Raw genomic sequence first — 50,545 nt, 5'->3', positions numbered from 1 at the left:
GCGGACATGATAAGAGATAGGGGCTGCAAACGATCCCCTATCTCTTATCATGTCCGCCGCCCGCCCAGGTTCCCCCTTCTTTCCGGCGTTTCTTCCGAAACTAAATAAAGATTTGTAATTCCGCCATTTTATTTCATTTTGGGTTTGAATAGGATTGATCCCAGATAACCAAAAATTAAAGCCCCTGCAATTCCAGCTGAGCTGGAAGTAAATCCGCCTTTAAATACCCCTAAAAATCCGTCCTCTGCTATCGCTTCTTTAACGCCTTTCCACAAGGTATTGCCAAATCCCAAAAGCGGCACTGTCGCTCCTGCTCCGCCCCATTCGGCAAATGGCTCATATAAGCCAACTGCTCCCAAAATGGTTCCCGTCACTACAAGCATTACCATGATGCGGCCGGGCATCAATTTTGTTTTATCCATGAGAATCTGGACCAGCGCGCAGATTACGCCGCCTACCAGAAATGCTTTTACAAACTCCATTTTCCACGTTCCTTTCTCTCTTATAATCTGTCAGACAAGTAATACTACAGCTGTTCAATCACCACGCCCTGTGCAATGCCGGGAATGCTCTGGCCTTCGTTAAAGCTGACTGTGGACAGCAGCGCTCCCGTCGGCACAAATAAAACCCGTTTCCATGTGCCGGACTTGATTTTAGGCAGTATATAGGCGCATAAAGTTACGGCAGAACAGCCGCAGCCGCTTCCGCCGGCATGGGTATCCTGTGTTTCTGCATCATAGATTTCGATTCCGCAGTCCATATGGCGTTCCGTAAGATCGATTCCATCCTGTTTCATGAAGTCCAGAAGGATTTTCCGTCCTACTTCACCCAGGTCTCCGGTTATAATCTTGTCGTAATATCCTGCGTCCCTGTCAAAATCCTCCAGATTCTGCTTGATGGTATGGTAAGCTGCCATGGCCATGGCGGCCCCCATGTTCATGGAATCCTTGCTTCCCATATCCACCATACGGCCAGTGGTAATTCCTGTAATTTTAGCCATTCCATCCTTTTTCTGTTTGGTTAAAACAGCGGCTCCGCAGCCGGTCACTGTCCAGGTTGCGGAATACGGTCGCTGATTTCCATATCCAAGAGGAAAGCGGAACTGTTTTTCGGCTGTTGCGAAATGGCTGGAAGCCATGGAAAGCACCTGGTCCGCATATCCTGCATTTACCGCCATCGCTCCCAGCTGAAGCGCTTCACCCATGGTAGAACAGGCGCCGTACAGTCCGAAAAGCGGTATTTCCATATCCACGGTTCCAAATGATGTGGCTATTAACTGGCCTAACAGATCCCCTGCGAACAGATAGCGGATATCACGTTTTCTGTAACCGCCCTTTTCAAGGGTCAGTTCTGCAGTCTGTTTTTGAAGAGCGCTCTCCGCCTCTTCCCATGTGTTAGCGCCAAACATGGCATCCTGCTCCACCACATCGAATAATTTGCCCAGAGGTCCTTCTCCCTCTTTTTTGCCTGCAATCGATGCCACACTGCCTATTACGGGTTCATTTTCAAAATATAAGCTGGCTTTTCCCTTTTGCATTTCTTTCCCTCCTGTCCTGTTTTTTCCTATGCTCCGACCACGCCCATAGCCTGTAAGATCCAATAGATAACGCCCAATATCCAGGAACTCAAGATTCCGTACAGAATGACAGGGCCGGCAATTGTGAAAATCTTGCATCCGATTCCGAACACCTGGCCTTCCGCTTTGAATTCGATGGCGGGCGCAACCACTGAATTGGCAAACCCGGTGATGGGAACAAGAGCCCCGGCACCTGCGAATTTAACGATTTTGGGGTACAGATTTAATCCGGTCAAAATGACGCTGGAACCGATCAGAATCAGCAGCGTCCAGGCCGCAGAAGTTTCTTTATCCATTCCCCTTCCCATTAAAAATGTGGTTATGGCCTGTCCGATCACACAGATAATGCCGCCAACTAAGAACGCCTTGCACATGTCCAGCCATACATTATGCGTCGGAGTGATTTCCTTCACGTATTTATCAAATGCCTGTTTATTCACTTCCATAAAAATACCTCCTGTGTATTTGTTATCATCCCATTCCGCGGGAGAAATAGATCAGAGATCCGGTCAGTTTTCCAACTCCCAATGCCAGTATGATATATTGGATTCCCACGGCCAGGTGGATTCTACGGTTCATAACCGGAACCGCCTTCAGGGTTTCGGCCAGAGACATGACCAGACATCCTACAAACACTCCCACACAAAAGCCGAAGATTCCGAGAAAAAGCTTTCCTCCCATCAGCACCGGATATTCATAAAGGTCTGCCAGATTCCCTAAAATACCGCCCAAGATAATGGTCGTTTCATATAGAAATATGTGCTGGTTCGTCTGCGTTTTTCCGATCAAACGGGGAAATACCCCGATAATTGCTAAAAAGGCGAAAACGCCTGCTGCCACAACTCCCCCGGCGCACAGGCCGATAAATCCCATGATACAGTTTTTAAGAAACATCGATACCGGACTCCTTTCTTCCGTCATTTTGGATCAGAGTCTTGCTGATATTATCCTCGTACAAGCGCATTTCCACTTCCAGCGGCGTGGGGTCTGTGTTGATCTTAAATTTGGCAAAATGATTGAAGAATACGATGATACCGAATGCCAATCCAACCGAATAGGTCAGTTCAAGAACCGTAAAACCGCTTGATTCCATTCCGGTTATGATCTTATAGACCTCTTTAAACACGTCTCCCACGCTGACGTCATTATTAAATGTCATGATGGCAAAGGCCGCGCCGGAAAAGCTGACCGCACAGACGAACAGGGTTTTAATCCACTGCCACAGACGGCGGTCCGGCCTTGGATGCTGGTAATCGATGATGAATTCTGTTTCACCGATATTGTTGACCTGGATTGTGGAATCTAAATCGGTGATCTTTTGGATCACGTCAATGGTCTGCATCACATACCGCTTATCCCGATCTTCTTTGATTGACTTGATCTTCAGCGCATTGCATTTGCTGGTCACGGAATCGTCCGGGCTGTAAAGCGTTGCAACATCTTTTAATTTCACATCCTTATCGTGAACTTCTGTGATCTGGCTGATATTCAGATATAAAACTTTGGACATATTTCCATCCCCCTTACCAGTGTTCCTTCCATTACAGGATCACCGCCTGTTCCAAACATAAGAAACCAAATTACGGATAAAATAATAAGCAGGCAAACGACCAACGCCAGAATGCCTGCTTTATGCTTCAAAAATTCCATAAATACTCACATCCTTTTTTTGTTCTATGAGTATTATGTCTTTCCGCCTTAATTTTATGCTTATAACCGTTCACGCATTTTTTTCAGAATCCTTTTTTCCAGCCTGGAAACCTGAACCTGGGAAATGTTCAAATCCTGGGCAATCCGGCTCTGGGTCTGGTTATAATAGTATCTCCGGATAATAATTTCCTGCTCCTGTTCTCCAAGAATTGACAGAAGATCCTTTAATACCATATTGTTTAAAATCTGCTCCTGCGCTATATTTTCCTCCATCAGTTTATCAATCAGATAAATATTGCTTTCATCATTTTTATTGACTGTTTTATAAAGGGATTCCACTTCCGCCCCCGCCTCAATAGATGCGGCCACTTCTTCACGGCTGGCCCCGATCTGCTGAGCAATTTCGTCAATCGTAGGATCTCTGCCCAGAGAAAATGCCAGGCTTTCCCTTGTGCATTTCACCTTTGCCCCCATTTCCTTTAAAGAGCGGCTCACCTTAATCATGCCGTCGTCTCTGAGGAACCGTTTAATCTCCCCAGTAATCATCGGAACCGCATAGGTGGAAAATTTCACCTCAAAGGAGGTGTCAAATTTATCGATGGCTTTCATTAAACCAATGCATCCTATCTGGAACAGATCTTCCAGCTCGTAACCTCTTCCCGCAAAACGCCTCACAATGCTCCAGATCAAACCTACGTTTCCGAGCACCAGATTGTCTCTTGCGTTCTTATCTCCTTCGTGAGCCATATGAATCAGATTCATGGTCTCATCCATAGATATCACCCGCCGATTTTCTTTTTCATAGTGACAGATGTACCCTGCCCTAATACTGATTCCACCAAAACTTCATCCATAAATGCTTCCATGAATGAAAAACCCATTCCAGACCGCTCTCCGGTCTTATCTGAGGTGTACATTGGTTCCATTGCCTGTTTCACATTGCAGATTCCGATTCCGTCGTCCTTTATAACCAGGGTCAGGGTATCATGATCTATCTCTGCCCTGATATGTATGATCCCCTCCTTCCCCCGGTATCCATGGATCACCGCATTGGTGACCGCCTCGGATACCGCTGTTTTCACATCGTCGATTTCCTCCAACGTGGGATTCAAACGGCTCATAAACACCGCAATCACGACTCTGGCAAACTCTTCATTTTTAGACAGGCTTTCTATCTCCATCTGAAATCTTTCCACTTGCTCCATTTTCGCCAACTCTCCTTCCTTAACCTGCGATCGCAGCTTCTTTCGTCTCGTAATTTTTCACCAGTTTGATAATGCCTCCTACGGTCAGAATCCTGATCACCTGAAGTCTTGCCCCGTAGATGGTGATGTGGCCCCCGCTCCGTTCCATCTGCTTATACCGGTTTAACAGCACCCCGATTCCTGAAGAATCCATAAATTCCGTTTTTGTAAAATCAAACACCACCTTTGTGATATAATTTTCCGACAGAAGCAAATCCGTCTCATACTTCAGATTTCTGCAGTTGTGATGATCCAGTTCTTTCGGAAGGTGCACAATCAGCACCTGCCCTTTCGCTTCATAGGTAAAACTCTGTTCCGTCATATTCATGCCCCGCTTTCCTTTCTTCCCATATTTCTACAAAAATTGCAGTAAAAAAAGAACACTGCAAAAGATTTTATCTTCTGTAGTGTTCTTTCTTTTTAATAACCTCTTTCTGTTTTGGCCTGTTCCGCCAAATCCGAATTGGAGTAATTCATAATCACTTGTCCAAACAGCTGGTTGGCATTCTCCATATCACCCATGGCCTTATAAATCACCGCCATATTAAAGATAACCTGCGGATTATCCGGGTGAATAACCAGACTCTTATGATAATAATCCAGCGCCTCCGTCTGTCTTCCTGCCGCCGCCGACTGTTCTCCCAGTTTTTGAAGCTCCTGGTAGCCGTTGGCATCCATATCCGCCTTGATCTCCCCAATCACCGCCTGTACGGACGCATCCGTAATGACGGAAGGGTCCAGGTCCGCATACAGCTTTACAGCCGTTGTAAAATCATCGGTTTTATAAGCCTGCAGGATTCCGATCAGGGTCTGGTACTGGTTCAAAATCCCTCCGTTATCATTCATAACTGTTTGAAGGGCAGCTTCCGCGTCGTCTTTTAGCTTCTTATATTCTTCCACTGTGCTTTCCATCTTGGTGATTTCCAGATTCTTACTGTTAATCTGTTCCAGATAGACCTGCATCTCCTTGTTATGCTCAATGTTGATGGCCTTGGTGCTGGCCGGCATAATCAGGAAGAATATGACCGCAGTTCCCAGACAAAGCCCCACCAAAATGTTGATAATGGTCTGCCATCCCGTATTTTCCTTATATGTTGGAGGAATGATGATATCGTCGTCCTGCATCTGCCTGTGGGAAAATGCATTCTTTAATTTCTTTTTCTCAATCTCCGCCCGTCCCGTATTCGCCTTAACAATGGACATATACCACAGGGCCTTCGGATTGTTTTTATCAATCTGCAAAACCCGGAACAGCGACTTTCCGGCCTTCGTATAATCGGAATGCGCCATATACAATAAGGCTAACAAAAGGTGCGCCTTTAAGAAGTTAGGATTGATCTCCACAACCCTTGTGAGCTGCAGCACTGCCAGATCGTCGCTTCCCGTTTGGGCGTGCCATAACGCCTGATTGTACTTTTTCACATTCTGGCTTGCCGTCTCCAGCCGCCCCGGCTTTCTCTGCAGTTCGTCCAGATACCGGTCCGCCCGGTTTTTTTCCGGCTGGATATTCATGCTGATCACCCATTGAACCAATGCGTCAGCCGTTTCCCCAATCTCATAATAGATGAGCCCGAGAAGATTTCTGGCATCCGTATGGGCTTTATTAAAATGCAGGCTTCTCTTCAGGCAGTCGGCAGCGCCTGTCAAATCTCGTATCTTCGCCTTTTCCAGCCCCAGGTTATAATAGCTATTGGCAACCTGGCGGCATTTTTTTCTATAGTCCATCCTGTTTCCGCCTATTCCTTTAATTCTTTCAGCATCTCCATCATGATATCGCTCATATCAGTTAAATCGCTTTTTACAATTGCATCTTCCACTTCTTCCACGTCCAAACTCGGTTTGAAACGGGCGATTTCCTCTTCAAAGTTAATCATATTACCTCTCATTCCGCCGCTGAGGGCGGCCGTTTAATCCCTTTGATTATTTAAATGTTACACTCCGGTCTGCCTGAAAGCACTGCCTTGATCTCTCCGATCAAATAGAGCGATCCCACGCAAAACAACAGCTCCCCGTCCTTTTTATGGGAAATTGCCTGCGCAAATGCATCTCTCACATTGCCTGCATCCGTGACCCGGCTGATTCCATTGCTGCAAAACAGCTCTGACAGCAGTTCCGTATTCAAAGCCCTTTTACTGTCCATATGAGCCAGAAAAACTCGTTTTATAGGCAAAGACTTACAAAGAGCTTCCACCATACCGCAGTAATCCTTGTCCGCCACAACTCCGAATAAAAGACTGCATTCCATGCCCTTGTCCTGAATAATCTGAGATGCCGCTTCGATAAACGCCGCAATTCCTCCCGGATTATGGGCTCCGTCCAGATAGATATCAGGCATCACCTGTTCCATCCTTCCCGGCCATCTCATGTTGCCAATTCCTTCCTTTAATATGGAACGGTTTAAAGGCTCCGGCAAAAGAACCTGCAGCGCCTTACAGGCCAAAGCCGCATTCATCCGCTGATAAGGCGCCGGATAAACGGCTTCCACATCCAGGTCATCCGCACAAACAGGATAACTGGGCGAATTCATCAGAGCCGCCCTTTTCTCAATCACAGCCGATGCCTCCGGCACGCTGCTGTCATAGATCACCGGCACATTCGCCTTAATAATTCCCGCCTTCTCCCCTGCGATCAGTTCAATGGTTCCGCCTAAATATTCCGTGTGTTCCAGGCTGATGGAGGTAATAATACAGGCCTCAGGCCGTCTCACAATATTAGTAGTGTCCAGCCTGCCTCCCAGCCCGGTTTCCAGAATCAGATAATCAACCCGGTTCTCCCTGAATATGCAAAGCCCCATGAGAAAAAGGAATTCAAAAAACGTGGGGTGGCAGTACCCGTCTTCCATCATCTGCCGGGTAACCTGATAAACCCGCTCAAACGCTTTCTGAAATCCGGCCTTGTCCACCATGATTCCATCTAACAGAAACCGTTCCCGGATATCAATCAAATGAGGGGATATGAAAGTTCCCGTATGATATCCGGCCTGTCCGAGAATTGAAGTCAGATAAGCGCAGACAGAACCTTTTCCATTAGTTCCCGCCACATGGATGATCTTCATACCCTCATCCGGATTTCCCAGCTTTTCGGCGAATCTCCTCACATCATCCAGAGAATTCTTCTTTTTTGTCCATAAAGGTATATTAAGCAGATACTCTTCCGCCTTAATCTCTTTCATCGTTTTCCTCATTCTCACATCATTTTACTTATGGTATGTCTGTCTTTCCTATCTATTATAATATAAAACACCTAAGTTGCAACAAAATTCTTTCGTGGGGAATCGACAAAACAGGCAGTCTGTTTATGATCTTTCCTCCTTTACCGCTTCAAGCGCCGCCCCGGTGGCATGAATGGCCGCAGTGTCAAACAGAGGAACATTCGTATCCTGCTGCCTGACTAAAAGCCCGATCTCCGTACAGCCCAGAATCATGCCTTGGGCTCCTTCAGCCGACAGGCGGTCTATGATCTCCACAAACCTCTTTCTGGATTCCTCTGAAATGATTCCCAGGCACAGTTCCTGATAAATCACCGTATTGACAATTTCCATATCCTCATCACAAGGTATGATCACGCGAATCCCGTTCTGAATCAGTTTATCTTTATAAAAGTCCTGCTGCATCGTATATTTTGTGCCGAGCAGTCCTACCGTATGTATTTCCTGTTCTATAAGCTTCTTAGCCGCAGCTTCCGCAATATGGAGAATTGGTATCTGAATCTTTTTCTGAATCTGTGGAACCACCTTATGCATGGTATTGGTGCAGATCACGATGAAATCAGCCCCTGCCTTTTCAAGGTTTTCAGCCGCATCACCCAGAATTTCACCGCTCCTTTCCCAGTCTCCGCCCGCCTGGCATTCCTCAATTTCCTGAAAGTCGACGCTGTACAGCAGGCATTTGGCGGAGTGGAGCCCGCCCAGTTTTTCCTTTACCACCTCATTTATGATCTGATAATACGTCACTGTGCTTTCCCAGCTCATGCCCCCGATCAATCCGATTGTCTTCATCCTTTATTCCTCCCTGCAAATTCCATTTCCGTACACGGCCAGTACTCATTACCGATCCGGAAAGCCTTATCATTGGTATAAAGAGGTACGAATCCCACAGACCTGTAACACTCAAAGGCGATGGGATTGTTGGTAAATACTCCAAGAGTTACCTTATCCGCTCTCAGGATATCCAGTGAATACCGGACCGCCAGACGGATCATCTCTTTTCCATATCCCCGTCCCCGTTTCGAATCATCCACAACCACAAATCCGAGACGGATTACCTTTTTTCTGTTATCCGTAAATCTCATGATAAAATGCCCCACAGGCACTCCGGCATCATCCATAGCCGTCATTTCCCAGAAGGAATCATTATAAGCTTCCTTCCCGTAAAATTCATTCAGCTTATCTTCTGTCAGCGGATAACAGCCGTCAAAACGGTTGGCCGACCACTGATGAAAGGATCTCTCATCCTTGATCCAGGTCACGATATCCCGCGCATCACACGCCTTATATGGTCTTAATCTGAGCATTCTGTCTCCCCTTTAAGTAAATGAAATCGGCAATACCTTTATAATATGATATTGCCGATTTCCGCTTATATTACCGAAGCTGCGCCAGACGTTCCTTAACCTGTTCCATCATCTGCGTATACTTCTCCAACTTTTCCTTTTCCTCTGCGATCTTAGCTTCCGGCGCCTTGCTCACAAAGCGTTCATTGTTCAGCATGCCGTTTACACGGGACAGCTCCTTATTCAAACGCTCCTCTTCTTTTTCCAGACGCTCGATCTCTTTTCCGATATCAACCAGCTCTGCAAACGGCATATAGATCGCCGCCTGAGGAACCACTGCGGACACCGCGTCGTCTGCAATGCCATCTTTATCCTTCTGCAGGTAAACATCGCTTGCATAGCCCAGCGTTGCAAAGAATACCTTGCTGTGCTCAAAGATGTCTAAAATCTCCTGTTTCTCAGAAACCACATAAACCTTTGCCTTCTTGCTCGGAGGCACATTCATGGATGTACGGACATTTCTGATGGCACGCACTGCTTCTTTAATCGTTTCCACAGCCGTTTCTTCCTGCACGAAATTCCACTCTTCCTTGAATACCGGCCACTCTGAGATCATGATGGATTCCTCTCCATCCTGCAGATTACAGAAGATCTCTTCCGTAATAAACGGCATATATGGATGAAGCAGCTTCAGGGAATTGATCAAAACTGTTTTCAGGGTCCAGATGGCTGCCGCCTTGGTGATATCTTCATCATTCCACAGTCTCGGTTTTACCATCTCGATATACCAGTCGCAGAATTCCTCCCAGATAAAGTCGTAAACCTTCTGAAGAGCGATTCCCAATTCGTATTTATCCAGGTTTTCCGTTACATCTTTAGTCAGCGTATTAACTTTGGAGAGAATCCATCTGTCCGCCATGGTAAGGTCATCCAGGGAAACCTGATTAACAGGAGCCTTTTCGATGTTCATCATGATGAAACGTGAAGCATTCCAAACCTTATTGGCAAAGTTTCTGCTGGCCTCCACTCTCTCCCAATAGAACCGCATATCATTGCCGGGCGCATTGCCTGTAATCAAGGTCATTCGAAGCGCGTCGGCACCGTATTTATCGATTACTTCCAGCGGATCGATGCCGTTTCCAAGGGATTTGCTCATCTTGCGTCCCTGGGAATCGCGAACCAGACCATGAATGAGAACCGTATGGAACGGGCATTTACCGGTCTGTTCAATTCCTGAGAATACCATTCTGATAACCCAGAAGAAGATGATATCATATCCGGTTACCAGCACGTCGGTCGGATAGAAATATTCCAGTTCCGGTGTCTTTTCCGGCCAGCCCAATGTGGAAAACGGCCATAAAGCGGAAGAAAACCAGGTATCCAATGTATCTTCATCCTGCTTTAAATTGGTGCAGCCGCATTTCGGGCAGGCATGGGGAGCCTCTTTTGAAACCACGATTTCCCCGCATTCCTGACAGTAATAAGCAGGAATTCTGTGTCCCCACCAGAGCTGACGGGAGATACACCAGTCACGGATTCCTTCCAGCCAATGAAGATAAGTCTTTCCAAAGCTTTCAGGCACAAATTTCAATTCGCCGGTTTTCAACGCTTCGATCGCCGGTTTTGCCATCTCTTCCATCTTAACAAACCACTGCTGTTTTACCATCGGTTCAACCGTTGTTTTACAGCGGTCATGAGTTCCTACGTTATGGGAGTGGGGAACAACCTTTACAAGCAGCCCCTGAGCCTCCAGATCGGCCACCATGGCCTTTCTGGCCTCATAACGGTCCATCCCATCGTATTTGCTTCCCGGAAGGTTAATGGTGGCATCGTCATGGAGGATACAGATCTCTTCCAGATTGTGACGTTTTCCCACTTCAAAGTCATTCGGGTCATGCGCAGGAGTGATCTTTACGCATCCCGTTCCAAATTCCTTATCCACATATGCATCCGCCACTACAGGAATCTCCCTGTCCGTAAGAGGCAGCTTTAACATCTTTCCAATCAAGTCTTTATAGCGGTCATCATCCGGATTAACAGCCACCGCAGTATCGCCAAGCAGTGTTTCCGGCCTGGTTGTTGCGATCTCTACAAAACGCCCCTCTTCTCCCACGATCGGATAATTGATGTGCCAGAAGAAACCGTTCTGCTCCTCATGCTCAACTTCCGCATCGGAAATGGAAGTCTGGCACACCGGACACCAGTTAATAATCCTGGAACCTTTGTAAATATATCCTTTTTCATATAATTTAATAAATACTTCCTGTACCGCCTCAGAACATCCCTCATCCATAGTGAACCGTTCTCTGTCCCAATCAGCGGATGATCCCAGCTTATGCAGCTGCTTTACAATACGGCTGCCATATTCTTCCTTCCACTCCCAAGCCTTCTCCAAAAATCCCTCGCGGCCCAAATCATGTTTATCAATGCCCTGGCTCTTTAACTTATCAATTACCTTTACTTCCGTAGCGATGGCCGCATGATCAGTTCCCGGCTGCCAAAGAGCTTCAAATCCCTGCATTCTCTTATAACGGATCAGAATATCCTGCATGGTATTATCCAAAGCATGACCCATATGCAGCTGGCCTGTAATATTAGGCGGCGGCATAACGATTGTAAATGGTTTCTTATCCTTATTTACCTGTGCGTGGAAATACTTATGATCCAGCCATTTCTGATATAGTTTTTCTTCGATTTCCGAAGGGTTATATGTTTTCTCCAGTTCTTTCATCGTATACTCCTTTTCATTTTTTTATGTTAAGGGTGAAGGCATTTTCGAAAATGCCTTCACCCTTGATGTAAGAAAGAATCCCGCAAGCGGGATTCTCCGCCTGCGGCGGGTCGCTTCAGCGACATTATACCTCACCGCTGCAGTGCGATCCTGCCCGGAGGGCTTTTTTATGTCATAGGACGAACTTTCCTATGATATAAAAAAGCCCCTTGTACAGTTTCCTGTACAAAGGGCGAAAATCCGCGGTACCACCTTTATTCTGCCAAATATCCGGCAATCTCATAAGTCCTTTAACGATGACCAGTCGAAAATGCCTACCTCCTGCACTCCAGCACAGCCTCTCAGCACTCCAGCTCCAAAGCTACTTCCACCCGCACTATCCCCAAACCGCCTTCCAGCCAATGAACGGTTCTCTCTGTCAGGGTCACGCATGTACTCCTCTTCTTCCAAGCTTTTCCATCTATTATGTTCTAATGCTATTATCATAGTGGGTTTAAATTATTTTGTCAAGGCTTAATTTCTGCCCTAAGCCATGCTGCGGTATTCCTGTTTCCATGCCTGAACCATCTGAGCGGCCCCCGCCATCCTCTTGATGGGGTCCTTCTTAAACAGTTCATTCAAATCCTCAATCTTATCCGACTCCGAAGCAATTTCACGTGCCTGGCTAATTCTGGCATCCCACTGGCGCGCCATCTCATCCGTCACCAAGGACTGAAACCTCTCTCCCAGCACAAGGGCCGAATCCATCTTTGTCAGAAAATAAAGCTTTTGTATAATGCTTATGTCCTTTAAAAACCCGTAAGACATTTTATAAGCTTCAAATGCTTTTGAAAATTGGAATACCCTTGCATAAGCAGTTCCCAGGTTGTTATAAATCTTACCTGAAAATCCATCCCCCATTTCCTTCAGCTCCGGGTCCTCCAGCATCTTTTTATAAACTGCAATGGCCTTTCCGTACTGGCCGCAGGCAAACAGATAATCGGCTTTGTTCTTCTGGTAGTCCATCGGCTTCATCTTCCTGATGGTCTGAATCTGCTGGCGCAGCTTTCCGATCTCAACCGTGGTATAATAGTCACATTCCTGAAGAATGATTAACAGCATATCATCCGGATTCTCACCGCTCTTCTTCCAGCGGTCCAGCTTTAAAGCCGTAAATCCCATATCCAGCTCATCCCTGATAAATGCGATCAAAGGCTCATCCACAAAGTCATCCAGAACCAGCATCAAATGATTATAGATCACATAACACAGTTCCTGGGACGAATAGATATGAATCCCAAGATTTTCTATGTAATACGGATGTTTTACCGGTTCCTGCCGGCATAAGATTAAACTCATATCATAACCTCTTGTCTGATGGTGGCATCGGTGGCCGGATACAGCTCACCAAACCCTTTATCCTTAATCACAACCGCCATGGTATTCCTGTCCAGAAATCCAATGCTGACCGAAACCCTGGTAGTTCTGGCCGGCCGTTCAGGGAATCCTTCAAGCGGAATGCGTATCAGCTTCTTCTTTTTCGGGTCCTGGGGCGTAATCATAAATTCAATGGCATTTTGACTGTCCGTAATAAAATCCATGGTGCTCTTGCATTCGTACCAGTTATCCCCGGCAGATGCAACCACCAACTGCCCCTCTTTATCCCGGTGAAAAATGTTGACCGACACCGTGGCTTCCAGCCTTCCTTCACAGATAAAAATGTAAGGATAAGAAGTCTTTTCCTGTCCGTAATCCGCCGCCTTATAAGCCGCTCCTTTGGCAAATACACTGCTCTCCCCATAGACACGGCGTTTGGTGCAGATCATCTTCATAAATTCCACAGCCCAGTCCTGGGTCTCAAATCCTTTGCCGGTCAGAAAAATGGAGGAGAACAGCTTTTTCTGAAGAAGCCTGTCCCCGCAGGCGCATAAAATCTTATCCGCCAGTTTCCCTCCTGCACTGCTGGAAAGGATGTCCAGGCTGAACCCCTCGTCCAGATCCTCATATTCAGCGATAACCGTAGTCTGACGAAGCCCACGCTGAACCTTCAATTCGTAATATCTTAAATACTCTTCCGACAGGTCAAACATGCCCACCTGGTTGCTCCACACTTCCCGCTTCTGGCTCAGGATATAATAGATAAATCCCTCCGTATGGCTGATCACATGCAGTTTCTTTCTCGGAATACCTAAAAAATCAGCACATTGAAGCAATGCGTCAATTAATTTGGCATCCACTTTTCTCAGTGCGATAACAAGCTGTTCAACCGGAGCCTTTTCATGCTTTTCCAGCGGAAGTTCCAGCACTTTTTTTAAATATTGTTTTAAGAGGTCAAGTCCCTCGTATCGGATTCCTCCAATGGTTGCCGTACCGTCCTTTTTTACAAGGCTTAAAAGTTTATCGACAATGGTTCCTTCCCCGATCAGCGTAAAACCATATGCGTCTTCACCGACACACCACTCTTCTTCATTTTTTTTCCTGCAGATCACAGTCGGTATTGTAAAAGCCTGCTCGTCTCCATAACAACAGATCTGCGTGTAAGTGTCACATAAATCCAGTCCTATTATCAGTCCGTCCATAGACAGCCCCCTTATTTAAATATCCTGTAATTGTCCAGCAGCCTCTACATCAGGGAAAATAATTCTTCCGCAGTAGCGATTTTCACCAGATATTCCTGCATTTTCTTTTTCAGGCTCTCTTCTTCCTTCAGACTTAAACATAATCCCATATCATTCAGACAGGCAAACCGGCTGTCCGATTTAGGGAATGCAGACATATCGCATGAGATGCTGCCTTCTTTTGCCAGAACACGGGTTCCGTCTTTCATATCATAAATCTGGTATTCCATAATTTCGCCTTCGAAAAGGATTTTTTGCTTAATAAAAATCCCCTGATACACTCGTTTCATCTCTTCAGCATGGAATTCTTCTTCGTCCGGCAGAATCCTGATATTCAGTTCCACCTTAGAATCCTTCTTTCCGCAATACTGAATGATTCCCTTATCCATAATATCCTCCGGAACGGCAATATGTTTTGCCAAATCCTTGAAATAGGCAAAAACCATCCCTTCAGACAGAATAATATTAATAACCGTTTCACATAACTTTTTCTGCTCATCCGTCAGATTCGGAAGCGTAGAATAGTATTTTGTCAGCGCCAGCAGATAAATGGTCGGAACCTTATCCTTTTCAATCGTTCCATGGATCGCCCCTTCCAGATAGCTGAACACCTTGTCGTCAGACGGAAGCTCCTGTATAAAATACTCCGCGCTCTTGACCGTAAAATATGCTTTTAAAATGCTTTCGGACGTCTTTTTTCTGGATGCGTACAGATCGAATACCTTGTCGATGTTCAGCATCGTATCGCTGAACAGCATCTGGCCCAGAAGCCGTTCCTCCAGGTCATACGTCTCCACACGCTCCACAATCCCCTGCTTTAACACCCGGTACATCTGGGCCGCAGTTCCATTGTAATGTTCACAGAGATAATCCATCACCACACTGTCGCTGAATCCGGCATCAAATACGCGGTAAGACAGGTGAAGCAGCAGGTCATCCTGATCAAATAAACTCTGAAGAATCATCTTCGAGCACATTTTAAGAAGATACTTGTCCGAAATATTCTCGGCCCCATACTCCTTAATCAGCTCATACGCTTCCCGGATATATCCCTGCCTGATGTAGGTTTCACACACGCTGATTCTCTCAGCCCTTGTGACGGCCTTCATATCCATCATGAGCAGATAGCTGCTGCTCTTCTCCGCCTTATCCTCTTCTTCCTCTGCAGCCATGCGGGCATAATAGGATACAATCTTACTGAGAATCTTCTTTTCATACAGCGGATGAAGCCTTAACTGGCCTGCCAGCTGTTCTAAAAGGCGGATCTGTTCCTCGTCCGGCTCATCCATCTCCAGAATCTTTCCGCATTCCTTTAAAAGCAGCATATTGTGTTCCGGATACACTTCAAAACACCGCTGCTCCAAATCCGGCTTATCCATCACCGGCGTCTTCACATAGGCGATTTCCGCATACCGGTTGCCGTAAGCGTCCTGGAACAGGATATGGCTCTTTTCGGAGAACAGCGGCACATAAGCCACTCCCTCCGTAATCGCATATGCCTCTTCCTCTAAAAGTTCTTCGTGGCAGACAATTACATATTTCATAGCCTGATTCCTGCAGCTGATCCGGTAAGACCTCAAAATTGCAGGCAGAACTTTAGCCACCGGTTTATCGATCATATCCTTATATATCATATGATCATAGATAACCGCCAGCCGGCGGTTAATCTGAGCGGAAAACAGCTGGTTCATGGCAAACTGTTCGATCTCCCGCTCATAATCTTTATAAATGGCAGTATCAGAATTCACATACATCAAAATATTCTGATAAAGCACTGATTTATTATAAGAATCCAACTCATTATCATAAGAAAAATAAAGCAGTATTTCCCTTGGAAGCGCATGATTGTATTCTTTCGGAAGGGAATACAGATAGTACTCATAAAGCCTCGTTAAACTGATCTTCTCTGATAATGCCAGTTCATACCAGGCAAATGCTTCCGGCGTTCTGAGGCCGCCCTTTACCAGTATGCCGCACAAGGCTCCGAGAATTTCTTTCTCCGGATAATATTCGTACAGCGCCACCAGGATATGATACAAAATTTTATTATAGTATTTTGTAATATTAGCGGTCTGGGCCACCTTGAGCGCCAAGTCGGAAGAAATCACATCTTTTTTAACGCCGTAATTCAAGGCCTGCAGCTCCATGCCCTCTAAGCTCTTTAAAAACTCAGGATTCTCATTCAGCAGCTTACATACCTTTGCATATAATAACGGGCTGCGGCAGCCGCGGGCATAGATTTTCTTAATTCTGGCCATGAGATTGGCAGAATTTTCCGCAAGGCTCTCATCCAGCTTTAAAAGCAGGAAAAACAGGTAATGGTTCTGTTTCCGCTCTTCCAGATATTTATTGAGAAGACGGATCAGGGACTCCTTCTGCCCTTCATTGGGATGAATCAGCAAGTTGAGGTACTGATAATAGCAGTAATTCTCCACATCTTCCAATCTGGACATCAGAATGCTCTCTCTGCACTCGTCCAGGATCATGCACGCCTGTTCTTTATTATCCGTCAGGAACAGCAGTTCCGCATACATCAGGTTCAGACGGTTATCCGGTTCGTAAATAGCCCTCACCTGCTCCAGCTCATGAATCATCTGGTTGAGCACAAGCGCGTCTTCATAAACGCCGCTTTCATAGTCCAATCGAAGGGAGATATACCTCTCCAGATCCTTCCTGGCAACCCCTGTGGATTTGTCCGATACAACCACCGTTTCATCGCCCAAAGCCTCCACTGGTATGGTCACCGTCTTATTAAACATGGTCAGAAACACAGCCCCGAAATTTCTGCCTTTATGCAGTCTGGATGGCTGAATCCTGAACTTAAACTCGCATTTATTATCCGTAAAATCTGCATTTGTAATAATCTTCTGGGGAAGGAGGATGAAATCTCCATCCGCTTTTGCCTCCATATAGGCATAACCCCAGGTATTTTTCTTAATCACAATCTTATCATCCGCCGGTTCCGGAAGATCATCGTAAAATCTTGTTTCCTCCGGGATCTCCAGTTTAACCGGCTCTTTTACCTTCAGAAAGACAAGAAATTCTTCCATCTGGTTATGTCTGTTCACACGCCCTTTTAATCCGTCATATACAGCCCGGATTCCGATATCCTGCATAAAAGGCGCCTCTATAAAATCCTGGTATTCAAACAGTCTGAGCGCAGTATCCCAGTCGTTCTTCGCCAGCCTTCCAAAATCCTCCGCTGTCTCCAAACCGCCCAAAACTTTGCCTGAATTGCCAAGTTCCACACGAAAAGAATAAGGAATCTCCTTTTCACCGCCATTGGTCACCAGATAAAAAGATCCCTTAATTATGTCACCGTGTTCCAGGTGACTGCTATTTATTTCATAAGTTATATGATTTCTGAGTCCTCCGAATGCGTAATTCTGTATGCACACCCTCTCACTGGAAGAATACATGAGACCTTTAATATGCAGGTTATTCTCACTTGTAATATAGACTTCCTTTTTTGTGACTTCCCCAGCTCTCACCACTTCATCAATGGTGTCCGGGCTGCATATCATCTGAGGTACTTCTGCGTCAATAATCCCTTTTGCCAGTCGATTGATTTTCTCTTTCATGGTACCACCCGTCTTTTATCATCACTATTTATCATATCATATTTTCTATTGATTTAAAAGCATATTTTGTCGAGCTTTGTCGTGCCAGAATTTGACAGTTTCTCTAAACCGGCATCCTACGCATTCTCCTTAACCGGTATTTTTTCGTATTTATACGCTGCCGTTTTTCTCATATTCACATATTTTTTCATCCCATCCTTGATTTAACGGGTGAAAATTGATATGATAGTGATATTACAATGATGAATCAAACGGAGAATGACTATGCTTTCTGAACCCATGACTTTATACAAACTGATGAACCTGTACATGCTGAAGCAGGTAAATTTTCCACTGACAAATTCCCAACTGTCAGATTTTTTTCTGGATCACGAATATACCACTTATTTTACGCTGCAGCAGGCGCTGAATGAACTTTTGGAAGCCGGTCTGGTCCGCGTTGAAAGTATTCACAACACATCCAGATATGAAATCACAAAAGAGGGTGAGGATACCCTTTCTTTTTTCGGGAAAAAGATATCTCCGGCCATCATTGAAGATATGGATCAGTATTTAAAAGAGAACCGCTTCCGCCTCCGCAACGAGGTCGGCATGGTCTCCGATTTCTATAAATCCACCAACCAGGACTATATCGTTCACTGCGAAGTCCGCGAAGGTAAGAATCCGTTAATCAGCTTCGATTTATCCGTTCCCGACAAAGAACAAGCCGAACTCATGTGCAGCAATTGGGAAAACAAAAGCCAGGAAATCTATTCCTTCGTGATGCGCACCCTGATGAGCAATTAGGGAGGAATCTTTATTTAACTGAGAAAGAAACGCCGGAAAGAAGGGGGAACCTGGGCGGACGGCGGAACTAATAAGGAATAGGGGATTCGAGTTTCGACCCTAAGAGGTACTAAGGCCGCCAGAAACGGAAAAAGGCAGCGCGGTGCCCATTCACGATGAACTCCTGATGACTTCATCGTTCAAGGGGCACCTCAAATACTGATTCGGAATTCAGTATTTGTCTGCCTTTTTCCGTTCCTGCCGGCCAAGTACCTCTAAGGGTCTGCAAACGATCCCCTATTCCTTTTTAGTTCCGCCGCCTGCCCAGATTCCCCCTTCTTTCCGGCTGTTGCTTGGCTAGCTAAGGAAAAAAGATTTGGGAGATAGAGTAGTTTTTTACATCAACCGTGAAGGAATTTTCAGAAATGCCTTGAGGATTTAATGTAAAGGGTGAGGTCTTTACGCTAAATGCCTTGACGTTTAAAGTAAAACCTGAAAGCATTTCAGAAAATCCCTTCACGATCTACGTAAATGTAGTGCTATATAAATACCTACGCACCAAAATTGTTTTTAACCAGGCTAGCGAAAACCAGCCCGGAATCGGGAGGCGGAGCCGGAAGCCAAAGGTCGGAGGGGCCGTCCGGGCCGGGGAAGGAAGATGCAGTCAGATCGGATCGTATGGAACCCCTTTAGAACAACTTAGGCCCGTAAGGGCAGAACGAGGCAGGTAGAAGCTGATTTCCGTGTCAGTTTCTAAGGCGCCCTTGAGCAGCGAAGTCATAAAGAGTTCACTGCGAATGGCGCCGGCCTGCCTTGTTCTGTCCTTACGGGCCTTAGTTGTTCTTAGGGGCGAATCCCGAATCCGATCTGGCTGCATCTTCCTTCCCCGGCCCGGATGGCCCCTCCGACCTTTGGCTTCCGGCTCCGCCTCCCGATTCCGGGCGTCCCCCTTTCGCCAACTACGTTAAATAACAATTAATTTATATTTTCTTCCGTCAGAGACTCAATGAAATCCCAGATTTCTTCCCGTCCCTGCTTGCTTGTAGCTGAAAATGGGAAGATTCGGACTTCCGGGCCTGCGCCGAGGCCGGTTCTCAGCATTTTGATATGCTTTTGAATTTGGCTTCGGTTTATCTTGTCCAGCTTTGTTGCAACAATGATGGGCTGGTAGCCGTTGGCCAGAATCCAGTCATACATGGTTTTATCATTATTGGACGGTTCATGGCGGATATCGATCAGAAGGAACACGGCCTTCAGCATCTTGGACTTATGGAGGTAATCTTCAATCATCTTGCCCCATTTGGCTTTTACCTCTACGGCCACCTTGGCATACCCATATCCGGGCAGATCCACGTAATAAAAAGCGTCGTTGATCTTATAATAATTAATCGTCTGCGTCTTTCCCGGCTGGGCGGATGTTCTGGCAAGTGATTTCCGGTTCATCAGCGCATTGATCAGGGACGATTTTCCAACATTGGACTTTCCCGCAAATGCAAATTCCGGACATGTGTTCTCCGGCAGCGTGCTGGTGATACCGCAAACCGTCTCCAATTCTGCGTTCTTTATAATCATTCTGCAAATGCCTCCTGTATTACTTCCCGCATATGTTTTACATATACGATCTTCAGACCTTTCGTGATCTCTTTCGACAGTTCTGCTATATCCGGGCGGTTTTTATCCGGCACAAGCACCTTTTCAATGTGCGCCATCTTAGCCGCCAGTATCTTTTCTTTCAGCCCTCCGATTGGAAGAACTCTTCCTCTCAGGGTAATCTCTCCGGTCATGGCAACCTTGGCTGAAACCAGCTTTCCGGTCACAGCGGATAACATGGCGGTAGCCATAGTGATTCCTGCCGACGGCCCATCCTTTGGAACCGCCCCTTCCGGGATGTGGATGTGCATATCGTGCTTTTCAAAATAATCATCCGACACCTGATAATCCGGGCAGATAGACCTCACATAGGTGAGAGCCGTCTGAGCCGACTCCTTCATCACGTCGCCCATCTGGCCTGTCATTGACAGCTCACCCTTTCCAGGCATCACATTCACTTCGATCTGAAGGGTATCCCCGCCCACGCTGGTCCACGCAAGGCCTCTTACAATACCGATCTCGTCCTCCTCATTGGCGGACTCGAAAGAAATCCGTTCCTTGCCCAGATACTTTTCAAGATTGCTTTCCGTGACTTTCACCACGTCTTTTTTATTCTCCAGGAATTCTCTGGCCGCTTTCCGGCAGATATCGCCGATCCTCCGCTCCAGATTACGCACTCCCGCTTCTCTTGTATAATTATGAATGATCTTTTCCAGCACCCGGTCACTGATCATGAGCTGCTCTTTTTTGAGGCCGTTGCGCTCCAGCTGCTTTTCAACCAGATAGTCCTTAGCAATATGGAACTTTTCATTTTCCGTATAGCTGGTAACCTCAATCAATTCCATACGGTCCAGAAGCGGCCCTGGTATGGTCTGAGTGGTATTAGCCGTAGCTATGAAAAGCACATTGGATAAATCGATGGGCAGTTCAACATAATGGTCGCGGAAACGCACGTTCTGCTCCCCGTCTAAAACTTCAAGAAGAGCAGAAGAGGTATCCCCTTTATAATCGCTGCTCACCTTGTCGATCTCATCCAAAAGCATCAGCGGATTGCAGTATCCAGCCTGACGCAGACCGTCTACAAGACGTCCCGGCATAGCGCCCACATAGGTTTTCCGGTGTCCGCGGATCTCCGCTTCATCCCGGATGCCTCCAAGGCTAATGCGGACATATTTTTTGTTCAGCGCTTTCGCCACCGAACGGGCAATGGAAGTTTTTCCTGTTCCGGGAGGGCCCACCAGACAGATGATCGGGCTGCTGCCTTTTTTTGTCAATGTGCGGACCGCCAGATATTCTAAAATTCTCTCTTTCACTTTTTCCAGGCCATAGTGGTCTTCATTCAGAATCTTTTCCGCATTTTTCAGGTTATTATAATCTTTTGTCATCTTCTTCCAGGGAAGGTCCAAAACGGTTTCTATATAGGTTCTGAGTACATTGGCTTCCTGGCTTCCGCTTGGCATATTTTTAAAGCGGTCAATCTCCTTTTGGATCTTTTCCACCACTTCCTTGTCCGCTTTCAAGCTCTTTAACTGCTTCAGATATTCATCCGCATCCGAAGCCGGATTATCTTCGCCCAACTCCTGACGGATAATTCTCATCTGCTCCCGCAGAATATATTCCTTCTGGTTTTTGTCAATGCTGGCTTTCACCTTAGCCTGAAAGTCCCGTTTGACCTGAGCAACCTGAATTTCCATAACCAGGTTATGTACCAGAACTTCATACCGGTGCACAAGCAGAAGGCTTTCCAGGATATCCTGCCTCACCGTATAATCCCAGGGCAGCTGAATTGCAATCTGATCCATCAGCTGTCCCAAATCCGGTATGGAAATCAAATTAGGCAGAATCTCTTTGGCCGCCTTAGGATAAGCCTTTCCATACTCTTCCAGCTTTTCTTTCAGAATCCGGGCCATGGCTTCCTGAGACACCAAATCCACCTCTTCATAATTGGAACTGATGCATTCCACCTCACCCAGTAAAAACGGTTCTTCCGATTCCAGTCCAAAAAGCTCCGCGCGCTGAAGCCCTTCTACCATTACGCGGACCACGTTACCAGGCATTTTTACCAGTTGTTTTATCAAAGCAACGGTTCCGAAATGATAAAGCTCATCCATCCCCGGGTTCATCTCATTGATGTCTTTTTGTGTTAACAAGCAGACTTTCTGATCACTGACCATGGCTTTTTCCACGGCAGCAATTGATTTTGCCCTGCTGATATCAAAATGAATGATCATTCCGGGCAGAATCGTCAGTCCTCTAAGTGCAATTACAGGCATTGTAATGATATGGTTCTCCATTACTCTTCCCTCCTTTTCGTGTTTTCGTTCGCTTAGGATTATTTATGCGAAAAATGGGAGCTCTGCTCCCATTTTCTAAATTACTCTATGCAATACTGTCTGTTCTGTCTTTTTTCAATCTCTGTGCCAGTGTTTTTCTCGGCACTGTGGTATCGCGGTAAATGATCTCCGGCTCACCGCTGCCGTCCACTACATCTTTGGTAATCGTACAGATTCCGATATTGTTATCCGACGGAATTTCATACATCAGTTCCATCATCACGGATTCCATAATAGACCTCAGCCCTCTCGCTCCTGTCTTTCTTTCGTGAGCCAGCGTTGCGATCTCTTCTAAGGCATCCTTCCTGAATTCAAGCTTCACATCGTCCAGTTCGAATAACTTCTGATACTGTTTCGTCAGAGCGTTCTTAGGCTCCGATAAAATACGGACAAGAGCTTCTTTTGTCAGCAGCTCTAAAGATACCGTAATCGGCACACGTCCGATAAATTCAGGAATCAGACCGAATTTTACCAGATCCTGAGGAAGGGCCTTTTTCAAAAGCTCATCCAGGTCCGCCTGGTTTTTATCCACGATTTCAGCGTTAAAGCCGATTGATCCTGTGCTTAAACGATTTTCAATAATCTTTTCCAAACCGTCAAATGCTCCGCCGCAGATGAATAAAATATTGGTCGTATCGATCTGTAAAAGTTCCTGATGGGGATGTTTTCTTCCCCCCTGAGGCGGTACACTGGCAACCGTACCTTCAAGGATCTTTAACAGGGCCTGCTGCACACCTTCACCGGATACATCTCTCGTTATGGAAACATTCTCCGATTTCTTTGTGATCTTATCAATCTCATCGATGTAGATAATGCCGTATTCCGCCCGGCTGATGTCGTAATCAGCAGACTGGATTAATTTCAGAAGTATATTTTCAACGTCCTCGCCCACATAACCTGCTTCGGTTAAAGCGGTAGCATCTGCAATGGCAAACGGAACGTTTAAAATCTTAGCCAGAGTCTGGGCCAGGTATGTTTTACCGGAACCAGTCGGTCCAAGCATAAGGATATTGCTCTTCTGTACGTCCACATCCAGATTTTTCTTGGATGTTATTCTCTTGTAATGATTGTATACAGCTACCGACAATACTTTCTTCGCCGCTTCCTGTCCAATCACGTATTCATCAAGAAAACCTTTGATTTCCTTTGGCTTTAATAGGTTAATATCTCCAAAATCAGGCGCCGGATCATCATGATCATCAAATTCTTCTTCCAGTATCTCCGCGCAGAGATCAATACATTCATCACAGATAAATACATTGTTGGAACCTGCAATTAATTTTCTGACCTGATCCTGGCTTTTACCGCAAAAAGAACATCTCACTTTATCGTCTGCTCTGCCTGGCATATGCACACCTCATTCTTTCTGCCATTTCGCAGCAAACTGCTAACGGCTTGTAATTACACTGTCAATCAAACCATATGCCTTTGCTTCTTCCGCTGTCATATAGTTATCTCTGTCCGTATCCTTTTCGATCACTTCATAAGGCTGGCCTGTATTTGCCGCAAGAATTTCATTTAACTTTCTCTTGGTCTGAAGGATCTTTTCAGCGACGATCTGAATCTCTGTCGCCTGTCCCTGCGCTCCGCCGGACGGCTGATGAATCATCACCTCTGCATTGGGCAATGCAAAGCGTTTGCCCTTTGCTCCGCCTGCTAAAAGGAATGCTCCCATACTGGCAGCCATACCGATACAAATGGTTGATACATCGCATTTGATATAATTCATTGTGTCGTAAATTGCCATTCCCGCTGTTACGGAACCTCCGGGACTGTTGATATACAGACTGATGTCTTTATTCGTATCTTCTGATTCCAGGAATAACAGCTGTGCGACGATCAGGCTTGCTGAAACATCGTTAACCTCTTCTCCCAGAAAGATAATTCTCTCTTTCAACAATCTGGAATAAATATCGTAGGAACGCTCCCCACGGCTGGTTGACTCTATGACATAAGGTACTAAACTCATATGAACTTCCTCCTCTGCCCGTTATTAATCATGTTTTAACAAAGACACAGGTAGATCCCCGCTTAAAAAGCAGGAATCTACCCCTTTATCTTATCGTTCCATTAAACCAGTTTTGCTTCTGCAACAATCATGTCTACAGCTTCCTGAACAGCCAGGTCTTCTTTTACCTGGTTAATTCCGTTTTCGCCCATGTAAGATTTAACCTGGTCGGTTTCCATCTTATAAGCTTCTGCCATAGCTGCAATCTCTTTATCAACTGCTTCATCATCAACCTGGATATTTTCTGCTTTTACAATCGCTTCTAATACAAGTCTTGTCTGGATGCGTCTTAACGCCTGTGGTCTCATCTGCTCCTGAAGTTTATCAATCGTCATGCCTGTGTACTGCATGTACTGTTCAAGAGATAATCCCTGGCTCTGCATTCTTCTTGCATAGTCTTCGATCATGTTGTTTACCTGACCCTCGATCATCGGATCCGGGATCTCCATCGTAGCGTTAGCAACAGCTTTTTCCACTACTCTGTTTTCATTCTCAGTAGCAGCCTGTTTCTGTTTTGCTTCTAAGAGCTTTGCCTTAACATCTGCTTTGTATTCATCTAAGGTTTCAAATTCTGAAACTTCTCCTGCGAATTCATCATTCAGCTCAGGAAGCTCTTTGAATTTGATCTCCTTAACGGTAACCTTAAATAACGCCGGCTTTCCAGCCAGGTTTTCAGCGTGGTATTCGGTTGGGAAGGTTACGTTAACTTCGCACTCTTCACCGATGTTTTTACCGATCAGCTGCTCTTCAAATGTATCAATAAAGGAATGGGAACCGATTGTAAGAGGATAATCATCGCTCTTTCCGCCGTCAAATGGAACTCCGTCCACAAAACCTTCAAAGTCGATTACAACCTGGTCGCCGTCTGCAACCGGTCTGTCTTCAACTGTAATTAATCTGGAGTTCTGTTCCTGAACTTTCTTCAGTTCTTTTTCCAGATCTTCATCAGTTACTTCTGCAGCTGCCTTTTCAACCTCAAGTCCTTTGTATTCGCCTAAAGTAACTTCCGGTTTTACAGCTACTGTTGCTGTATAAATAAATTCTTTGCCTTTTTCAATCTGAACAACATCGATTTCCGGTCTGGAAACGATATCAAGTCCGCTTTCTTCCATAGCGCCAGCATAGGTAGAGTCGATTACTACATTAGCAGCATCCTCATAGAATACCCCTGGTCCATACATCTTTTCGATCATAGCCTGTGGTGCTTTGCCTTTTCTGAATCCAGGAAGATTGAACTTGTTTTTATTCTTCTTAAATGCAGTTGTCATCGCTTCTTCAAACTGTGCTGCAGGTACTTCAACTGTCAGCTTGGCCATGTTCTTTTCTAATTTTTCTACTTGTAAACTCATTATCCGGGTTCCTCCTTGAATATATAAACGAAATAAAATTTTCGTATGTGAATCGCCATACCGTCAGGGCGCTACACTTCAAGTTAGCATTATATCATATTCTTCTTCTAAATACCAGTACTAATTTAATTTTCTAACTGAAGGCTTCTCAGCTTATCGATCACATACGGAGAGATCGGCCGGATCTCCATCTCAGGCCTTGCCAGGTAAAAGCCCTGGAACAGGTCCACGCCGTATTCCAGAAGAAGTTTCAGCTCCCCTTCTGTCTCAACGCCCTCGGCCAATGTAATAATTCTTCTTTTCCTTGTATATTCCATCAGGTTCTTTAAAAGCATCTGGCGGTTGACGTCTTCATGGATATTTCTCACCAGATTCATATCGAACTTAACGATGGCAGGATCGATCTGCAGCAAAACGGATTCACTGTTATATCCTGCCCCGAAATCATCGATGGCAATCATAGCGCCCCATCTTTTAGCAATGTTTATCTTATTTTCCAGGCAGTTCTGATCCAAAGGCTCACTTTCCGTCATCTCAATTACCAAACGGTCCAGATACTGACCATACGTTTCCTCAATCATGGAAATATCCGCGTCAGAAAGCGTGGTACTGGCAATTGAATTGATAAAGATTTTTTCCTCCGCGCTCACATTCCCTGTTTTTACCTGGGCATCATAGAACTTCATTCCGGCTTTCCATGTCAGTTCTTCCATCTGCGGAAGTTTTGCCTGAACCCGGGCCAGATTGAGAATCTCATTGATTCCCCTCAGGTTTTTCAGTTTCGGCCGCATCAGCATCTCGTAACCGAATACCCCTCCGTCTCTGGTTACAATTGGCTGGAACGCAAAATCCACCAGCTGCTTTTCAAATAATTGGTTCAATTCCTCTCTTCCCGACAGCAGGTAGGAATTATTCGTATAGCTTTCCGGATCAAATTCCAGCGCGATTCCTTTAACGCTGTGTTTTACGGTATACATGGCAAAATCAGCATAATTCAAAAGGACGTCGAACTGGTCCGCATTGTCCGGATACCAGGCAAAGCCCGCAGAAACCCTGAGCGGAATGGCATATCCGTTGATGACCATGGTGGTTTCTTTTAAAGAAGTCATAAACTCTTCCATTCTTCTGCGGATATCATCTTTTCCGTTTTCCGTATAGAGGAAGGTTACAAACTCATCTCCGGAATACCTGGAAACAATTCCTCCCGACGTTTCCAGAATGTGAAGCTTGTCGGCAAACAGGCGGATATACCGGTCGCCTTCATCGTGACCGTAAGTATCGTTAATATACTTTAAATTATCCAGATCCCACATCACCATAGCCGCACAAGAACAGCTTTTTTCTTCAAGCATCCACTCAATCCGTTCACGGAATGCACGTCTGTTATAGATATCAGTTAAGAGATCATAATCCCTCTCTCTTTCCAATTTAATCTTTTCCTGCATATCTGAAGTCACATCTGACAAAACGCCCAGCAGGCGCCCGCCGTTTTGTTTTGCTGTAATCAGCTTTAACCATTTAGGCCCTTTGTCCGGCAGATAGTAAATATGAGGCTCGCACTCCTTGTATTCCGCCTTAAATTCCGCCATTCTCTCATCAAATTCGGGCTTTTCCATATAGATATACAGATCTTCCAGACTTCCCCAGCCCATCATTTCACACAAAGAACGGCTGCAGAACACCTGGTTATCATTGGCATTTATCTCAAAGACTCCAATTGCCACGTTGGCATTTTCCAATATGGAGGATATTCTGGACGCCGCCTGAGCCACATCCTGACTCAATTTCTCAATCGCATCGGTCAGTTCATCGATTTCACTGATATTCAGCCGCTTTAATTTCAGCCTGCTGTAATCCTTATTCTCCCTCAGTTCCTCCACCAGATTGCGGATCGGTTTTGTAACCACATTACCGGAGATAAAGCCTCCCAAAAAGCTTAGAAAGATCGGTATCAGAAACGAAGTTAAAAGTCCGGTTCTCATCGTATCATAAAAGGACAGAAGATCCTTTCGTTCCACCATACCCAGCATGACCCATTCATCCGTTTCAAATGGGGTATTGTTGCCGTAAATATCCAGCCTCTCTTCCGCAATGTACCACTGTTTTCCATCAGAAGAATTTATGGTATCTATATTATCTTTTTCGTTATAAGTATAGCTTAAATCCGTGCTGCCTGAAAAGAAACGGTTATATAAGGCGCCTGATACTGTCACTTTATGGACGTCTTTCGTTCCCGCTTCCCTGACGCCCAACAGAAGAATCCCTCTTCCGCCCGCCTCCAGCTCGTTGTAATCGAGCAGTGACTGAATCTGCGTCATGGTCATATCCATACCTGCAACACCTATAATGCTTCCGTCTTTTAAGATAATCGGTATGGAATAGGTGATGACGTCTTTATCCATCTTATTCAAGCGGATTCCCTTGCTGAGATATCCATAATTGGCCGCCTCGTGGTACCCCGCCCCATGTTCCAGCGCACTGTTGTACGGTTTGAAAAAATATTCGGAATTGACATCATTTTCATCCAGCGCATATCCCAGTTCCCAAAAACTGTCCAAAGCGATGCCAAAGGATTTCGATACGGAGGGCAGTCCCCTCTCCAGTAAAAGGTCGGAGTTGTCCAATGCGTAGCTGCTGGTGTCATAATCCCTGATATAAATACCGGACCGAAGCCCTGCTTCCTGGTTCACTGCAGCCGGACCGTCAAGCACTACAAACACTCCGGTCGCATAGCTTCTGTGGAGAAGTTCGATTAACTGCTTGGTGATCTTTTCCGTCACAAGCCGGTTCAGCTGCGGATCAGTTTTAATATCCGCCGCCTGCTTTCCTTCCCGGTCCAGCACATTTTGTATTTCATCAGTTATTACATCTGTGTCCGCTATCACATTGATCCAGCGGTGTATGATCTCTTTTTCCAGGTACAGCCGGCTGTTTTCCGTATTTTCCCGCAAAATATCAATCGCATTCGTTTTCAGATTGCGAAATACTCCGCCAAATGTGATCACGGCAAAGAACAAAGCCGCCTGCATCATCATGATCACAAGCAGGGGAAATAATAATTTTGTACGGATTGACTTCGACCTATCTGCCATTTTATTCTCCAAAAGCTTTTAATTTATTATATGTGTCATCGTACCACTGTTCAAAGTTCTCATCAGAAGCAAATGGTTTCACTGCCTCTTCTCTGGTTTTTCCTCCGGCAATGGCTTCCTCCACTTTAGCCCGGTCATCCTGAGCCTTCTGCTGCATGCTTGTGTTCAGCACTGCCCGAGCTTCCGTTCCGGATTTAAACGGTTTTGTAGTGTACAACTCATAATTTCCTATCACGTCCAGCCCGATATCCAGGCACTTTTTAAGCGTTGTGCTCTCCTGGTCCATATCGTCTGAAAAGAACTGTTCCAGTTTCTGACCGTCTCTGGCATCCTTTTTAACCGGAAGATATCCTGAGTTAGCTGCAAAGGACAGGTTGATATCCGTCTGAGTAAACCACTTGAGGAATTCTATGGTTGCATACTCCTTCTTTTCTTCCGACTTTAAAACCAGCATTCCGGCTCCCTGCTGAACTGCATACGGCTGCGTGCCCTCAAAATTCGGCAGCGGATAGATATCATTTTCAATTGCGCTGCTGGTTCCGTCTTCTGTTGTCACAGTGGTAGGAAAATAAGTGACTCCGCTGGTAGACCCCACAAAAGCCAGCAAGTCCCCGGTTTTAACATCATCACTTCTAAACTTTCCATAGGCAGCATAATATCCGTTGATATAAGGAATATAATAATTATCCCAAAGTCTCTTCATCGTAGCTTTATCAAAATCTATGGTCACTTTATCACCGTCTGTGGTAAAGATCTCATGCCCCAGCTGCATGCTTCCTATAATCATGTAGTTGGCAAATGCATCCCTGCCGAAAAAGGCCTTTCCATCCTCAGGTTCTTCGGTCAGGCTGTCTGTCCACTTATAATACTCTTCGGCAGTCTTGGCAATGCCTTCCCATGTGGCAAACGAAGCGTCAGTGGCCCCAGTGGCCGCCGCAAATTCATTCCAGTAGGTCGTGTTAATAGCAAATACTTCTGTGGACTTTGCAATTGGGAACAGTTTGATCTGATCCTCGGTAGGGAAACGTCCCTCGTCAATGTAGGCGTCTTCATACTCAGCGATCTCATCCGCGGTAAGATATTTGCCTATATCAACGGCCATGCCCGCTTTATCAATCTCATATGCCGTATCCGCATAAGTTGCAAATGCATTGGGCAGCTTATCAGATCCCACTTTTCCCTCCAGGCTGTCTTCCACTGCTTTACTTAAATCATTGATGCTTCCGCGGTTAAATGCCTCCACCACGATCCCTTTCTCCATGCCGACGCTTTCATTAAATTCCTTTACCAAAGCGTCAAATTCTTCCAGCTGAGCTCCATTATAATAATGCCAGATCGTGATAACAACGGGATTCTTCGCTGACAGACCATGTTCATTCTTTTTAGAACACGCTGCGAGTCCAAGCGCAAGGAAGCAGACCAGCACCGCTTTTATCATTTTTTTCATTAGACAATCCTCCAATTTTTTCCATATTATTTCTATTCTATCACGCATTTGTCATCTATGCAATTACGTCTGAAAAATCGAATTTTTCAGATGGAATAATTCAGCCTTGTATTAAACATTTTTTCATGTTACCATACCTTTATCATTATAAATATGCTGTGTAAATGGAGGGTTTTATGGAAATTGAGCGAAAATATCTGATAACATCCCCGCCTGAAAACTATACGTCATACCCCTTTCATCAGATCGAACAGGGATATCTGAGCACTTCACCGGTGGTAAGAGTGAGAAAAGAAGACGATTCCTATTATCTCACCTATAAATCAAAGGGGCTCATGGTCCGTGAGGAATATAACCTCCCTCTGACCCGTGAATCCTACGAGCATCTGATTCAGAAGGCGGACGGCAATATTCTGACAAAAAAGAGGTATCTGATTCCCTTGGAAGGAAACCTTTCTCTGACCATAGAGCTGGATATATTTGAAGGCGCTTTTGAAGGGCTTATGCTAGCAGAAGTGGAATTTGAAAACGAGCAGGACGCCGCTTCCTTTCTTCCCCCCGTCTGGTTTGGCAAAGATGTAACCTTCTCCGGCGAATATCAAAACAGCCGTTTAAGCCAGATGAAACGCTGAAAAAGGACACCGCAGCATTTTCCCATTTGCTGCGTGTCCTTTTTTATTTTCATTTTTTATCTGGCTGTTAACTGTCCTAAAATCTCTTTTTCCGCAAATAAGGCGGTAGCCCCTCCCGTATGCCAGAACACCACATTGCTTCCCTGCTTCACTTTTCCGGCAGCGATATAGTCTATCATGCCTGCAAATGCTTTTCCCGTATATACGGGGTCTAAAAACAGCCCTTCCTCCCGAGCCAGCATCCGTATAGCTTCGGTTGCTCCCTCATTGGGGATCTCGTAGCCGGGAAGATAATACTTTAAATCCGTATGGATATCTTGGTCTTTAGAAACCAGCGGCTCTGTTTGGATCAATTTCAGGCTTGCATTGGCTAAATCCTCACATCTGGACGGATATCCGCTGTCTTTCGCGCTTACATTCACGGAGATAATCTCTGCCTCCGATCCGATCAGTTTTTTTCCGGCCGCCATACCTGCCATGGTTCCGCCAGTTCCGGTGGCATGGAAGATGTAATCCATTGTCAGATTCATCTGTTCCAGCTGTTCTTCCAGTTCCACCATTCCTTCCACAAAGCCCAGGGAACCGACAGGGCTGGCTCCTCCCATGGGAACATCATAGCACTTATGCCCCTCCTGTTCCAATTTGGCAATATGCTCTTTTGCCAATTGGAAAGAACGCTCTTCAGCCTCTTCTTCCTTCTCCCCTTCCATCATCTCCACAATGTGAATTTCAGCATCCATGATCCGGTCTAACAGCAGATTGGAGCGGATATCCTCTTCGTCCGGTTTTACAATTGCCACCAGATAAATAATGGGATGAAGGCCGTACTTGCGGCAGGCAGTCACCGTCTGCATCGCATGATTGGACTGGGTGGCCCCATAGGTGAATACATACTCGCAGCCCTGGTCTGCCGCCTCTCCAATCAAATATTCAAGCTTTCGGATTTTATTGCCTCCAAACAAGCTCATCCCGGTAAAGTCATCCCGCTTTATGTACAGATTCACTCCCAGTTTTTTCGATAAATTCTCCAGTTTATAAAATGGCGTTGGAAAAAATCCTAATTTCACTTTCGGCCTTTGTTTCAGCCTTTCCCTCGCTTCTTTGCAGCTAATAGCCATAGTCTTATATCCCCTTTCTCAATTGATCAATCCATTTTTCTGCCATTTCCCGGTTTGACGGGTAATACAGATGCGGAAATCCTGCCGTCATATGTTCATTTTTATGGAGACAGCGCCAGCTTCTGCTGCTGAGCGGCTTAACCGCCAGCATATCATCTCCCGGCAGAGTGCTGTCCCAATAATGAAATTCATGGGCTTTTATCCTGTCCTTCTCATCGGACAGCTCAATATAGCCAAACCGTGAAAGACGTTTTGTCCGGTAGGCGTCTCCATGAATCGCCCCCGCCATTGGATAACGGATTCCGTCGCTTCCCTCCAAAGTGTCATGAAGGTACATGAAGCCTCCGCATTCTGCCAGAACATATATGCCGCTTTCTATGGCTGTCCTGACAGATTCCAGCATCGCTTTATTCTCTGACAGCTGTTTTGCATAGAGTTCCGGGTATCCGCCGCCCAGCAAAACCGCATCCAGGCGCTCAGGAAGTTCTGAATCTGCCAACGGGCTGAATTCCACCAGTTCAGCTCCCAATTCCTTCAGCAGCCTTAAATTTTCCTGGTAGTAAAAGCAAAATGCCTGGTCACGGGCCACGCCGATTCTCACCTTTGTTTTTCCGCTCTCTTCCGGTTCTCTTCCGGCCGCCGGCAAAGAAGGCGCTTGGAATGCAATTCTCAATAATCCATCCAAATCCAACGTTTCTTCCAGTTCCTCTGCGATCCTGTTAATTCTTGTCTGTAAATCCTCATATTCCTGAGGCATCACCAGACCCAGATGGCGGCTATCCAGCTTCATCTCTTCATTTTCCCTGATATAGCCCATCACACGGACTCCCAGTTCCTCTATCATAGGAGTCAGTCTGGCGGCCATCTCTTTCGTGGTCCGGTTCAGAATGACTCCCTTAATCTTTGAATCCGGCACAAATTCCAAAAATCCTTTGATAATTGGAAGAAGGGAAACGCTGGCTCCCTTTCCATTTACGATCAGTATAACTGGCGTTTCCGTAATTCTCGCAATATCGTAGGAACTGGCGCTGGTGCTGGTTCCGGCCAATCCGTCATAATATCCCATCACCCCTTCGATTACGGACAGATCCGCCCCTTCAGCCGTACCGGTAAAATGGCGGACAATCTGATCTTCCTTCAAAAAGTAACTGTCCAGATTCGCGCCGGGCACTCCAAGAACATATTTATGAAACATGGGGTCAATATAGTCCGGTCCGCATTTAAATGACACACATTTTTTATTTCTGTTTTTCAGGGCCTGTAAAAGGCCGCAGGTGACAGTCGTCTTACCGCTCCCGCTGGATACTGCCGCCAGCATAATCCTGGGGCAACTTTTATATTCGTTCACTGGCTCCTCCTTCAAATCTGATGGTACGCCTTATCAACCCGAGGGCCAAGGTAATCCCTCCGCCTGGCCGTTTCCCCGCCAAAAGCTCATTCTGTCCGCCTTCGGCTAACGCAAGAACAGCGGCCCGCTCACATACATTGCCGATCCCGGTTGTCTTTTTCACAAAATCTGAATCCGAAAACTCCCCTTTTGCAAGCGCTAATTCCTCCGCTGAAAGAAAAACCGCCGGAACTCCCAGGCTTCCGGCAAACGCCAGCAGGCCTTCTTCATCCTGCTTCAGCGCAATGCTGGCCACAGCCGCGACGGCGGCCCTGGATATTCCCAGTTCATTCAAAAGGGCGTCTGCCCGGTCCGCTATCTCTGATTCCTTCGTTCCTCTCCGGCAGCCGATTCCGATCACCACGGATTTGGGAATCAGAAAAAGGGCGCCTTCTTCCTTTTTGTCCTTATATGTGACACAGATCCTGTTTTCCGTCTGTTTCCCCGGTTCCAGACCTTCCGGAAGTATGCCGGACGTCTGAAAATCACTGAAAAAGCCAACGGTCTTTCCATCCAGTATATCGGCTGTAATCCTTTTTGCACAGGTAAGGTCTGTAAGTACCAGTCCGTTCTTTCTCGCAAACTCATCCACCGCAAACCGTCCGCTCACATCCGTAGCAGTCGTAATAACCGGAACTGCGCCTGTAATCCGCGCTGCTCTCTTGGTCAGATCATTGGCTCCGCCCAGATGGCCGGACAGCAGAGAAATGGCGAACGTTGCGCCCGCGTCGATCACCACCACGGCAGGATCTTTGGCCTTGCTTTTTATGTAAGGTGCGACCGCACGGACTGCGATCCCGGCCGCCCCGATAAAGATCATTCCATCCACAGAATGAAATACATGCCCGGCCCATTCCGACAGAGTGGATGATACGGACTGCAAACCCGCATGTTCATATTCCCGGGTCATATACCGTTCCTGGATAAATCCCCGGCACTCGTCTCCATCCTTTTGAAGTTGTGCCATGAGCAAGGAGCACAGTCTTGCACCCTGTTCCGTAAAACTAATAATCGCCAGCTTCATTTTAACCTCAATTCTGTCCTGCGGACATTTACTGCCGGCTGGAGAACGTAAAATAATTTTCCTGCCTCCAGCCGGTATGCTTTTTAATTATATGAAATTTTCCATGTACTTGCAACTTCTAATCCGTTCGTTTTTCATGAAACGGTTTCTTCCATCGCTTCTTTTTTCATCTCCCTTTTCCGTTTCGTCATAAGGCCGCCGATTCTGCCGCTTTCCTTGGCCGTCAGACTTCTCCAGCCGCTCTTTATCACCTTTTCATCCAGCCCTAATTCGGTGGCGATCTCAAATTTCAGTTTATCTTCCGGTTTCATATTTTTCGGATCAAATGGTTCCTCATTTTTCTTTTTAGACATAATAAACGGGTACACTCCTTTCACTAAGCGCTGCTTTTTAATACGCTTCGAAAGGAGTATACCCGTTTCTACAACCACCTATTCAATTTACATGTATTCCGGTTCAACCGGAATAATAATCGCCGCTATAAAATAAACCAGAATTCCGGTTCCCGAACATGCCAGAATTGCCCAAATCAACCGGATAATCGTGGCATCGATTGAAAAATATTCCCCGATTCCTCCGCAGACTCCGCATAACATCTTATCTTTTGTTGAACGATATAATTTTTTAGGTTCCATAAAATCTCTCCTTCCGCCGCTTAAACGGCTTTCCCTTCTATGATTCAAAGTTTACAATGATTTCTCCTGCCGAACACTCGAGCTCTGCCGTTTTCCCGGCGCCGTTGTCAATCTTTTCTTTAGCATTCATGCCCTCATAAACGGAACCGCCAACCTCAAGGCTTCCGGCCCGGCATCTCAGTTCATAATTATAATCCTCTTTGCTTCCGGCCAGCAAAAGTTCGATGGACCCGGCTTTCGCTTCTGCCTCAATTTCATGGGCAACCTCTGCCCGGCAGTAAATGGATCCCGCGCTGCATTCTGCGGACAGAGAACCCACTTTACCTCCGGAAACGGTCAGCTCTCCCGCCTTCACTTCCACTTCCAGAGAATCCGCATAAATTTTATCAGCTTCTATCGTTCCTGCTCCGATCTCCAGTTCTACTTTGTGGAATGTATAATCTCTCGGAATGGTGATCTTAATATTTCCTCTTTTGTCATGGCTTTTCAGGTCAGTCATTTTCCAATTCCGCCCCAGCTTAATCTCCAATTTATCATCTTCTCTGAAGCAGTCATAAAACGTGTCATCCGCAAATGCCACCTGCACCTCTCCGTTGGTATCCCCTTCCACGATCTCTATTGTTCCGACTCCGGCTTTCAGTTCCAGTTTCCTGATATCCCCAAATGACATTCGGTTGGCCTCTGACACCGCAAGAGATGGGTCGTCGTGTGAACTGTCCGGTTCATCCCATGTATGATCCCAACGTTCCAGGTTATGATCCACATGGTCGACAACATCCATCCAGTGATCGCTCCACAAATATGATTTTTCATAGTTTCCAATTGCCATCGCACCGCCCAGCACTGCAGCGGCGGCCGTCATCCCGCCTCCCACAAAAATGCAGATAATACCGGCAATTAAACACACTTTAATTAACTTCTTCATAAATACCCTCCTTTTCTACCGTTTGTTTCTTCTGTGAACCAGCCTGCTGATACCGTCCGTAATGCTTCTGAACAGGAATGGAAGGAACTTTCCATAAAACAGAATGCAGACCACTACGCTCAGTAAAGTAAGACCAACCAGCAAAATCGCAATCCCTAAAAACAGAAATGCCGCAGCCGGACTTGAAAACAGCATAATAACTGCTCCCACGCCGCAAGCGATCGCTCCTATAAACAGCCCCAAAGTAATCACCGCTGCTAAAACCACGATACCCAGAAACGCCGCGGCCAGCCCTGAAACAGCTCCCAAAATGCCTCCTCCGATTCCAAATACCGCAGGCACCGCCATACAGATCAGCACAGCACATAAAATCACCTTTAATACGCTGTTCATGCCGGACTGCTTTGTTTTTCTCTGCTTTGTTCCACACTCCGGCGGTATGTCATGGACTTCCGGCAGCTCATACCTCTGAGCCATCTGATAATTAGGATCTTTAAAGCGCTCATCCTGATATCCATTCTCCGTAAATTCTCCGCCTTCTTCCAAGCTTCCGGTTAAATCCGAACGGATAATCGCCGCAATCCGTTCCGGACTTCCGAATTCTTTAATCACTGCTTCCTCATTCTCTTCCCCAGCCTCTTCCAAATAATCTCTGTAATACGCTAAAGCATCCGCCTTGTCTTCCTCTGGGATATCCTGAAGCAGATATTCTAATTCCTTCATAAATATCTCTCTGTTCATCATCCTGCCTCCTCAAATATTCTGGATATCTTCTGGGAATAGCTTCCCCACTCTCCTTTATAGAGATTCAGCTGGACTCTTCCCTTTTCGGTAATCTTGTAATATCTGCGGTTCCTGCCGTCAATTGCCAAGTCGTAAACTTCCAGACACTCTTCCTTCTGCAACCGTCTGAGCACGGGATACAAAGTCGATTCCGACAACTCAATCGCGCTTCGGACATCCTGAGTAATCTTATACCCATACGTTCCTTCCCCATCCTTTGATACCACCGCCAAAACAATCGCATCAAGAAGGGCCGCTCCTGTATTGAATACCATATACATGCTCCTATTCTTCTATAATATTATTAGCCGCACTATATTATATATCATATAGTATACTTATACTATACGCCATATAATATTGTATGTCAATATAATATTATATTTTTTTAATATTATCTGTTTCATCGCTTAATTTTACATCAAGCCTCAAGGCATTTCGGAAAATGCCTTCCCCCTTTACATTAAAACCTCAAGGCTTTTTCAAAAATGCCTTCACCCTTCGTATTAAATCCTCAAAGCTTTTTCAAAAATGCCTTCACCCTTTACATTAAAACCTCAAGGCTTTTTCCGAAATGCCTTCACCCTTCACATAAAATTCCTCAGCCAGCCAAAGCACAGCCGGAAAGAAGGGGAACCCAAGGCGGGCGGCGGAAGAAATTCGAGAAATGGGGATCGTATGGAACCCCTTAGTTGTACTTAGACCCGCAAGGGCAAAAAGAGGCGGGTACAAACTGAATTCCGAATCAGTTTGTAAAGCGCCGCTGAGCAGTGAAGTCATCAAGAGTTCACTGCGAATGGCGCTGGCCCGCCTCTTTTTGTCCTTGTGGGTCTTAGTACATCTTAGGGGCGAATCCCGAATCCCCATTTCTCGAATTCCTTCCGCCGCCCGCCTTGGGTTCCCCTTCTTTCCGGCGTTTCTCCTCCCGCCCCCGGCCCCGGCCAATCCCCCACTTTGAAGCCACACCACAAAAAAAGACCCCACCGCCGCAAAGCAGTGAGGTCTTTCCATTATTCATCTTATTCTTCAGAAGAAGCTACAGCATCGATGTCAACATCTGCAACATCACTGTCATCTTCCACAGGAGCTTCAGCAGCTGCCTGTAAAACTTTCATGCTCAGGCTGATCTTTCTGTCTTCTTCGTTGAAGTCAACAACCTGTGCTTCGATTTCCTGTCCAACATTTAAAACATCGGAAGGTTTCTCTACGTGTTCTCTGGAAATCTGAGATACGTGAAGCAGGGCATCTACGCCTGGCTCTAATTCCACGAATGCGCCGAAGTCGGTCATACGTGCAACTCTTCCGATCACGATATTGCCTACTGCATATTTCTCAGCTGCGTTAGCCCATGGATTCAGTTCCGGGAACTTCAGGCTCAGCGCAATCTTCTCGCCGGTAATATCTTTGATTAAAGTCTTAACCTGATCTCCGGCTTTGAAAACTTTCTTAGGGCTTTCCACACGTCCCCAGGACATCTCGGAGATGTGAAGCAGTCCGTCTGCTCCGCCAAGATCGATAAATGCGCCGAAATCGGTAACGTTCTTAACAACGCCGTCTACTGTGTCGCCAACGTGGATTCTTTCGAATAATTCTTTCTGAAGAGCAGCTTTCTTAGCTACCATCAGCTGTTTGCGGTCGCCGATGACTCTTCTTCTCTTAGGATTGAATTCAGTAATCACAAATTCAATGTCTTTTCCTGCGTACTTGGAAAGATCTCTCTCATAAGTATCGGAAACAAGGCTTGCAGGAATGAAGATTCTGGCTTCGTCAATCACAACGCTTAATCCACCGTCAAGTACCTGAGCGACTTTAGCGGTGAGAACTTCCTGATTGTTAAAAGCCTCTTCTAATTTCTTGTTGCCTCTGTCTGCAGCAAGTCTCTTATAAGACAATGCCACCTGGCCTTCGCCGTCGTTAACTTTAACGACTTTTGCTTCCATCTCTTCACCTACGTGTACAAGAGTTGTCAAATCAACATTTGGCTCATTGGTATATTCATTACGAGTGATAATACCATCGGATTTATAGCCTATATTCAAGACGATTTCATCTTCTTTAACATCGATGACCTTACCAGTGACAACCTCTCCTGTACGTATTGTTTTTAATGATTCTTCTAACATTTGTTCAAAACTTAACTCTGACATTAGTATGAACCTCCTCAATAATATAATTGGGGGTTGAAGCCCCTGCTGTAATACCTACGCTGCGCACAGAAGTTACACTTTCAGGATTTAAATCGCTTAGTGTCTGGATATAGCAAGTGTTTTTACATTCTTTTTTACAGATGTCGTACAGCTTCTGAGTGTTGGAACTGTTCTTTCCGCCAATCACAATCATGGCATCCACTTCAGACGCAATACGTTTTGCCTCCACTTGTCTTTCCTGTGTTGCATTGCAAATCGTATTTAAAACAAGTATATCATAACCCTTTTTTGAAATTTTTTCAACTAATTCTTGAAATTTATTGTAATTAAATGTCGTCTGAGACACGATACACAGCTTTTCGCCCTCCGGAAAGGCCAAATTATCAACTTGCTCGGGTGTTTCCAGCACAATGGTGGATGCATCTCCCCAGCCCTTGATTCCCTCCACTTCCGGATGGTGCTCATTTCCAATGATGATAACTCTGCGTCCCGCCGCCTTTTGCTCTTCAACAATCCTGTGGATTTTCGTGACAAACGGGCAGGTTGCATCTACAATGTCAATATTTTTTGATTTCAAAAGATCATAAATATGTTTTCCTACTCCATGCGAACGGATTACAACGATTCCGGATTCCAGATTTTCAAGCTCCTCTAAAGAGTTTAAAACCTGAACTCCCTTTTCTTCTAAATCTTTTACAACCTCTTCGTTGTGTATAATAGGGCCATAGGTATAGATGGGCCGGTCCGCTACCTGAATCTGCTCATATACCTTTTCCACAGCGCGCTTTACACCAAAACAGAAACCGGCTGTCTTCGCAACGATTACTTCCATCCGGCCACCACAAGCCCGCGTGATACCGCTACCTGGATGATGGCATCGATTACCTGGTCAATGCTCATATCCGATCCATCCACCAGAATCGCATCCGGCGCCTGCATAAGCGGGGCGATCTCCCGGTTCATGTCACGCTGGTCCCTCTCTATTATATCTTGCTCAATTTCTTCCAAATTACACACAACACCTTTTTCTGCCAGCTCTTTATAGCGCCTTTGGGCCCTGACATGGCTGCTGGCGGTCAGGTAAATCTTCGCATCCGCATTGGGAAGCACACAGGTTCCGATATCGCGGCCGTCCATAATTACGTCAGAAGACGCCGCCAGATTTCTCTGTAAATCCAGCAGTTTTTCCCGGACCGGCCGGTAAATGCTGGTGGCAGAAGCCATATTGCCCACCTCTTCGGTACGGATCAGTCCGGAAACATCCTCGCCGTTTAAGATCACCTGCTGCACGCCGTCCTGATAGCGGATTGTGACATCCACATCCTTACAGGCTTCCGCGATTTTGTCCTCTGCGGACGGATCAATTCCCAGCCTTAAAAAGTGCAGGGCCAGAGCGCGGTACATGGCGCCTGTGTCCACATAGATAAAGCCCAATTTCTTAGCAACTGACTTAGCGATTGTACTTTTACCGGCTCCTGCGGGACCATCGACAGCGATATTAAAATTATTTTTCCTCTGCATATTCATGCATCCTCCCTCAATTTATCCATAAGTCAGACCGCCGAACCTGCGGCCCAGCCGGTTGACCATGCCACCTGAAGATTGAATCCTCCCGTCACAGCGTCCACATCCAGCACTTCCCCGGCGAAATAAAGCTGTTTCACCAGTTTGGATTCCAGAGTTTTAGGATTGATCTCCTTAACCTCCACGCCTCCCTGGGTGATGATCGCCTCTTTATAGTCTCTTAACGAGACGAGAGTCAGACAAAAATGTTTTGTCAGATCAATCAGTTTCTGCCGTTCCTGCCGTGTGATCTCATTGACCTTTTTTTCAGGGTTTATTCCGCTTCGTTCAATCATGACCGGTATCATCTTAGACGGATAAAGGTGTACCAGGGCGTTCTTAAAGCGCTTGTTGATCGCGCCTTCAAACTCCCTTAAAATCCGGGCATCCAGCTGCTCTTCCGAAAGAGCTGGCTTCAAGTCGATGGACAGGGTTAATGGCCCTTTTTTCAGTTCCTTTGCCGCATAGCTGCTGGCGCTCAGTAAAACCGGGCCGCTGACACCGAAATGGGTGAACAGCATCTCGCCAAATTCCCGGTATAATTCCTTTCCGCCCTTTAAAATAGTCACTTCCACATTCTTTAAAGCCAGTCCCTGAAGGTCTTTTACGACAGTTTCCTTCGTTTCAAACGGCACCAGAGCAGGAGATAATTCCGTGATGCTGTGCCCGGCCGATTTGGCGAACTGATATCCGTCTCCGGTGGAACCGGTGGTCGGATAAGACAGCCCTCCCGTGGCTACGATCACGGCATCCGCGCTGACTTTTCCCCGGTTCTTTTTCAGAAGAATTCCCTTGCAGATCCCGTCTTCCACAATCAGTTCCTTCACTTCCTCATGAAGGTGGATCTCCACGCCAAGCTCCCTGAGTTTCCGGGAAAAAGCGCTTATAATATCAGAGGACTTGTCCGATACCGGAAAAACACGGTTTCCGCGTTCCGTCTTCAGCGGACATCCCGCCGATTCAACCAGGTCCATGACGTCATAATTGTTAAATCCGTAAAAACTGCTGTAAAGAAACTTGGAATTGGTCACCACACTCTGAAAAAGAGTTTCCATATCACAGGCGTTGGTCACATTGCAGCGCCCTTTTCCGGTGATAAATATCTTTTTTCCCAGTTTTTCATTCTTCTCATAGATATGGACTTCGTGGCCGTGGCCGGCGGCGGCGATTCCTGCAGCCATGCCGGCCGCCCCGCCGCCTATAATTACTACTTTTCCCATATTAATCGGCCTGAATCATGTGAATTGCAAATCCACCGATTTCTCCCTCAAAATATACGAATGTGCAGGCGCCGTTTTCATCAAACTTCTTGGTTTCTTCCACAAACTTCATGCCGCGGGCTGCAAAGAACTCCATAGCCTTTTCACAGTTGTTCACCGTAAAGCCGATATGTCCCTTAGCTCCGCGTCCGTTCTGCTTCATGATCTCCACCAGGTCTCCTGAGAAATAAGAAACAGGGGTCTCTCTTTTTGGAAGTCCCATCAGTGCTGCAAACTGGTCTGCCCAGCCGCTTCCTTCTTCTGCATTTGCCGCATTGATTCCCACATGGGCAACCTTCATATCAAATAATTCTACTGCATTTTCATTCATAATATTCTCTCCTTCTTCCGTATGGACGGTTTTTTATATAATTTACACGATTTTGTCCCAAAATACAACCGGGAAACAGTGCCTATGCGAACAGTTTCGCAATATCCTTCATCACCTGGCTTACCTCGATGTGCTGCGGACATTCTTTCTCGCAGTGATGGCAGGAACGGCAGGCGTCCGCCTTCACTTCCAATGCATCGTATTCCACTTTTGCCTTATCTTTCCCCCGGACGCCAAAGTTATTATATGTTTTGAAAATTTCCGGTATATTCAGGCCAAATGGACATGGCATACAGTATTCACATGCAGTACAGCGCACCAAAGCCATCTTGTCAAAGATCTCTTTCGCCTTCACATAGCAGGCCCTCTCTTCATCTGAAAGCATTCCTTTTGAGCTGGCGTCCGCGTATTTTAAATTGTCCTCCACCTGTTCAAACGTGCTCATTCCGCTTAAAAGAAGGCTGACATGCTCCTGATCCCACACAAAATCAAGAGCGTGTTCCACCGCGGTCTTTTCCACGGTAAACGCTTCCGCCACATGGTTGGAAAGCTGCACCAGACGGCCTCCTAAAAGGGGTTCCATGACAACCACTCCCAGGCCCTTGGAAGCCGCATATTCCAGTCCCGTCTGGCCTGCCTGATAATCGGTATTGATGTAATTATACTGGATCTGGCAGAAATCCCAGGCGTCCGTATAATCGATAATCTCCTTAAATGTCTCATAATCATCGTGGAAAGAAAATCCCATATGCTTAATTTTACCTGCTTTTTTCGCCTCGATCATGTGGTCTACCAGATGGAGTTTCTTCACCTTTTCCTCAAATCTTCCTCGATCCAGCGCATGAAGCAGGTAAAAATCAATGGATTCCACATCCAGCTTCTGAAGCTGTTCCTCCAGAACCTTTTCAAAATCTCCCTCTTCCTCCACCTTCCAAACAGGAAGTTTGTCGGCCAGATATATCTTTTCCCGGTAACCGTCCTTCAGAGCTTTTCCTACGATCAGTTCGCTGGTTCCATTCATGTAAGGATATGCGGTATCCACATAATTCACCCCATTGTCAATTGCATGACGGATCATGCGGATGGATTCCTGTTCATCAGCCGTTCCATCCGGAAGAACCGGAAGACGCATAGCTCCAAACCCCAATGCGGAAACCCTAACCCCTGTGCTGCCAAACGTGCGATATTGCATACTTTGCTACCTCCTGTATTTTAATTTAATAGTTCCCCTGATCCAAACACGAAAAGGCTGCCCGGTTGGCAGCCATATTCGTCCTGTACTTTAAATCTCAGCCGTAATGAAGATGTCATAAATCGCTTTGATGGCATCTTCAAAATCGGAATTTTTAACACCGATGATGATGTTCAGTTCACTGGAGCCCTGATCGATCATCTTAACATTGACCCGTGCGTGGGCAAGAGCCGAGAAAATACGTCCCGCTGTGCCTCTCGTCGCCCTCATACCGCGTCCAACGACAGCGATCAGAGCCAGGTCGGATTCCAGATCCACAAAATCCGGTTCCACCGCGCGATGGATTCCGGCGATTACAGACTGTTCAAATTCTACGAATTCATCCTGATGAACGAAGATGGTCATCGTATCGATTCCCGACGGCATATGCTCAAAGGAAATGCCGTAGCGCTCAAATACTTCCAGCACCTTTCTGCCAAATCCCACTTCGGCGTTCATCATGGCTTTTTCAATATTGATTGAACAGAATCCCTTTTTGCCTGCCACACCCGTAATGGTATAGCGTGGCTTCCGACAGGTGCTTTCCACAATCAGAGTTCCCTTATCTTCCGGCTTATTGGTATTGCGGATATTGATCGGGATTCCCTCTTTTCTCACAGGGAAAATAGCGTCTTCATGAAGAACGCTGGCTCCCATATATGCAAGCTCTCTAAGCTCTCTGTATGTAATGGTTTCAATCACTTCAGGGTCTTTGATAATTCTCGGATCCGCCACTAAAAAGCCGGACACATCCGTCCAGTTTTCATACATATCCGCATGAATTGCCTTAGCCACGATGGAACCTGTCACATCGGAACCGCCCCGTGAAAATGTCTTAACCGTACCGTCATGTAAAACAGAGCCGTAAAATCCCGGAATAACGGCGTGATCCGCGTGTTCCAGGCGCTCCGACAGTTCTTTATTCGTTTCATCTGCCAGGAAATTGCCGTGTTCGTCAAAGAAAACAACCTCTGCCGCATCCACAAACTCATATCCCAGATAATTTGCCATAACAATGCCGTTTAAATACTCGCCGCGGGAAGCAGCGTAATCTCTTCCGGCCTTTGCAATAAAGTTCTCTTCAATGGTTTCAAATTCATGATCCAGGTTCAGATTCAGATCCAGGCCGTCAATAATCTCCTGATAGCGGGATTTGATTTTTTCCAGAATCTTCTTATAGCTTCCGCCGGACGCCGCAGTATCATAGCAGCGGTAAAGCATATCCGTTACCTTCTCATCTTTATCGTTTCTCTTGCCGGGTGCGGACGGAATTACGTATCTCCTGCTTTTATCAGAACGGATGATATCCCCTACTTTTTTGAACTGTCTGGCGCTGGCTAATGAACTGCCGCCAAATTTCACAACTTTTTTCATGGCTTCTTTCTCCTCACAGTAAGCGTTGCGGCTGCTAAAGGGCCGTATTATCGAAAATAATACTGTAAGAATTAAATAATGTCAATACTTCTGAAGATTTTCTGCTATACCGCTTTTTCATAGCACGCATGAATAAAATGCATCACTGGCTCCAGATTATCTACCGTAACAAAATCCGCGCCCTCTCTCATCACCCTGATCAGCACTTCATCCCGTTCTGTTTTCTGCCGTTTGTTCATCATGCTGCTGAGAATCATCTTTGCCATCATCCGGTATACGGTTCCCAGCTGGTCGTGGCGGTAACCGCCCGGCAGATAGAACACAGGGCAATGGCTGATCCGGTTGTCGTCGGCCAATTTCTGCGTCGTCTTATCCTCTGTGAATAAAATTCCCACCGCGCCAACCGCCTGTATCCTAAAGTTTCTGGCCGCCTGTTCATATCCCATGATTTTACCTGCGCAGATCCATCCTAAAAAGACCACTTCCGATTGAGATCCTAGGCTTCTCTCCGCTTCTTTTATCGTATATGCAGGTACATCCAGCATCCTGCCCAGTATTTTCGCATACTTCCGGGTAAATCCGGTATGAGATTCATATACAACCGCTTTTATCATATTCAGGCTCCTTTCAATTACAGATCATTATAGCAACTCTTTTTTTAAAGGCAAGCCTAAATTATAATCTTTACGAAACCTTAACACGCGCCCGGTAAAGTATGCTGCGCCCTCTTTTCCCGGACCGTTCCACAGTTTCCAGATAAGTCAGTACGTTTAAAGCGGTCTGTGCCTGGCGCAGGGTGAGCCTGGCGGACTTGGCATACTCCGCAGAAGTAAATTCCTCCGGCAGCGACTCCGGCAGAAAAAAACCGTAGTCCGGGGCGGATGCAATGTACAGCTCATCTTCCAGCTCCACCGGAATCCTGTCATACCGGCTGGAACCTCTTTTTTTATCCCTGCTCCAGCCGTTTAACAGGCGGTATTCTTCCATATTAATCAGCATCAGCCTCAGATGAAGATTGGGGTGGTTTAAATACTGCTTGATCTTATACAGTTCGTAAAAAGCGTGATAATAAGATCCCTTTTTGGGGGATTTCCGCTTATCGGTCACCTCTCCGGTCTCTTCGTCGATCCAGATCACCCATTTCAAAGCCGGAATCGGATACACTATGGTCACGTCATAATTTTCCAAAAATACATCCAGCTTCCTTCTCAGCTTATCAAAACTTCTTGTCTGTATCTCCGTAATCTCTCCCTCGGCCAGAATGTCTGCCACAAAACCGCAGCACCTCTTCTCATGATATTCTTCCCTGGGGTCCAGATAATGCTTGAGCACCGCATGGAGGGTCTTTTCCCCCAAAGTGCCGATTCCCTGGCGCATCCGCTCTTTTTCGATGATTTTATCACAGGAATTGTGAAAAAGATTCCTGTCTTCTTGCGTTATAATCATAAATCCTGGTTCTTCTTCCTGTTGTCAAAATATACGAAACGGTCAACCGCATCCAGAATATCCGCAAAATCCTCCCGCGGAGCCAGATCGATATATTGTTTCAGAATTTCATTTTCCCGGTCCTTATAGGGGCCGTAAAAAATGTCATATAAATTATGTCCCCTCATATAAATCAGGAACTCTTCCATATGGTCTTTCAGATCTTCTATGCTATTAAGCCCTTTTCCAAGAACCTGTACGAGATGCTGACCGCTCTTCATCCGGTACAGATACTCCTTCCATTTCCCGAATAAAATGCGGTAAAACTCCTCCTCATCCTTCACGATTCCAAGTTTTGCCATCACCGACGGATTCAGGAAATAATTTTCAAAGGAATAGTATTTCAGGATCAAAACATTTCTTCTCGTAACCTTGGGAAGTTTATCCACATCCTCTAAATTGCGGTCGTCATAATATTTACACAGCTGCTTTGCCAAAACCTCCGGGTCTTTTCCGTCTCCGTCCCGTATCATCAAAAACTGGTCGCGGAAGGACACCTGATTCATGTATTTTAAATTGGCATACGTTTTAATATTGGTACAGCTGTTTGTCGTTATGATGGAAACCCGGGCCAGATGCCCTTCCTCGTCGTAGATCTCCGAGTAGTATTTTTCCAGCAGAAGGGGAAGACGGCTTTTATCCTGCCTGCCCTCCACAATGAATACAAAGCTGACGTTCATAAAATCATTGGCCGCATAGCCCAGATCGTCCAATATGGCGTCAATGCTGCTCTTTTCCTTCACCACCGCATAATATTCCTGGTCCAAAACCACCTGACGAATCTGTTTTGTGTTAAAGTTGAACAGGAAATTAGGCGAATAGGTGGTGAATATCACCTGGTTTAACTTGGAAAGACGGTATAAAATCTCTCCGGACATCTTCTGAAGCTGCGGATGGAGAAATATCTCCGGATCTTCCACCATAATAATGCTGGGCGTTCGGTTGCCCTCTTCGATATAAGTTTCCAAAAGCGACAGCATATAGATGCTTTTCATGCCCTTGCTCATATTTTCCACGGTTCCGCCGGACATCCGCTCCTTGTTATAGGAAATGGCCTGAACCTTAAAAAAGCGGTCAATATCGCAGTCCATCAGATACTGGATCTCTTCAAACCCGCCGTTTTTATGGAAATTCCGGTTCACCCGTCTGGCAAAATCATCCAGATTCAGCTGGTACAGCTTATATTCCAAAAGCCTTGCCGTCTCAAACGCATTGAGCTCCTCCGGTTTTTTCTGGTTGATTAAGCCGATGCACTGAAAACAATGGTTGCATCTTTTATTCGCGGTAAAGATACACCGGTTGGAACGCATCTGCTTTAAAAGTTCATCCTCCTGAAACATCAGAAGGTCTTCCTGCAGCTGCCTTACCTCTCTTTGGGTATCGATAAAATAAATCTTTGGAAATACCTCAGCCACATACCGGTTGTTCTTTTGGAATCCGTCGAAATAGCGGATAGTTCCCTGCTGGTTTACCACATATTTGAATTCCAGCATGTGATCCCGGAACGAAGGCAGCTTTTTTAAAAAATCCCGTTTCCAGGCGTCAAAGCGTTTATACTGGCTCACCACGCCATTTTTATGGAGCATGTCAAGATCCTCGTCCAGAATCTCCAAACGGGCCTCGATCTCTATATTCTGCAGTTTTTCATTAAAGTCATCAATTGTAATCTCATAATCTCCGGACAGCGCGCGCACCGCATTTAACACAGCTGTTTTTCCGGTATTATTCTTTCCGACCAGAATCAGCGCGTCTTCAATATCCGTAATCTTCATATCCCGTATGGTATTAAAATTCTTGATATGTAAGTCTGCCAGGCGCATAGGCTACTCCTTCACTTTTTTCTAACAGTATATCACATTTTTCCTTCCAAATCATAATAAAACAGATACTGCTGAATAATTCCCAAAACGCCCCGGTACCTTTCATAGGGGAAGCCGTCCGGATAACTGCGGTCCAGAATCTTCTTTATATGGGTATCCACCGGAAATGCATCCACATGATGAAGGCCGAACAGGCAGATGCAGTCCGCCACCTTTTTACCGATTCCGAACTGGGCGGTCAGCGTCTGATGGGCTTCCTCATAGCCCGCCGTCCTCAAAGCAGCCAGATCCAGGGTTCCTTCCGATACGGTCTGCGCCATCTTCAGGATATATTTATCCCGGTATCCAAGCCCCATGGTGCTCAGCCCTTCCATGCCCGCTTCCAAAACCGCTTCCGGTTCCGGAAATGCATAATATTCGGCACCTCCGTCTGAAATGCATCTCTTTCCCAGCCGGCCGCACAAAACTTCTATACTGTTTCTGATCCTGGATACATTGTTGTTTTGGGAGATCAGAAAGGTGATGATCATCTCCCAAAGATCCTGCCGCAGAATGCGGATACCAGAACCGTATTCCACCGCTCTCATCAGGTATTCATCCTTTTTATCCACTCCGGCTTTTATTTTCCCGTAATCGGTCTGAAGATCCAGATAAGGATACCAGACCGCTTCAAATTCTTCCCGGCTGCAGGAAAAGGCAAACAATTCTCCCTTTTGCTCGATTTCCACATATTTATCAGACACAGGAACCGAAAAAATCCCATCATCCGATTTTCTCATCCGGAAACACTGGCCGGAACTCATAATCTGGTTTAAATCCAGATCCTTTATTTTCACTTCGTACATGCTGTCCTCTCATCTATTTCTCATCGTTATCGTCAATTATCCGTCTCACTTCTTTATCGCATACGATTGCCGCAATTACACTCATAAATGCCGGTTTTAGGAAACGCAGACACAGTTTCCCAAAACCGGCATCGCCTTATTTATCAATCACCGCTTCCCGCTGCACGTCCTTACAGCAGATGAACCGCCACAATCAGTCCGGCAAATACAATGGATACCATGGAAGTCAGTTTAATCAGGATATTGATGGACGGGCCCGACGTATCCTTAAACGGATCGCCAACCGTATCTCCCACCACCGCTGCTTTATGTTCATCGCTGCCTTTTCCGCCTAATTCGCCGCTTTCAATGTATTTTTTCGCATTATCCCATGCGCCGCCCGCATTGGCCATCATGACAGCCAGCACAAAACCGGTCACCGTATTGCCGGCCAAAAGCCCGGCCACGCCGTTGACTCCCAACAGCAGCCCCACCACCACGGGCACGATGACTGCGATCAGAGCCGGAGCCAGCATCAGCTTCTGGGCTGATTTCGTGCACATATCCACACAGGACGCATAGTCCGGTTCGGCTTTTCCGTCCATCAGGCCTGTAATCTCCTTAAACTGCCGGCGCACTTCCAGTACAATGGACTGGGCCGCTTTTCCCACCGCTTCCATGGTAAGGGAAGCAAAGAGAAACGGCAGCATTCCGCCGATCAGCAAACCGATCAGAACCGTGGGATTGGTGATGGACAGATCCAGTGTTATCCCAGGGCTCAGCTGTTTTACCTTATCAATATAGGAGGCAATCAAAGCCAAAGCCGTCAGAGCAGCAGAACCGATGGCAAAGCCTTTTCCTGTGGCAGCAGTGGTATTGCCCAGCGAATCCAGGGCATCCGTTCTGTTTCTAACCTCCGGGGACATGTGGGTCATCTCAGCAATTCCTCCCGCATTGTCCGCAATGGGACCGTATGCATCCGTAGCCAGGGTGATTCCCAGCGTGGAGAGCATTCCTACTGCGGAAACTCCCACCCCGTAAAGCCCGATATTAAAATTCCCGGCTCCTCCTGAACAATAATAACTGATCAGTACCGAAGCGCCTACAATAATAACAGGAACCACCGTGGAAAGCATTCCGAGGGAAAGTCCGCTGATAATCACAGTCGCCGCCCCGGTTCTGCTGGAATCGGCCAGCTTTTTAGTCGGACGGTAAGAAGCCGACGTAAAATACTCCGTCACTTCGCCGATCGCCACCCCGGCCGCCAGACCGGAAAGCACAGCGATATAAATTCCTCTGTTTCCCGGAAGGAGAAAATGGATGACCACATACGCCCCTGCCACAATCAAAGCTGCACTGATATGAGTGCCCAGACGAAGCGCCTTTAACAGGCTTTTCTGGGAAGCGTCTTCCTTCGTTTTTACAAATAAGGTTCCAACCATGGATGCGATCACGCCGAAGGCCGCCAGCATCATGGGAACCGCAACTCCCTTCACTCCAAATCCGGCCGCTACCGCCAAAGCGGACGTGGATACGATGGAACCCACATAGGA

50 protein-coding genes (1 of these 50 only partly in view) are annotated in these 50,545 nt (G+C 46.2%); 2 read left to right on the top strand and 48 right to left on the bottom strand.

Annotation, left to right across the window (positions count from 1 at the left end):
- Positions 1-128: 128 nt before the first annotated feature.
- The 18 genes from spoVAE to C0033_RS15775 all read right to left on the bottom strand — a co-directional run bounded on the left by spoVAE (position 129) and on the right by C0033_RS15775 (position 17,870).
- Positions 129-482 (bottom strand): stage V sporulation protein AE, encoded by a 354-nt coding sequence (spoVAE, locus tag C0033_RS15850; protein ID WP_103228861.1) that lies wholly within the window; start codon positions 480-482, stop codon positions 129-131.
- Between the two features lie 44 nt (positions 483-526).
- Positions 527-1,537, bottom strand: a complete 1,011-nt coding sequence (locus C0033_RS15845; protein ID WP_103228860.1) for a stage V sporulation protein AD — start codon at positions 1,535-1,537, stop codon at positions 527-529.
- Between the two features lie 26 nt (positions 1,538-1,563).
- Positions 1,564-2,022, bottom strand: coding sequence for a SpoVA/SpoVAEb family sporulation membrane protein (locus tag C0033_RS15840; RefSeq protein WP_103228859.1), 459 nt, complete (start codon positions 2,020-2,022; stop codon positions 1,564-1,566).
- Between the two features lie 25 nt (positions 2,023-2,047).
- Positions 2,048-2,470, bottom strand: coding sequence for a stage V sporulation protein AB (locus tag C0033_RS15835; RefSeq protein WP_103228858.1), 423 nt, complete (start codon positions 2,468-2,470; stop codon positions 2,048-2,050).
- Positions 2,460-3,086, bottom strand: coding sequence for a stage V sporulation protein AA (locus C0033_RS15830; RefSeq protein ID WP_103228857.1), 627 nt, complete (start codon positions 3,084-3,086; stop codon positions 2,460-2,462). The genes C0033_RS15835 and C0033_RS15830 overlap by 11 nt, the downstream gene beginning before the upstream one ends.
- Complete coding sequence (locus C0033_RS27120; protein ID WP_180994766.1) at positions 3,065-3,226, bottom strand: hypothetical protein; 162 nt, start codon at positions 3,224-3,226, stop codon at positions 3,065-3,067. The genes C0033_RS15830 and C0033_RS27120 overlap by 22 nt, the downstream gene beginning before the upstream one ends.
- 60 nt (positions 3,227-3,286) lie before the next feature.
- The gene (sigF, locus tag C0033_RS15825; protein ID WP_242984519.1) at positions 3,287-4,000 is read right to left on the bottom strand and encodes an RNA polymerase sporulation sigma factor SigF; all 714 of its coding nucleotides are present in this window, start codon (positions 3,998-4,000) and stop codon (positions 3,287-3,289) included.
- 5 nt (positions 4,001-4,005) lie between these two features.
- Entirely contained in the window at positions 4,006-4,431 is a 426-nt protein-coding gene (spoIIAB, locus tag C0033_RS15820) for an anti-sigma F factor (RefSeq protein ID WP_103228855.1), read from the bottom strand.
- A gap of 19 nt (positions 4,432-4,450) precedes the next feature.
- Positions 4,451-4,792 (bottom strand): anti-sigma factor antagonist, encoded by a 342-nt coding sequence (locus tag C0033_RS15815; RefSeq protein ID WP_103228868.1) that lies wholly within the window; start codon positions 4,790-4,792, stop codon positions 4,451-4,453.
- A gap of 98 nt (positions 4,793-4,890) precedes the next feature.
- Positions 4,891-6,195 (bottom strand): tetratricopeptide repeat protein, encoded by a 1,305-nt coding sequence (locus C0033_RS15810; RefSeq protein WP_103228854.1) that lies wholly within the window; start codon positions 6,193-6,195, stop codon positions 4,891-4,893.
- Positions 6,196-6,206: 11 nt separating this feature from the next.
- On the bottom strand, positions 6,207-6,344 hold the full coding sequence (locus C0033_RS27115; RefSeq protein WP_180994765.1) for a hypothetical protein: 138 nt from the start codon (positions 6,342-6,344) through the stop codon (positions 6,207-6,209).
- A gap of 50 nt (positions 6,345-6,394) precedes the next feature.
- The gene (locus tag C0033_RS15805) at positions 6,395-7,642 is read right to left on the bottom strand and encodes a folylpolyglutamate synthase/dihydrofolate synthase family protein (protein ID WP_103228853.1); all 1,248 of its coding nucleotides are present in this window, start codon (positions 7,640-7,642) and stop codon (positions 6,395-6,397) included.
- A gap of 123 nt (positions 7,643-7,765) precedes the next feature.
- Positions 7,766-8,467 carry an aspartate/glutamate racemase family protein gene (locus tag C0033_RS15800; protein ID WP_103228852.1) on the bottom strand — a complete coding sequence of 234 codons (702 nt, stop codon included), beginning with the start codon at positions 8,465-8,467 and terminating at the stop codon, positions 7,766-7,768.
- Entirely contained in the window at positions 8,464-8,982 is a 519-nt protein-coding gene (locus C0033_RS15795) for a GNAT family protein (RefSeq protein ID WP_103228851.1), read from the bottom strand. The genes C0033_RS15800 and C0033_RS15795 overlap by 4 nt, the downstream gene beginning before the upstream one ends.
- Before the next feature lie 70 nt (positions 8,983-9,052).
- A complete protein-coding gene (locus C0033_RS15790) occupies positions 9,053-11,692 on the bottom strand; it encodes a valine--tRNA ligase (protein ID WP_103228850.1) in 2,640 nt (879 codons plus the stop codon).
- Positions 11,693-12,217: 525 nt separating this feature from the next.
- On the bottom strand, positions 12,218-13,030 hold the full coding sequence (locus C0033_RS15785) for a hypothetical protein (RefSeq protein WP_103228849.1): 813 nt from the start codon (positions 13,028-13,030) through the stop codon (positions 12,218-12,220).
- Positions 13,027-14,250, bottom strand: a complete 1,224-nt coding sequence (locus C0033_RS15780; RefSeq protein WP_103228848.1) for a DUF5716 family protein — start codon at positions 14,248-14,250, stop codon at positions 13,027-13,029. Before C0033_RS15780 ends, C0033_RS15785 begins: the two co-directional genes overlap by 4 nt.
- Positions 14,251-14,294: 44 nt before the next feature.
- A complete protein-coding gene (locus tag C0033_RS15775; RefSeq protein WP_103228847.1) occupies positions 14,295-17,870 on the bottom strand; it encodes a DUF5717 family protein in 3,576 nt (1,191 codons plus the stop codon).
- A 264-nt stretch (positions 17,871-18,134) separates the two neighbouring features.
- Between C0033_RS15775 and C0033_RS15770 the strand changes: the two genes are divergently transcribed.
- Positions 18,135-18,656: a DUF4364 family protein gene (locus C0033_RS15770; protein ID WP_103228846.1), complete on the top strand. Its 522-nt coding sequence runs from the start codon at positions 18,135-18,137 to the stop codon at positions 18,654-18,656.
- Between the two features lie 812 nt (positions 18,657-19,468).
- Here the strand turns inward: C0033_RS15770 and C0033_RS27465 are convergent.
- From C0033_RS27465 to C0033_RS15735, 8 genes are all read right to left on the bottom strand, one after another.
- Entirely contained in the window at positions 19,469-19,594 is a 126-nt protein-coding gene (locus tag C0033_RS27465; RefSeq protein ID WP_242984518.1) for a YeaH/YhbH family protein, read from the bottom strand.
- A gap of 16 nt (positions 19,595-19,610) precedes the next feature.
- A complete protein-coding gene (gene yihA / locus C0033_RS15765) occupies positions 19,611-20,207 on the bottom strand; it encodes a ribosome biogenesis GTP-binding protein YihA/YsxC (RefSeq protein WP_103228845.1) in 597 nt (198 codons plus the stop codon).
- Positions 20,204-22,519: an endopeptidase La gene (lon, locus tag C0033_RS15760; protein ID WP_103228844.1), complete on the bottom strand. Its 2,316-nt coding sequence runs from the start codon at positions 22,517-22,519 to the stop codon at positions 20,204-20,206. The genes yihA and lon overlap by 4 nt, the downstream gene beginning before the upstream one ends.
- Positions 22,520-22,604: 85 nt before the next feature.
- Complete coding sequence (clpX, locus tag C0033_RS15755; RefSeq protein ID WP_103228843.1) at positions 22,605-23,906, bottom strand: ATP-dependent Clp protease ATP-binding subunit ClpX; 1,302 nt, start codon at positions 23,904-23,906, stop codon at positions 22,605-22,607.
- A gap of 39 nt (positions 23,907-23,945) precedes the next feature.
- Positions 23,946-24,527 (bottom strand): ATP-dependent Clp endopeptidase proteolytic subunit ClpP, encoded by a 582-nt coding sequence (gene clpP / locus C0033_RS15750; RefSeq protein WP_103228842.1) that lies wholly within the window; start codon positions 24,525-24,527, stop codon positions 23,946-23,948.
- A 101-nt stretch (positions 24,528-24,628) separates the two neighbouring features.
- Entirely contained in the window at positions 24,629-25,915 is a 1,287-nt protein-coding gene (gene tig / locus C0033_RS15745) for a trigger factor (protein ID WP_103228841.1), read from the bottom strand.
- A gap of 125 nt (positions 25,916-26,040) precedes the next feature.
- Entirely contained in the window at positions 26,041-29,007 is a 2,967-nt protein-coding gene (locus C0033_RS15740) for an EAL domain-containing protein (RefSeq protein ID WP_103228840.1), read from the bottom strand.
- Position 29,008: 1 nt separating this feature from the next.
- Complete coding sequence (locus C0033_RS15735) at positions 29,009-30,454, bottom strand: extracellular solute-binding protein (protein WP_103228839.1); 1,446 nt, start codon at positions 30,452-30,454, stop codon at positions 29,009-29,011.
- Between the two features lie 176 nt (positions 30,455-30,630).
- Between C0033_RS15735 and C0033_RS15730 the strand changes: the two genes are divergently transcribed.
- The gene (locus tag C0033_RS15730) at positions 30,631-31,086 is read left to right on the top strand and encodes a CYTH domain-containing protein (RefSeq protein WP_103228838.1); all 456 of its coding nucleotides are present in this window, start codon (positions 30,631-30,633) and stop codon (positions 31,084-31,086) included.
- A 56-nt stretch (positions 31,087-31,142) separates the two neighbouring features.
- Here the strand turns inward: C0033_RS15730 and C0033_RS15725 are convergent, their stop codons facing one another.
- From C0033_RS15725 to C0033_RS15625, 22 genes are all read right to left on the bottom strand, one after another.
- Positions 31,143-32,153 carry a D-cysteine desulfhydrase family protein gene (locus C0033_RS15725; RefSeq protein WP_242984517.1) on the bottom strand — a complete coding sequence of 337 codons (1,011 nt, stop codon included), beginning with the start codon at positions 32,151-32,153 and terminating at the stop codon, positions 31,143-31,145.
- Between the two features lie 55 nt (positions 32,154-32,208).
- Positions 32,209-33,552 (bottom strand): cobyrinate a,c-diamide synthase, encoded by a 1,344-nt coding sequence (locus tag C0033_RS15720; RefSeq protein WP_242984516.1) that lies wholly within the window; start codon positions 33,550-33,552, stop codon positions 32,209-32,211.
- On the bottom strand, positions 33,539-34,558 hold the full coding sequence (locus C0033_RS15715; protein WP_242984515.1) for a cobalamin biosynthesis protein: 1,020 nt from the start codon (positions 34,556-34,558) through the stop codon (positions 33,539-33,541). Before C0033_RS15715 ends, C0033_RS15720 begins: the two co-directional genes overlap by 14 nt.
- Before the next feature lie 191 nt (positions 34,559-34,749).
- Entirely contained in the window at positions 34,750-34,968 is a 219-nt protein-coding gene (locus tag C0033_RS15710; protein WP_103228835.1) for a small, acid-soluble spore protein, alpha/beta type, read from the bottom strand.
- Between the two features lie 87 nt (positions 34,969-35,055).
- The gene (locus tag C0033_RS15705) at positions 35,056-35,250 is read right to left on the bottom strand and encodes a PspC domain-containing protein (protein WP_103228834.1); all 195 of its coding nucleotides are present in this window, start codon (positions 35,248-35,250) and stop codon (positions 35,056-35,058) included.
- A 37-nt stretch (positions 35,251-35,287) separates the two neighbouring features.
- Positions 35,288-36,175 (bottom strand): DUF4097 family beta strand repeat-containing protein, encoded by an 888-nt coding sequence (locus tag C0033_RS15700; protein ID WP_103228833.1) that lies wholly within the window; start codon positions 36,173-36,175, stop codon positions 35,288-35,290.
- A gap of 15 nt (positions 36,176-36,190) precedes the next feature.
- Entirely contained in the window at positions 36,191-36,916 is a 726-nt protein-coding gene (locus C0033_RS15695) for a DUF1700 domain-containing protein (RefSeq protein ID WP_103228832.1), read from the bottom strand.
- Entirely contained in the window at positions 36,916-37,233 is a 318-nt protein-coding gene (locus tag C0033_RS15690) for a PadR family transcriptional regulator (protein WP_103228831.1), read from the bottom strand. Before C0033_RS15690 ends, C0033_RS15695 begins: the two co-directional genes overlap by 1 nt.
- 274 nt (positions 37,234-37,507) lie before the next feature.
- Complete coding sequence (locus C0033_RS27110) at positions 37,508-37,738, bottom strand: hypothetical protein (protein ID WP_180994764.1); 231 nt, start codon at positions 37,736-37,738, stop codon at positions 37,508-37,510.
- Between the two features lie 52 nt (positions 37,739-37,790).
- Complete coding sequence (locus tag C0033_RS27105; protein ID WP_180994763.1) at positions 37,791-37,976, bottom strand: hypothetical protein; 186 nt, start codon at positions 37,974-37,976, stop codon at positions 37,791-37,793.
- Between the two features lies 1 nt (position 37,977).
- Entirely contained in the window at positions 37,978-39,105 is a 1,128-nt protein-coding gene (rpsA, locus tag C0033_RS15680) for a 30S ribosomal protein S1 (RefSeq protein WP_103228829.1), read from the bottom strand.
- Entirely contained in the window at positions 39,086-39,937 is an 852-nt protein-coding gene (gene ispH, locus C0033_RS15675) for a 4-hydroxy-3-methylbut-2-enyl diphosphate reductase (RefSeq protein WP_103228828.1), read from the bottom strand. Before ispH ends, rpsA begins: the two co-directional genes overlap by 20 nt.
- A complete protein-coding gene (cmk, locus tag C0033_RS15670; RefSeq protein WP_103228866.1) occupies positions 39,928-40,626 on the bottom strand; it encodes a (d)CMP kinase in 699 nt (232 codons plus the stop codon). Before cmk ends, ispH begins: the two co-directional genes overlap by 10 nt.
- Before the next feature lie 32 nt (positions 40,627-40,658).
- Positions 40,659-41,888 carry an NAD(P)/FAD-dependent oxidoreductase gene (locus C0033_RS15665; RefSeq protein ID WP_103228827.1) on the bottom strand — a complete coding sequence of 410 codons (1,230 nt, stop codon included), beginning with the start codon at positions 41,886-41,888 and terminating at the stop codon, positions 40,659-40,661.
- Between the two features lies 1 nt (position 41,889).
- Positions 41,890-42,258 (bottom strand): VOC family protein, encoded by a 369-nt coding sequence (locus tag C0033_RS15660; RefSeq protein ID WP_180994762.1) that lies wholly within the window; start codon positions 42,256-42,258, stop codon positions 41,890-41,892.
- Positions 42,259-42,340: 82 nt separating this feature from the next.
- On the bottom strand, positions 42,341-43,450 hold the full coding sequence (locus C0033_RS15655; RefSeq protein ID WP_103228825.1) for an aldo/keto reductase: 1,110 nt from the start codon (positions 43,448-43,450) through the stop codon (positions 42,341-42,343).
- Positions 43,451-43,540: 90 nt separating this feature from the next.
- Entirely contained in the window at positions 43,541-44,863 is a 1,323-nt protein-coding gene (locus tag C0033_RS15650) for an aspartate kinase (protein WP_103228824.1), read from the bottom strand.
- Between the two features lie 104 nt (positions 44,864-44,967).
- Positions 44,968-45,477, bottom strand: a complete 510-nt coding sequence (locus C0033_RS15645; protein ID WP_103228823.1) for a hypothetical protein — start codon at positions 45,475-45,477, stop codon at positions 44,968-44,970.
- Between the two features lie 70 nt (positions 45,478-45,547).
- Positions 45,548-46,309: a hypothetical protein gene (locus tag C0033_RS15640; protein ID WP_103228822.1), complete on the bottom strand. Its 762-nt coding sequence runs from the start codon at positions 46,307-46,309 to the stop codon at positions 45,548-45,550.
- The gene (locus C0033_RS15635; RefSeq protein WP_103228821.1) at positions 46,306-48,168 is read right to left on the bottom strand and encodes an AAA family ATPase; all 1,863 of its coding nucleotides are present in this window, start codon (positions 48,166-48,168) and stop codon (positions 46,306-46,308) included. Before C0033_RS15635 ends, C0033_RS15640 begins: the two co-directional genes overlap by 4 nt.
- Positions 48,169-48,200: 32 nt before the next feature.
- Positions 48,201-49,013 carry a DNA glycosylase gene (locus C0033_RS15630; protein ID WP_103228820.1) on the bottom strand — a complete coding sequence of 271 codons (813 nt, stop codon included), beginning with the start codon at positions 49,011-49,013 and terminating at the stop codon, positions 48,201-48,203.
- 170 nt (positions 49,014-49,183) lie between these two features.
- Positions 49,184-50,545: the 3' portion of a sodium-translocating pyrophosphatase gene (locus C0033_RS15625; protein WP_103228819.1), read on the bottom strand. 723 nt of this gene lie beyond the right edge of the window; 1,362 of the gene's 2,085 nt are visible here — the last part of the coding sequence; its start codon lies beyond the right edge, outside the window; the stop codon is at positions 49,184-49,186.

The sequence above is a fragment of the Clostridium sp. chh4-2 genome (genome assembly GCF_002899675.1).
Taxonomy (GTDB): domain Bacteria; phylum Bacillota; class Clostridia; order Lachnospirales; family Lachnospiraceae; genus CHH4-2.
The sequence above is the reverse complement of the archived record's forward strand: the minus strand, read 5'-3'. Positions and strand labels throughout refer to the sequence as shown.

Bases quoted from the DNA above. Each gene is read 5' to 3' on its own strand.
- spoVAE (WP_103228861.1), bottom strand. From the start codon at position 482: ATGGAGTTTGTAAAAGCATTTCTGGTAGGCGGCGTAATCTGCGCGCTG.
- C0033_RS15845 (WP_103228860.1), bottom strand. From the start codon at position 1,537: ATGCAAAAGGGAAAAGCCAGCTTATATTTTGAAAATGAACCCGTAATA.
- C0033_RS15840 (WP_103228859.1), bottom strand. From the start codon at position 2,022: ATGGAAGTGAATAAACAGGCATTTGATAAATACGTGAAGGAAATCACT.
- C0033_RS15835 (WP_103228858.1), bottom strand. From the start codon at position 2,470: ATGTTTCTTAAAAACTGTATCATGGGATTTATCGGCCTGTGCGCCGGG.
- C0033_RS15830 (WP_103228857.1), bottom strand. From the start codon at position 3,086: ATGTCCAAAGTTTTATATCTGAATATCAGCCAGATCACAGAAGTTCAC.
- C0033_RS27120 (WP_180994766.1), bottom strand. From the start codon at position 3,226: ATGGAATTTTTGAAGCATAAAGCAGGCATTCTGGCGTTGGTCGTTTGC.
- sigF (WP_242984519.1), bottom strand. From the start codon at position 4,000: ATGGATGAGACCATGAATCTGATTCATATGGCTCACGAAGGAGATAAG.
- spoIIAB (WP_103228855.1), bottom strand. From the start codon at position 4,431: ATGGAGCAAGTGGAAAGATTTCAGATGGAGATAGAAAGCCTGTCTAAA.
- C0033_RS15815 (WP_103228868.1), bottom strand. From the start codon at position 4,792: ATGACGGAACAGAGTTTTACCTATGAAGCGAAAGGGCAGGTGCTGATT.
- C0033_RS15810 (WP_103228854.1), bottom strand. From the start codon at position 6,195: ATGGACTATAGAAAAAAATGCCGCCAGGTTGCCAATAGCTATTATAAC.
- C0033_RS27115 (WP_180994765.1), bottom strand. From the start codon at position 6,344: ATGATTAACTTTGAAGAGGAAATCGCCCGTTTCAAACCGAGTTTGGAC.
- C0033_RS15805 (WP_103228853.1), bottom strand. From the start codon at position 7,642: ATGAAAGAGATTAAGGCGGAAGAGTATCTGCTTAATATACCTTTATGG.
- C0033_RS15800 (WP_103228852.1), bottom strand. From the start codon at position 8,467: ATGAAGACAATCGGATTGATCGGGGGCATGAGCTGGGAAAGCACAGTG.
- C0033_RS15795 (WP_103228851.1), bottom strand. From the start codon at position 8,982: ATGCTCAGATTAAGACCATATAAGGCGTGTGATGCGCGGGATATCGTG.
- C0033_RS15790 (WP_103228850.1), bottom strand. From the start codon at position 11,692: ATGAAAGAACTGGAGAAAACATATAACCCTTCGGAAATCGAAGAAAAA.
- C0033_RS15785 (WP_103228849.1), bottom strand. From the start codon at position 13,030: ATGAGTTTAATCTTATGCCGGCAGGAACCGGTAAAACATCCGTATTAC.
- C0033_RS15780 (WP_103228848.1), bottom strand. From the start codon at position 14,250: ATGGACGGACTGATAATAGGACTGGATTTATGTGACACTTACACGCAG.
- C0033_RS15775 (WP_103228847.1), bottom strand. From the start codon at position 17,870: ATGAAAGAGAAAATCAATCGACTGGCAAAAGGGATTATTGACGCAGAA.
- C0033_RS15770 (WP_103228846.1), top strand. From the start codon at position 18,135: ATGCTTTCTGAACCCATGACTTTATACAAACTGATGAACCTGTACATG.
- yihA (WP_103228845.1), bottom strand. From the start codon at position 20,207: ATGATTATAAAGAACGCAGAATTGGAGACGGTTTGCGGTATCACCAGC.
- lon (WP_103228844.1), bottom strand. From the start codon at position 22,519: ATGGAGAACCATATCATTACAATGCCTGTAATTGCACTTAGAGGACTG.
- clpX (WP_103228843.1), bottom strand. From the start codon at position 23,906: ATGCCAGGCAGAGCAGACGATAAAGTGAGATGTTCTTTTTGCGGTAAA.
- clpP (WP_103228842.1), bottom strand. From the start codon at position 24,527: ATGAGTTTAGTACCTTATGTCATAGAGTCAACCAGCCGTGGGGAGCGT.
- tig (WP_103228841.1), bottom strand. From the start codon at position 25,915: ATGAGTTTACAAGTAGAAAAATTAGAAAAGAACATGGCCAAGCTGACA.
- C0033_RS15740 (WP_103228840.1), bottom strand. From the start codon at position 29,007: ATGGCAGATAGGTCGAAGTCAATCCGTACAAAATTATTATTTCCCCTG.
- C0033_RS15735 (WP_103228839.1), bottom strand. From the start codon at position 30,454: ATGAAAAAAATGATAAAAGCGGTGCTGGTCTGCTTCCTTGCGCTTGGA.
- C0033_RS15730 (WP_103228838.1), top strand. From the start codon at position 30,631: ATGGAAATTGAGCGAAAATATCTGATAACATCCCCGCCTGAAAACTAT.
- C0033_RS15715 (WP_242984515.1), bottom strand. From the start codon at position 34,558: ATGGCACAACTTCAAAAGGATGGAGACGAGTGCCGGGGATTTATCCAG.
- C0033_RS15710 (WP_103228835.1), bottom strand. From the start codon at position 34,968: ATGTCTAAAAAGAAAAATGAGGAACCATTTGATCCGAAAAATATGAAA.
- C0033_RS15705 (WP_103228834.1), bottom strand. From the start codon at position 35,250: ATGGAACCTAAAAAATTATATCGTTCAACAAAAGATAAGATGTTATGC.
- C0033_RS15700 (WP_103228833.1), bottom strand. From the start codon at position 36,175: ATGAAGAAGTTAATTAAAGTGTGTTTAATTGCCGGTATTATCTGCATT.
- C0033_RS15695 (WP_103228832.1), bottom strand. From the start codon at position 36,916: ATGAACAGAGAGATATTTATGAAGGAATTAGAATATCTGCTTCAGGAT.
- C0033_RS15690 (WP_103228831.1), bottom strand. From the start codon at position 37,233: ATGGTATTCAATACAGGAGCGGCCCTTCTTGATGCGATTGTTTTGGCG.
- C0033_RS27110 (WP_180994764.1), bottom strand. From the start codon at position 37,738: ATGACTTCACTGCTCAGCGGCGCTTTACAAACTGATTCGGAATTCAGT.
- C0033_RS27105 (WP_180994763.1), bottom strand. From the start codon at position 37,976: ATGAATAATGGAAAGACCTCACTGCTTTGCGGCGGTGGGGTCTTTTTT.
- rpsA (WP_103228829.1), bottom strand. From the start codon at position 39,105: ATGTCAGAGTTAAGTTTTGAACAAATGTTAGAAGAATCATTAAAAACA.
- ispH (WP_103228828.1), bottom strand. From the start codon at position 39,937: ATGGAAGTAATCGTTGCGAAGACAGCCGGTTTCTGTTTTGGTGTAAAG.
- cmk (WP_103228866.1), bottom strand. From the start codon at position 40,626: ATGCAGAGGAAAAATAATTTTAATATCGCTGTCGATGGTCCCGCAGGA.
- C0033_RS15665 (WP_103228827.1), bottom strand. From the start codon at position 41,888: ATGGGAAAAGTAGTAATTATAGGCGGCGGGGCGGCCGGCATGGCTGCA.
- C0033_RS15660 (WP_180994762.1), bottom strand. From the start codon at position 42,258: ATGAATGAAAATGCAGTAGAATTATTTGATATGAAGGTTGCCCATGTG.
- C0033_RS15655 (WP_103228825.1), bottom strand. From the start codon at position 43,450: ATGCAATATCGCACGTTTGGCAGCACAGGGGTTAGGGTTTCCGCATTG.
- C0033_RS15650 (WP_103228824.1), bottom strand. From the start codon at position 44,863: ATGAAAAAAGTTGTGAAATTTGGCGGCAGTTCATTAGCCAGCGCCAGA.
- C0033_RS15645 (WP_103228823.1), bottom strand. From the start codon at position 45,477: ATGATAAAAGCGGTTGTATATGAATCTCATACCGGATTTACCCGGAAG.
- C0033_RS15640 (WP_103228822.1), bottom strand. From the start codon at position 46,309: ATGATTATAACGCAAGAAGACAGGAATCTTTTTCACAATTCCTGTGAT.
- C0033_RS15635 (WP_103228821.1), bottom strand. From the start codon at position 48,168: ATGCGCCTGGCAGACTTACATATCAAGAATTTTAATACCATACGGGAT.
- C0033_RS15630 (WP_103228820.1), bottom strand. From the start codon at position 49,013: ATGTACGAAGTGAAAATAAAGGATCTGGATTTAAACCAGATTATGAGT.